Source organism: Granulicella arctica (assembly GCF_025685605.1).
GTDB lineage: Bacteria > Acidobacteriota > Terriglobia > Terriglobales > Acidobacteriaceae > Edaphobacter > Edaphobacter arcticus.
This window is the reverse complement of the sequence record NZ_JAGTUT010000002.1, coordinates 461,372-519,042: the sequence shown is the minus strand read 5'-3', so window position 1 is coordinate 519,042 and position 57,671 is coordinate 461,372. Positions and strand designations below refer to the sequence as shown.

Genomic DNA, 57,671 nt, shown 5'->3' with positions numbered 1-57,671 from the left:
AGGCGGTCAGACTCTCGGGAGCTTCAGTCTGCCGAACGCTACAGCAACCAACAGCGACACAGGCGGCACCACCTTTGACGCCTTTGAACTAACATTTCAAGATGTTACGGTCTCACCGGCAACAAGCAACTCCTCCGTAGTTACAGGGTTTAGTTGGATCGATGGAAACAAAGATGACACAGTTGCAGGGCTTGCAATCGATCTAGCAGGAAACAGCTATCTCTTCGGAAATACAGCCTCGACGAACCTTGCTACGACTGCTGGTGCTATCCAGGGCACTGGTGTCGATACGGTCGCCAACGGCTTTATTGCGCAGTTGCCTCCTGCGCAATTGGCAAGCACCCCTCCCTTGATCCCTGTGAATGGAGTGCCACCGACAGTTTTGACATACCTCGGCGGCAGTGGATCGACCGACACAATCTCTGCCGGAACGTATGCGAATGGGACCTTGTTCATCACCGGGCAGACGGATGCCCCGGCTATCACCGCTGCACCGGCAACTGCGTTTGCAGGTGTAGTTACGACAACGGGCACAAGCAGTACACCCTTCGTCCCGCAAGCTATGGTCTTCGGGATGGATGCGACCACAGTAGCTCCAGCAGGCTCTAAACGGGGCTATCTTGCCCTGCTGAACAGCACGCTGACAGCCGTAAACTATGTTGCCAACATAGGTGGCGCAGGTATCTCTGATTCTGTAGCTGGTGTCGCATTAGATAATGAATCCAACGCCTACATCGTTGCCAATATTGGCTACGACTCTGTTACCGCTTCGACCCCGCCATTTACGCCTTACACCGCCTACCAGACAATCTCGCCCGCAACGTCGTCAAACTCTTCCGCCTACTTGGCGGAGGTTGCGTCCGCGGGACTGAGCGCCAACCTCACCTTTGCTGCACTCACCCCCGGAAGTCCAATGCCGGCGACGATCGGTTTTCCCGATGCAAACAACGCCTCGACCGTCGTCTATACCTGGACCCTCACCCAGGCGCCAAGCACCACATCAGCCATCGCACCGGCGAACGTTGTCATCCAGATCCCCGCACCAAGTGACCCGGCGCTCGTCTATACCAGCGTCACCATTACAGACGTCACGAACTCCGCCGTCCCCGCCATCACCTGTCCGCTGGAACCACAAGGCGCATATTGCGTCATCCCGAGCTATCCCCAGATGACACCCGGCACAAACGACCAACTCAACCTTGTCGTCAACGCGAAGGTCGTCGCCGACCCCGCAGGTTCCACGATCACGGTAATCGCAAACCTCTTTACGGCTGCCTCCGAGTACTACAGCGCGCCTCAGGTAAGCCAGACCCTCTCGGCATTGTTGTCGATCACGCCAGGCGCCACCTTCGGCGCTAGCACGGCAAGCGCAATCAGCAATCCGACAGGCACGCAAAGTACGCAGGTCACCTACGCCTTTACAGTCGCAAACGCCGCAGGCGCAGGCGAGTCAAAGAACACGTCGTTTACCCTCGACCCCTCCGCACTCACCGCCTTACCCACTGGCCTCAATCTCTCCGTACCAACAACAACTTTGTCCGGAGTCACCAACACTCCAACCTGCACCTCAACCGGCTGCACGGGCATCGATCTTCCTGGTGGCGCCAGTCTTACCTACACAGTGGTTGGAACCTATCCAGACTCAGCCGTAAGCTCCACGTCTGCTTCGAGTCTTATCTCCTCTGCGTTTGTTGTGAGTTCCAGCGGCTATCAATCAACAGTTCCGAATCAGAGCATCACTGCAAACACAACCGTGCAGCGCAGCGTTCACCTCGCGCTGACCACCAGCTTCAGCGCTCTTCCAATTGGACAGCTTGGATATAACCTCAAGGTTCCACTGACCTACATGGTCCTGATCACCAATAGCGGACCAAGCACCTCCAGCGGCCATGATCAACTGACGCTCACCCTTCCCGCTGGATTCACCGCAACAGGCGGCGCGGAGATCACGTGCCTTACTTCCTTCACCACCTGCACCATCCCAATCATCCCTGCAGGATCAAGCGTCACATATACGCTCACGGGGTCGTTCCCCGATACCTCTGCGAACATGAGCGTCAACGGCATAGGCAGTGCAGGTCTGCAGGCAGAGAATTTCAGTGCAGCAGCAACGCTCAACCTAGGATTTGCGGTTGAAACAGGTGGACCGCCGACCGACTACATCTCGTCGAACTCCATCATGGTGCAGCGGACTGCGAACCTGACGATCAGCACGCACTCCCTCACCCCTCTTCTCACCACAGCATCGTGCAGCAGTGGCGCTCCCGGTTCATGCGTATACATGCACAATTCCGGCGACACTGCCGACCAACTCGGCTACGCCGTCACGATTGACAACGCTGGCCCGGACACTGCCACCGGAGTCATACTCACGATTGATCTCCCGATAGCGCCACCAACACCAACTCAGACACCGGCACAGCATCCCTTGCCCGTCCTCAATCCGACAAAGGCGTTCGGAACACCGGACTTTGGGACGATGCTGTCCTGCACCATTCCTGCAAGCACCAACCAGTACGTTTGTACCGGCAACATTCCAGTCGGTACATCGGTTGCCACGATTAGCGGCAGCGGAACCTTTGACTCAGCTACCGTCCCGCTGAGTACGGCAACGATCACCACTGGCAGCGCGGGGGGCACGCTCGGCAGCATCGTCATCACTGAGAATGCAAACGGCGCTCCCGCACCTCTAACTCTGCCTTCCATCGAGATCGATCGCGCCGCGCACCTTGTCATCACGAAGACTGTCACTCTTTCGGGTACGAAACCACTCTCACCCATCAACCTCGATGAGAACTCCTCCTCCACTACCTGTGGAGTCAACGACTGCTTCACCGCGGCCCTTCAGATCGCCAACACGCCGCTCAATGATGTCCCTGGCGTCACGCTAACGGACGTGCTGCCGAACTACTTCCGGTTCGTTCAGCTTCCTTCGGCAGCCGCCAACTGCACCATCGGGGGAGTTGCCCCCACCCTGGCCTATCGCACTCAGGCGTTACCCGTGGCAATGATGTGTGCCATTGGAACAGTCTCCGCAGGAAGCAGCGCCGTGCCCCCGCCAGTTCCTCCGCCCCCGTTCACGCTTACCTACACGGGCAAGTTCGTCGACAACGGCATCAACGCGGATATCACCGGAACGATGCCCTCGAAGCAGTCGCTCGTTAACCCGGTCACCTCACTGCAATCAGCCGTCGCGACCACCACGCTCGCCATAGATCCCAGTCCGTCGGCACTTCCCAACAATCACAGCGCAGCCTCCCCCATCGCCATCGAACGCCTTACCCATCTCGTTCTCCGCAAGACGCGCAACGACTCAGTAGCGACAGCCCCCTCTACCTTTGTTTTGGCCTATCCAAATCTTGATGAGAAGACGAGCGCCACACCCTTCGGTACTAACGACGAGATCGAGTATGACGTCGCTGTCGGTAACGCCGGTCCCAACATCGCTGTCGGCGTGCAGTTCACCGAGCAACTCCCGCCCTACTTCACCCTCATCAACTACTATCTGGCTTCAGGAGTCTCGCTCAATCCTGATACCGGCGCAAATATGGCTCCCGCCTCGCAGCTTCCGCACAACAATCTCCTCTGTTTCTCCGACGCGCCCGGAGGAACACCCCTCACCATGCCGTACCAGACCGGAGCCGCTGGCAAGAGCATCGTCTGCAGTTACGGCACTCCCGCTTCCGGCGCGCCAACCTCCCCGAATTACCAGTCCCTTCCGGTAGGTTCCTCCAAATCCGGTGCACCTGATAATGCGACCTCCATCGAATTTATTTACCAGGGCAAATATCAGGACAATGCTCCCGGCATAGACAATCTCGGCCTCAACGTAAGTTCAACCCAGATCACGTCCCAGCCAGGCGAATCCACGACCTCCTCGACACTTGAGGTGGATACCGATCTCGACAATAAGAGCATTCCTGTTCCTGCGTACTCCATCCAGCGAGCAGCCCACCTCACACTCGTCGGCACTCCTCGTCAGCTAACGATCGCCGAGCAGGAACTCCCAAGCCTGCCAAACATGCCTTCCATGATTGCGCAGGCGGCGCCAAGCTCCTTGCCGAACACATCTCCCGTATATAACTGCATTCGCTACAAGGTGCTCATCCAGAACAGCGGGCCCAACATCGCCCGTCAACCGCAATTGACCATCGTCAAGCCTACCGGCATCACCCTCGCCGCTGCCCCTACTGTAAGTACGACGACTCCTGACTCCTCCGTCCTGCCAGATGCTTGTGCCTACACACCTGGTGCAGCCATCGGCTCCGTCATCCCGAGCAGCGCGGGCATAGCGCCCACCTCACAGGTCGCCGGAAACACGCTTGTAGTAGATATCGATGGCTACTTCGGCTTGAACACGCTCGTAGGCAGGAATGCCCAGACAGGCTTCAATATCTCGTACTCCGGTTTGGCCGATCAGGGTGTCAGCGACACCGTCAAAACATCAACGTTCTCAGCCCTCACCGGTGGAAGTGTCACCGTCGTCAACACTCCTTACGGCAGCAACTTCCAGGTAGCGCCGTTCTCTCCAGCTCTCACGCAGCCCGCCAATCTTTCCTTTGGAACCATCACCGCTCCGGGTGCAACGACTCTGGCCCTCAGCTCCGCTGGTCCAGCCCTCCCATCTGGAGCCTCTCCCGATCCGCGCGACAACAAGAAGGTCATCCCGCTCTATCGAGCCGGCGCAGCCCCCACCTTCTACACTCTCGCAACCACGGCAATACCGCAGGCCGGTTCGAACCCCACCGGCATCTGTCTGACGAACGGCAGCTCTGCCCTCGCCGATAGCTTCGCTAAGCCGGAGCGAGCTCTTCTCTGGGCACTCTCCGGTCTCCCAACGGGCACGACAGTCAACCCGGTTCCGAACGCAGCAGCCCCGTACCTCGGCGATATCACGACCAGCCTCACTCCCTTCGCCAAGCCTTCCTACGTCACCCCAGGCGGTCTCCTCCTGCCGTATACCTCCTACGTCGCCATTCCTGCCCCGCAGAGCCAGCCGAAACAGATCTGCGGTCAGGTCAACGGCTTTGCGCCCAACGTGGCTCCTGTAACCGTTGCGGTTCTGGAGCCAGTCAACTTCGCGCCCTATATCAGCTCCAGCACACAGGTAGCCTCACAGACCCCCGGGAAGGGAGTCTCAGAGGTCTCCTTCCTCTTTCCATCCGCCATTCATGACTACAATGACCACGATCCCTGCTATGTATCCGATAGCTCCACCGGAACGCCTCGTGGTATCTGTGACGACAACCTTATCCTCACAACCTGGATCTTCGGTGGTGAGAGCCTCATCCCCAGCCTCAGCCATGTCATTGGGCCGCTTCTGCCCGCGGCCGCCACCGCCTTCGAGACAGCAGCGACGCCTTATGAGGTTCAGGCAAACGCGACCCTCTACGTGCAGGTAGCCGATCAACTCGCCGTACCGATCTACAATAACCCTCCCTATCAGGATTGCGACCCCGGTGATCCGTCCAGTTCTTACACTCCCGTCACCTCGGTCAAACCCTGTCCGATCGACGCATCCCGGCTCGCCGGAACTCCTCCTCAGGAGATAGCCTTCGGCAGCGCCGATGTAACGCTCCTCACGCCCAGCATCAACGGCGGTAGCGGCGGCCTCATCATCCTCCCTCCCGCCTCAGATGCAACCCTGGCGACAACGCCTGTTCAGGCTGGCTACATTACTGCAGCCGCAACCGTTACCTCAGGGCAGACAGTCGGCTTTCAATGGAAGCTGGGTGACGTGATCCCAGCCTCTGGTGGCACCTACAATCTCGCCTGTTTCATGGTCGACGCCGCAACCCAGAACTCTCCGATCGCCTTGGCCATCGGCCTGTCCTGCCAGATTCCGGCGACGATCGTCTATCCTCCTAACCCCACGACCACCACCTCGCCCGCGAACCCCGCAATATATGTCGTCACGACGGGTACAATCAACGCGAGGAACACAAGCCCGTCCTGGGGAACGGCTGCAGTCAGCATCTTGGCCGCAACGCTGCTCCCCCTGCTGCTCTTCCGTCGTCGCGATGTCGATGCGAAACGCTTCAGTCTGTTCGTTATGCTTCTCTTGCTCGGAGGCGCAGTTAGCCTCTCGGGTTGTGGTTCGGGTGTTGGCGTAACTAACATCCCCACCGCAGCAGCAGCGAGCACCTACTTCTTCCGTGCCTCAGCAACACCGATCAAGGGAGGCACCATACTCATCACGGCGCCCTTCGACGTAACTGTCGTTGCAGGAAACTAATGGACACGAAAAGGAGCATGCATCACTGTCCTTCGCTACTGTAAGAAAGGACGTTACGTCACCTTTCGCACAGGATAAAATGCGGCATCGCACTTAACGCAGCTTCGCGAATTTTGAGCAGGGTTCATGGACACACCACTTTCAGTAACCCATATCGGCAAGTATGAAATTATTTCGGAGCTGGGCCGTGGCGGCATGGGCGTTGTTTACCGGGCCGAAGACAAGAACATTGGTCGCGAGGTCGCGATCAAAACACTCACCGAGGCAACGCCGGAACTCCGGCAGCGCTTCCTCGTCGAGGCACGTTCCGGTGTTCTCAATCATCAGAACATCGTCACCGTATACGACTTCGGCGAACAGGACGGTAATCCCTACATCGTCATGGAGTATCTCCACGGCGATTCGCTCGAGAAGGTCCTCCGTCGCGACAAGCCACTTTCCATCGTCGAGAAGCTCGAGATCGTCCGCCAGGTCTGTGAAGGTCTTGGGTATGCCCATCAGAAGGGCGTCGTTCACCGCGACATCAAGCCCGCAAACGTCATGGTTCTTCCCGGTGGCCAGGTCAAGATCGTAGACTTCGGCATCGCCCGGCTCGAAAGCACCTCGGGCCATACGCAGACCGGCGCAGTCATCGGCACCTTCCACTACATCTCGCCAGAGCGCCTTAAGGGCGATCCGTCCGACGGTCGTGCCGACATCTGGGCTATTGGCATCATGCTCTACCAGATGCTCACGGGCGTTCTGCCCTTCGCCGGCGAAGACGTCTCTGCCCTCCACAAGGTCGTCAACGAAGCCTTTCCGCCGCTTAGCAACTACCTCTCGGACTATCCCAAGGGGATCGATCAGGTCCTCGACCGCGCCCTCGCCAAGAGTCCTGATGACCGCTACGCGGCTGCCGAAGAGATGGCCTCCGATATCGAGGCCATCAACGAGGTTCTCAAGCGTGCGCGCGTCGGCGAGATGCTCGGTCACGTCAAGGGCCTGCTCGAGCAGGATCAACTGGCCGCGGCCCGGCCCGTTCTCCTCGATCTGCAGCGCCTCGATCCGCAGAACACCGAGATCAAGCGACTCCTGCGCGATGTGCAGGAACGCATGTCGCGTCAGCAGAAGTCCGAGCAGATCCGGCAGGCGCTGAGTCAGGCCGAAGAAGCCGTCCTCGCGCAGCGTTACGTCGAAGCCCTCGACATCTACAAGCAGGCAGTGAAGATCGATCCGACTGCCCACGGCCTTACTGAAAAGATCGAACATGTTCGCAGCCTGAAGGATAAGTCGGACAAGATCGCCGTCCTCCAACAACAGGCCCGCGAAGCACGTCATCGCAACGACTATACTGCCGCCTACCAACTCATCGATCAGGCTCTGCAGCTGGACGAGCGCAACACTGATCTACGCAACGAAAAAGCCCGAATCGTGCAGGAAAGCGAACGCGCTGCTAAAGAAGGGCAGCGCCGCAAGCTCAAGGAAGCTGGAAGAGAGAAGCTCTCCAGCCGCGCGTTCACCGAGGCTATCCAAAATCTTCGCGAAGCTTTGCAGATCGACCCGACTGATACAGAAGCCCAGCAGATGTTCCAGGAGGCGACTGCCAAGCAGGAAGACGATCGCCGTCGCAAGGTCATCGACCAGATCGTCGCCGAAATTCAGGACAGCGTCTACCGCGGAGAACTCGATCGCAGCCTGGAACTTATCAACCGCGCTCTCGAACGGCTTCCCGCCGAAACTGTTCTCTTGCGCCTGAAGACAGAGACAGAGAAGAAGCTCAAGCAGGAGTCAACGCGGCGTGTCGTCGAAGAGACCTCGATGCAGGTGCAGAACCTCTTCTTCTCGGACCCACAGGAAGCCTTGTCCTGCGTCCAGAAAGCTCTCGATCAGATTCCCGGGGAAGAGGGTCTGCTCCTCCTGCAGGAGCGTGTCGTCGAGCAACTCAAAAAGGCGAACCTCGACGGGCTTCGTTCTCAATATCTAAAACATGCGCAGGCTTCCATTGACGCGGGTCAGTTTGACCAGGCGCTGGCAACCCTCGAGACCGCCACGCTCGATTGTGGTCAGACCCCAGAGATCGTCTATCTCATGGAGTACGCTCGCTCCGAAAAGCAGACCCGCGAACGCGACAAGGCCGCAGCAGAAGTCCTCGCGCAGGCCCAGCAGAAAATCGCCGCTGAAGATCTCGAAGGCGCAGTGGCTATCCTTCGCCCCGCAGCGCAGCAGACGAAGAATGCCGCAGTAGATCAACTTCTTCGCCAGACTCAGGAGCGTCTCGACGAGATCACGCGTCGTCTTGAAGCCGTGCTCACCCGCGTTCAGAGTCTCAGTGAGACAGATCCTTCTCAGGCGCTCCAACTCCTGCTCAGCCAGCCACCGGCAGTTCAGCAGCACTCAAAGCTTAAAGCGATTCGCGCCAAACTGGATATCCGCGCCGAACAGCAGCGCGTCACCCGCGAAGCCATCGACCGCGCTGCGGAACTTCAGAACAAGCGAGACCTTCGTGGCGGCATGGAAGCTCTGGAATCCGTCCGGCAGGCCTATGGCGATTCGCCTGAACTGGCCGTAGCAATCCAGGAATTCACAGACCGTCGCGGTCCAATCGCAGGACAGATGGTCTCTGAATCGATCACAAGCGCGCGTCAGGCGATCCTCGCCAAAAATGGCAAGCTCGCTCTCGAAGAACTACAAAAATCTGGATCAGTCCTCGACTTTGCAGAGTCGAATCTGCAAGCTGACTGGAAGCGACTCGCTCAGGAGGCTTCGAAGGTAGCGGGTGCAAAACTCGATACGACGGGTACCTTCCCGATCGTTGTTCAGTCCGAAGGTCCCAGCACGACAGTTATCGCAGGCATCGCTGCGGCTGTGTTGATCATCGTCGGAGCCGTCGTCTTCTTTGCTCTTCGCTCAAACTCCCACCCTGCCCCTGGCGCGCCAGCGGTCAGCTTCCTGCAACTCAACGCGTCTCCCTTCGCTGAGGTCGTCAGCATTACGAGCAGCGATGGCAAGGTAGTCCCTCTGCCTTCCGGTGATCACACGACACCACTTCGCGTCGACGGCGTTCCGGAGGGCTCCTACACTGTTATCTTCAAGACCGCTGATGGCGCCACGAAGCAAAGCGTCTGCGATATGACCGTGGACCATCTCTGCAAGAGCGACTCAGCCGGTATAAGCGACTCCCAGATTGATGAAATTCTTGCAGGCAAAAAGTGAGGACGGCACCCACCTTCGTCATGGCGGCGATGTTCCTCGCTGCGCCCTGGATCGCCTTGTCCGCACTCGCGCAGAGCGCCAAAGATGTTCACGAAATCGCTCTGCATCACACTCCCGATCAAGGCAAAGCCGTTCAGCTTCTATGCCAGGCTGCCAAAATGGAGCCGAAGAATAAAGAATTTCAAAACGACTGCGACACCGCCCGGATCGAGATGATTCGCGCCGATAAAGACTCACTTCGAACTGCACAGGATGCAGCCGACGCGAACAATGCGGCCAAGGCGAAGCGCTATGCAGCCTACGTCAGCATCACCGATCCTGAACTGCATCGTCAAGCTGCAGAGTTGATGGCTAAGCTGAACGCCCCCGCGGAGAAGCCCGCATCTCCTGCTGCTCCAGCCAGCCAGGCACCCGCGTTGGCACTGGCGCAGAATCTATACGACCTTGGAAACTTAGCCTCTGCAAAGAACACCGCTCAAAGCATTACGGATCCCTCACTGAAGACCTCCGCAGACCGTATCGTGCATGATGTCGATCGGTACTCTGCCTTCGTCAGCGAAGGCGATCGTCACGCTCAAGCGAAGGAGTATGACGCAGCTTCCGGCGCCTACCAGTCTGCCATGGCGCTCAACCCTCATGTGAGTGCCGACGATCTCGCAACCAAGTCCCGCAGCATGCACGATCTCGCCGCAAACGCCAACAGGGAACAAGCAAAAGCTCCCACGCCTAACCGAAACCCTCCACCCCCCACAGTCGACCCGAGGCTTGCAAAGCAGGTACCCGCACCTGTCGAGAATCCGGCAGACAAGGCGAGAAGGTTACTGGCTGAAGGCATGTTCGCCCTCAACCACAACGATCTCGATGTGGCTGGCAGAAAGCTCAAGCAGGTACTCGACATCGATGCCGGTAACGCGGAAGCGAAGCAGGGCCTCACCCAGATATCCTCAATCATCAGTAAAGATCCAGTGAGGCTTGAGAAGACCCTCCGCGATGCAATCACCGCCTTCTATAGCTCGCAGTTCGAGGATGTCGAGTCGAAGCTCAATCGGTATCTCGGTGCGGACGCCGCAAAGAAGAAGGGCGCAGCTTACTTCTATCTCGGAGCAACGGAAGCCGCGCTCTCACTTCTGGAAGATGCACCCAGGCGCACCGTGCGCGTTCGGGAAGCCCAGGATGACTTCAAGCAGGCTCGCTCAGCAGGCTACCAGCCAATCGAAAAGTACGTCTCCAGCCGCGTTCTCTACGTGTGGAAGGGCTCCGGTATCTAGTCAATCGATGAGCAGTCAGGCACTCTGCCTGCTCCCAGGGCCTCACCAGTACAACCAGTTTCCGACACGAGTTACGCACAGCATCCGTAAGTTTCATTGGGCCCCGTATGGTGCTACTGATTGGGTTTTCCTCCGTCAATCACAGACAGCACAGGTTGAGTGCGCAGCGATTGCCGCACGTCGACAGTTCCGACCAGCATGACGGTGGTTCCGTCAGCTGGTGTAGTTGGTCAAAGGATGGTCATGAAGATTTGCTTGAACGTTGCTGTAATTTTTGTAGTGCTCTCTGCCTCAGTAGCCGCCCTTGGACAATCCGTCGTCAACGGACGAGTTGTATTCGGCAACCCGTTCAAACCAGTTCCCCAGATGACCGTCCACCTGGTCAACAAAAGCCAAAAGCCTCCTATGGATCAGACTGCCATCACCTCTGACGATGGCCGCTACACCTTCGACGATGTCCCGCCAGGTCAGGGCTACGCCGTTGCCGTCTACGACACCACCGGCAAACTGGTAGGCACCGATGCGTCGTTCGAAGTCATCCCGGACGCACGGCATACGGCGCTTCCGAATATCGACATCTCGAAGGGCGTGCTTGCCGATCGAGCCGTACGTTCAGGCGGCCTGATCCAAAACGACCGCGACGTATCGCTCGGTGCAAACATCACCAACCAGCAGTTGCGCGTGCTCCCGCTCTACAACAGGACCTTCCTTGCACTCGGTGCCATACAGCCGGGAGTTCATGATGTACCGCAGGGCTCCCCACTACAAGGCGCAGCCTTCAGCATCGCTGGTTCCCCGACAACCGCCACGAATTTCCTCCTCGAAGGAGTGGACAACGTCGCTTCCAGCAACAATCAGGCCATCCCATTCCAGGTCAACGAGGCCGTCCAGGAGTTCCGCCTCATCTACGCTGTACCCGACATGCGCTACGGTCAGGGCTCAGGCGGTGTCATCAATATCATCACCAGTCGGGGAAACGCGGCATCTGGCGGCAAAGCATGGCACGGCAGCGTCTTTGGTTATTTCAACAACGACGCCCTCAACGGGGAGTCTCCTCTTTCCGTCTACTCCAACTCGACCTTCGCCAAGGCCGCCGCAACCGCCTCAGATGGCCAGGGTGACGCAAGCGTCATCGGCATCAACGAGATCTCCGACTCCGCCTTTCAGGGCTATGCGCCGCAGCGTTACAACCAGCTCTTCAATCTCGTCGCCCCCGCGTCGCCTATCGCCGATCTGCGGGTCCAGTCCTGTGCCACCCAACTTTGCCAGGCCGGCTCCTTCAACCCCTCGGCAATCCTCAGTTCGCAGGACAGCCGAACGTTTCCCATCAGCTCCCAGCAGTTTGGTGCGAGCATCGGCGGTCCGCTCTTCGGCACAAAGCTCTTCTTCTTCGCCAGCTACGAGGGATCGCAGATCAATAACCCGACACCGATCTTTGAGCGAGTCCCCACGCTCCTCGACTTACCCGGCGCTGCCAACGGCAATACCCTCCAGTCCGACGGTTCCATCACCAGCTCCGCAACTGCGGATAATGCAATCTCGAAGGGTGTCCTCGGTCTCCTGCCTGCTCCCAATGTAGGCCAGACCGGAGCCGCCGTCGCCGCAGGCACGAACGCCGGTATCTTCGGCTTCTACCGCGGCACCGCCCCGAACTACACCCACGTGAACAATTTTCACCTCCGCCCTGAGCTCTCCCTCGGGTCTCTTGGCACCATAAGCTTTCGCTACACCGGGCAGTTGATCGATCAGCTTCACGACGACACCCTGCCGGCTGGCGGAGCCTATCCCGGCAATGGGGCCAACCGCAGGGCGCAGAATCAAAGCGCCGCCATCACCCACAGCGTTCCCTTCGGTCAAAGCCTTAATACCCTCAACATCGGCTTCACGCAGTTCCGTGTTGACGAAGTCGCGCAGGATCACGGCTTCAATCAGCAAACCCTCGGCCTCTCACCCGGTGGCCTCAGCACCTTCGTCATCAGTGGCATCGACACACGCACCACCGGCGCAAGGTCCGGAGTCGCAGGTGCAATCGCCGGCAGTCCCGGTGCGATAGGCACCCCAGGTCTCATGGGCGGCTGGTTCGATTCCTTCTGGAACTCCTGCCCCAATTCAAGCTGCCCCACCAGCAGCGCCAGAACCTCACCCTCCCCAATCACTCCCTCGACCGATGGGGCGTTCCCCCTCGCGCGCATCGGAGCTCCTCTCTCCGCACCCTCAATTCACCGCGATACAGAAGCCTTCCTCTCCGATCTGCTTGAGCTTCACCTCGGCAACGCAAACTTCCTCACCATCGGTGGAGATTACCGCTATCAGCAGAACTTCAGCTACGCTGGCGGCCTCGCCCGCGGCCTGGTCGTCGCCAACAACATCGGTGAGTTCACCAGCGATAGCGAAACCTGTATCTCCTGCGGCGAAGCCTTCCAGCACCCCTCCTTCGACTACGAGCTTCGTCAGCCCATTGGCTACACCGGCGACCTGCGCAGCTCCTCCTTCGGCGTCTTCGCTGAGCATAAGATCCAGCCGCTTCAGCGACTCACCATCAGCATGGGCGCACGCTACGAATACTTCGGCGAGCCACTCGACGCGCAGAATCGCCTCTGGAACTACAACTCCGCAGCAGAGGGACTCGTTAAGCAGGGAAGCAGCGGCACCTACGACGCCTTCGACTATCAATGTGGCGCAGGAACAGCCACCTCTCTCGACTCCCTCTACGGCAGTCGCCGCGTCTCCTTCTCCGGAGGTTGGAACTGCGCGGCAGGTGCAAACTTTGCCCTCCCGCAAAATAAAGCGGACGTCATGGGCCACTTCGGCCTCTCCTACTCGCCCGACGACAAGTACCACAACGTCTTCCGCGCATCAGGCGGCCTCTACTACGATCACCTCCCCGCAACCTACAACCAGACTCTCCTGCAGAACCGCCCCAGCCCGTATAACGTGACAGACCCAAGCGCGATCTACGGCCAAAACTTCTATTCTGCAGGCTTCGGCGCTTCTCAGACGCAGTGCGGCTTCGGCTTGCACACTCTGAACTTCAATAGCCTTAATGCAAAGAACGTCGCTAGCCAATCTGACCTTGCCAACTTTCAGAACTACCAGGCAGCCAGCGGCGCCAACATTCTCTACGAGCGGGATGTGAAGGCCCTCAAGACTCCCTACAGCCTCCAGTTCGCCGCCAGCTTCCAGCATCAGTTCGGCAGCTCACTCTCGGGCGAAATCGCCTACGTCGGCTCCGTCAATCGCAAGCTCCCGCTCATCTACGATGGCAACTTCACTAACGAGTTCTACTGCACCCAGGGTGGCGGCACCACCACCAGCCCCGGCGGTCTCTGCAACAACAACACCTTCTTTCCGGTCTTTACCGAATCGAATATCGGCTCCTCGAACTACCACTCCGTCGTCCTCCGCTTCCGCAGCGAGCAGTGGCACGGTCTCACTCTCCACTCTGCCTTCACCTTCGCCAAGTCCCTCGACGACGTAGCCGGCAGCGACTTCCCCCAATCCACCGACGCTCTCTGGTCTCAGGTCTTCGGTCGCCAGCTCTTTGGCGTTGGCAACCCCGTCGCTTTCGCCCTCGGAGCGAACTCTCTCACTCCACCCGCAGCCATCCAGCGTGCCCGCGCGCTCACCGCCAGCCTTGCCACTCCCGGCACCGGTCTCGCACACGATCTCTACGGAGTCGCAAACATCCCATCGTTCGACGCCACCTCCTCCGCGCTTACCACCACCGGCAGTCGCTCCGTCAACGTCAGCCACTACAGCCTCCCGCAAAATCCCCTTGGCTTTTCCACCGCCTTCAATGGAGGGGATCGTGGCCGATCCGACTTCGACGTCCAGAGCCGCGGCGTGGCGGACTTCGTCTACGCGCCGCCATTCCACAAGCGCATCCTGCAAGGCTTTGTGCTCTCCGGCATCTTCACCGCACAGAGCGGCCAGCCCTTCAGCATCTTCTCCGGCCCTGCCTATGGTCAGATCACCCAGCGCATCAACATCTCGCAGACCACAAAGATTCATACCACCGGTAAAGCCACCGGCTACTTTACCGGTGTTGATCGCACCAACCTGGTCGCCTTCGGATCGACCGGGCCAAACTGCCCTAGCCTCTACGCCGGGCCCACCCTCTATGCCGCACAATCAACACCCGCCGCATGTGTGGGCACTAGTGGCCGCAACGCCTTCACTGGCCCGATCTATATCAGTCAGGATCTCGCCGTTCAGAAATCCTTCTCGCCTGCATTCCTCCGCCATCAGACCGTCATCGTCCGGGCAGAGGGCTACAACATCTTCGATCGCGCCAACTTCTATAACCCGATCAGCGAACTCTCGAACGATGGGGTCCACATCAATCCTGAGTTCGGCCTCATCCGCTCCGCACACGACCCAAGACAGATTCAATTCGCAGCGAGGTACGAGTTCTAACTTCGCCGTTAGAATAATCTAGCGAGTGGAGACCATGAAGCCCAGGATCAATCGGAATGTCGTCCCCGCGCTCCTCATCGCGGCCATTCTCATCGTCTCCATCAACGCATGGTTCGCCTTCCGTTCTGTGGCCGTTCTGCTTGACGGAGAGAACTGGGTCCAGCACACCTGGCAGGTCATCAACCAGGTCGAAATGATCATGAGCTCCGCCAAGGATGCCGAGACCGGCAATCGCGGATTCTTCATCACTGGTGACGACTCATACCTCTATCCCTACACCGAAGCTCTCAAAGAGCTACCAGCAGAAGTCGACCACATCCAGCACTTGACGGCAGACAATCAAGGTCAGCAACTCCGCATCGTCGAGCTGCGTGCTGTCCTCGAGCAACGCCTCTCCCTCCTTCAGCAGGGCATCAACCTCCGTCGCAGCGGTCGCATCGACAGCCTGCACGCCATGGTTCTCAGCGGGACCGGCAAAGTACAGATGGACCACCTACGCGCCATCGCCGACGATATGGAGGCGGAGGAACGCAGGCTCCTTCTCATCCGCATCGAGCGAACCAAGTCCAGTAGTCGCCGCACCCGAGCCACCCTCGGCATCGCCAGCTTCATCGACTTCCTGCTTATCATCCTCATTTTCCGCTACTTCGCCCGGGAGCGCGCCCTCCGCGTAGCCTCCGAAGAGACAGCGCAGCGCCTGGCCGAGTCGCGCGCCGAACTTGAAACCAAGGCAAGCGAAATTCTTGCTCTCAATAAGACCCTCGAAGAGCGGGTCCAGCTCCGCACCGCGGAACTTGAAACGACCAACCGTGAGCTCGAAGCCTTCAGCTATTCCGTCTCCCACGATCTCCGCGCCCCGCTTCGCACCATAGACGGCTTCTCGCTTGCCCTCGAAGAGGATTACGCCGACGCCGTAGACGCCGTAGGCAAGGACTACATCAAGCGTGTTCGCAGCGGTGTCCAGCGCATGGGAGAGCTTATCGACGCTCTCCTCCAACTCTCGCGCATCACCCGCGCCACCATCACGCGCGAGCGCTTCAGCCTCACCGATCTCGCCCGCGAAGTAGCCGCAGATCTCAAAGAGCAGAATCGCGACCGCCAGATCACCTTCACCATCGAGGATGGCCTCGAAGCGGAAGCCGATCCCAAGCTCCTCCGCGTAGCCCTGGAGAACCTTCTCGGCAACGCCGTAAAATTTTCTGCGAGAGTCCCCCTAGCTATCATCAACTTCGCCTGGGATCCCGCCCAGAACGCCTGGTTTGTCCGAGACAATGGTGCTGGCTTCGACATGCACTACGCCGAAAAACTCTTCAACGCCTTCAACCGCCTTCATGGCGACAAAGACTTCAAAGGCTCCGGAATCGGCCTCGCCACCGTGGCCCGTGTCATCCGTCGCCACCACGGGAACATCTGGGCCGACAGCATCGTAGACCATGGCGCTACCTTCTGGTTTACGTTAGGATAACTCGCATGGCAGATGGCTTGAGACTCATTCTCCTGGTCGAGGACGACCCCGATCACGAACTACTAACCATTCGCGCACTGAAGAAATCCAATATCGCCAACGAGGTCCGTGTAGCCCACGACGGTGCCGAAGCACTTGACCTCCTCTTTGGTGATAATCCCATCCAGCCGCAGGTCATTCTTCTCGATCTAAAGCTCCCCAAGGTCGAAGGTCTGGAGGTCTTGCGCCGCATCCGCGAGAATGAACGCACACGCATGCTGCCTGTTGTTGTTCTCACCTCCTCGGACGAAGAGCGGGACCTGATCCGCAGCTACCAGATCGGCGTCAATAGCTATATTCGCAAGCCTGTAAACTTCAACGACTTTGCCGAGGCCACACGACAGCTCGGCATGTACTGGCTGGTCCTGAACGAATGCCCCCCAAAGAGTTAGAGCAGAGGGCGCTTCGGGTGCTCCTTGTTGAGGACAATCCCGACGACGCCTTCCTGCTGGAGCGACATCTTCGCCGCAACGGCTTCGCTCCCGAGATCACCCGCGTTGAGACAACAGCTGAGATGGTCGACGCCCTCAGCGGGCCCGTCGCCCCGGACGTCGTTCTCGCCGACTACAACCTCCCGAAGTTCAGCGGCCCCGCCGCGCTCCAGCTCCTCAAGACCAGCGGTATCGACATCCCCTTCATCATGATGTCCGGCGCGGTCTCCGAGGAGACTGCCGTCGAATCCATGCGCGCAGGCGCACAGGACTACGTCAGCAAGCAGAACCTGACCCGCCTCATCCCCGCCCTTGAGCGCGAACTCAAAGAGGCATCCGCCCGCCGCCGCCGTCTCGTCGCCGAGCAGGCGCTCCGTGCCAGCGAAGCTCGCTTCCACCGTCTGGTCGAAGCCATGCCGCTCAGCCTCCTCATCAGCGCCGCCTCCGGCCTTATCCTCTATGCCAACGGCGCTGCCGAACGACTTTTCGGCTACGACCCCGGCGACATCTCCTCGGGCTCGCTCACTCTCGAGTCCATCAGCCCCGCCCTCAACCAGGCCTATCGCACTCTCACCGACCAGGCGGTAGCCATCGAGCCCTTTGAGACCGTCTGCACCACCACCTCCGGTCAGGCCATTGACGTCCTTATCGGCGTAGCCCTCCTCAACCCCGAGAGCGACCCTGCCGACCAGCAGATCGCCGCCTTCATCGCCGACCTCTCTCACCAGAAGAAGAGCGAAGAGATGCTGCGCCGCACCGAGAAGCTGGCGGTAGCTGGCCGCCTGGCCGCCTCGATCGCCCACGAGATCAACAATCCCCTCGAAGCCATCACGAACTGCCTCTATCTCCTTTCCACCGCCGATCTGCCGCCTGACTGCCGAACCTATCTCACCCTCGCGCAGAAGGAGCTTGACCGCGTCACCCAGATCACCGTCCAGACTCTCCGCTTCTATCGCCGCTCCACTAAGCCCTCGCAGACCGACATCCATGAGCTCATCGAGACCGTTACCGCCCTCTTCGAGTCCCGGCTCGTCGCCCTGCAGATCAGCGTCATCCGCGAGTTCTCCGCCAGTCCCATCATCCTCGCGCACGACGGGGAAATCCGTCAGGTCATCGTCAACCTCATCGGCAACGCCATCGACGCGCTCACGCAGGGAGGCACGATCATCGTTCGCACCGCCTCAACCCACGAGTGGCGCACGGGTCGCGAAGGCATCCGCATCACTGTAGCCGACAACGGCATCGGCATGAGCGCCGAAACACACGCTCGCCTCTTCGAACCCTTCTACTCCACCAAGGGCATCACCGGTGCTGGCCTCGGCCTCTGGGTCTCCAGCGAGATAGTGGAGAAGCATCAAGGGTCCCTGCGTGCTCGCAGCCGTTCCGTGACACCGGACCGTCGAGGCGGAACTGTCTTCACCCTATTTGTTCCCGCTGAGATCGACCACACCCTTACCATCGACGAACAGCTCCAATAGACTGGAACTCTAGCCCGAACCGCCATACAGCAACATCCAGATCAGAAGAGGTCGAATGAACAAGCATCTCTGCCGTGCCATCACCCTCGCCTTCGTCTCCGGGGGAACTATCGTAGCCCAGTTCACCAACATCCTCATGCCGCAGCCCGAGCACCTCGCCGCAGGCACTGGCCAGCTCACGCTCTCGTCCTCCTTCTCGATAGGCACAACGAAGACGGCAGATCCCCGCCTCGATGCAGCCATCCGCGAGGCGATCCTCCAACTCCGACGCAAGACCGCTCTCGAGATCGTCCTCAAGACGAACAGCGCACCGACGCTCACGATCGCCGTCGATTCTCCGGGTCAGGTTATCCAGTCCGTAGACGAAAACGAGTCCTACTCGCTTACGAGCACTGCTACGCACATCGACCTCAAAGCTCCCACGGCCGTCGGAGCCATGCGCGGTCTGCAGACGCTTCTCCAGCTCGTTCAATCCTCAGGCAGTGACTACGTCATTCCTGCCGTGACCATTCAGGACTCACCGCGCTTTCCCTGGCGCGGTCTCATGATCGACTGCGGTCGTCACTTCGAGCCGATTCCTGTACTCAAGCGCAACATCGATGCCATGGCTGCGGTCAAGCTCAACGTCTTCCACTGGCACCTCACCGAAGATCAGGGCTTCCGCATCGAGAGCAAGGTCTTCCCGAAGCTCACGGCTCTCGGCTCCGATGGTCTCTTCTACACCCAGGCGGAGGCTCGCGACCTCGTCGCCTATGCTCGCGCTCGTGGCATTCGCGTCGTCCCTGAGTTCGAGATGCCTGGCCACTCGACTGCCTGGCTCGTCGCCTATCCGGAGCTTTCCAGTGCTCGTGCTCCATCGGGTATTCGCCGCGAGTTCGGCGTCTCCGACTTCGCGCTCGACCCGACCCGCGAGGAGACCTACACGTTCATCGACCGCTTCCTCACCGAGATGGTCACGCTCTTTCCCGATCCGTATCTGCACATCGGTGGCGACGAGACTGTCTCACCTGAGTGGAAGTCCGATCCGCGCATCCTTGCCTTCATGCAGGCTCACCAACTCAAGGATCCCGACGCGCTTCAGGCCTACTTCAACCAGCGCGTCCTGAAGATCCTCACGCGCCTGCATCGTCACATGATCGGCTGGGACGAGATCCTCAATCCCGCACTGCCGAAGGACATCATCATCCAGTCGTGGCGCGGTCAGGCGTCGCTCGACAAGGGGGCGCAGCAGGGTTATCAGGGGCTGCTTTCGGCTGGCTATTATCTCGATGGCATGCAGCCAGCAGGGAAGCATTACCTCGTCGATCCTTCGCCTTCAGCCGCTGCGCTCACTCCTGATCAGCGGAAGCTCATCCTCGGCGGTGAGGTTGCGATGTGGGCTGAGCAGGTCAACGAGCAGACGATCGACTCTCGCGTCTGGCCGCGCACTGCGGCGATTGCAGAGCGTTTCTGGTCGCCCGAAACTGTGACCGACGTTGACGATATGTATCGTCGGCTCGACAAGGTCTCCGTCGAGCTTGAGGCTAATGGTCTCAATCACCTCAACCATGAAGGCGCAAGTCTGCGAGAGCTTGCAGGGACCGAGAACATTGACGCGCTGCAAACCTTTGCCTCGGTGATCGAACCGGTCAGCTTTGGTGAGCGCTATCAGCAGCAGAAGACCTCGCAGCTTACGGTTCTCGACCGGTTTGTGGATGCAGTTCGTCCGGATCCGCCTTCGAAGCATGCCGTTGATCTGTTGATGCGGGGATTTCTGGCAAAGCCATCTGATGCTGCGGATCGACAGGCGCTGGCAACAATCTTCCAGAGCATGATCGACTGCACTCCTGAAGTCCGGCGACAGATGGCTATTTCGCCTCGTCTTGCCGATGCTCAGACTCGAGCGCAGCAGTTGCCGACTCTTGCTAAAGCAGGACTTCAGGCTTTGACCTTTATTGGTTCTAACCAAAAGGCTTCTGCGGGATGGAAGAGCAGTGCGCTTGCTGCGATCGCGGATGCGAAGAAGCCTTCGGCGATTGTGCGATTTACGTTCCTGGACTCTTTGACGGAGTTGGTCAACCGGGTTTCGGAATAGTTTTTGGGTTGCGTGGGGGTACCCCACCCCCCCCCGTACCTAAAGCACCAAAGTCTTCTAAACAGGGGTGTTAGGTCCGTACTTCCCGGTACAAGGTACCCTCCGCTTTTTGGGCCTGATACCGCGAACCCCGGTCGCGGAGGGTCGCATTTGTCAACTTTGTGAGCACGGAAATGTGGGGCTGTACGGTCCCACCCTTCCGCGATAGGGCTACGGAAGGATGGGGCACCCGGTCGGTTGTGGCTGCTCGCTAGGAGGGTTCCGGGCCAGTTCGATGATGTGCGAACTGGACGAAACGGACCTAGTGGCTGAATCCGTGTTGCGAAGAATAGCTTGGGGCACTGCTGAAGCCGTGCCCTTAACGAGACAGGATCTCAGCGCATAACGAGGCGGGACTTCATACCTCTTAACGACACGAGATCTCGCCAGAGGTTTTCTAGGCCAGCTCCAAGGCGATTTCTTTTGTTTCCGGGTTCAGGGTGATGATCTTGAAGCTTCGGATCTGTCCGGCTTTGACGGCTTCTGATTTCGGGGCGCTTGAGGTCGACGCACCCTTCCACTTGGCGTTCAGCAAGGAGGTAAGCGACGAAAGATCGAGCGCACCACCTGAGGTCGCCTCGGCTGCGGGAGCCGCTTCCACGATGCGGCACGACGCGAAGACGCCCTCACCAAGCTCCACACGCCCGCGCTCGCCGTTCACTTCAACGATGCGTCCGGTCACCAAGTCGCCGACCTGATGCTCGGCCAGAAATTCATCCAGTCCGGTTGGCACCATCTGCTTAATGCTTAGCTTGAGCTGCCGTTTTTCCTTGTCGAACTCCAGCACCTTCGCCTTGACGATCTCGCCCGTGCGCAGCACGTCCTGCGGATGGTTCAGTCGCTTCTCCGCCGTAATCTCGCTGATGTGGACCATGCCCTCGACGCCCTCGGCCACCTGCACGAACGCGCCGAATTTCGTAAAGCTGACCACCGGACCCTCGACCACCGAGCCAACGCCGTACTTCTCCGCACCCTCGACCCATGGGTCGCCTAGCGTCTGCTTCAGGCCAAGCGACATCCGCCGCTCCGGCACACTGATCCCGAGGATGACCACCTCGACCGACTCGCCGACCTTCACCATGTCGTCGGCCTTGCGAACCTTCTTCGCCCACGACATCTCGGAGAGGTGAATCATCCCCTCGATGCCCGGCTCAAGCTCCACAAACGCGCCGAAATCCGCCGTTCGCGTGACGACGCCGCGCACCCGCTCGCCCTGCGTGTACTTTTCCGCGACTGCGTCCCACGGATGAGGCAGAAGCTGCTTCATCGACAGCGAAATCCGCTTGCTCGCCGGATCGATCTTGAGCACCTTGACCGCGACTTCCTGCCCGACTGTCAGCACATCCTCGGGCTTTTCCACGCGAGCCCAGGAGATTTCGCCGATATGAAGTAGACCGTCGACGCCGCCGAGATCGACAAACGCGCCATAGCTCGCCAGGCTGCGGATCGTTCCCGAGACCGTCTCGCCTTCCTTCACTTCGCCGAAGCGCTGCTCTTTGGTCGACCGCTCGTCCTCTTCAACGACTGAGCGCCGGTCGACGACGACATCCTCGTCCTCAACGTCGAGCTTGGTGATGCGGCAGCGAATCTCCTGCCCGACCAGTTTCTCCATCTCCGCGGCCTCGCGAACACCGCTGCGCGACGCAGGCATGAACGCCCGCACGCCAACGTCGACCGAGAAGCCACCCTTGACCATCGCCGTGACGGTGCCGGAGACGACGGCCTTTGCGGCGAACGCCTCTTCGAGCGACTCCCAATCCTTGGGCTGCTCGACCTTCAGCTTGGTCAGTTCGTAGTAGCCCTCTTCGTTCCGGCCTTTGACCGAGACGAGCAGGGAGTCGCCCGGCTTGATTGGCTCTTTTTCGCTGGCGAACGCGCCAAGCGGCAGAACGCCCTCAGTCTTGTAGCCGATGTCGACAAAGACGGAATCTGCCGTCACGGACACGACCGTTCCCTTGAGCTGCTTGCTGCCCTCGCCGGTCCGGTGCGAGTGGTCGCGCTCATACTGCGACAGCAACTCGCCGAAGCTCTGGTCCTGTTCCGTTTCGTCTACTTCCGCGCCCGTGCCTGTTTCCAAAGGAGTTTCGTTTGCCATGAAGATGCAGCCTCACCGTGAGTCGAATCCGGTTAGCATATCACCGCAGCCGTGGCCCCAAGTTGTGTTACTTAGACTGCACAGATCCGGTATGCCTCGCGCAGCGAGGTCATAGGGTCGCCGGTCGGCAGGAATTCGTGCGCGACAAAGCCCGTATACCCGGTTGCCTGGATGCCTCGCATCACGCCTGCCCAGTTCACCTCCTGCGTGTCGTTGAGCTCGTGCCGGCCCGGGACGCCGCCCGTATGGAAGTGGCCCATCCACTTCGCATTCTTCTGGATGGTCGCGATCAGGTCGCCTTCCATAATCTGCATGTGGTAGATGTCATTCAGCAGCTTGATCTTTGGCGAATCAACCTGTTCGCACACCTTGACGCCCCACGCCACGTGATCGGCCATATAGTCAGGATGGTTGACCTTGCTGTTCAGCAACTCCAGGACCAGCGTCACGCCATGGTCTTCCATAATGGACTTGACCCGGTTGAGCCCGATCACCGTATTCCGCGCACCCTCTTCATCGGACATTCCCTTTCGCTGTCCGGAGAAGGTGATGACGTTGGGCGTGCCAGTCTTCGCAGCCAGAGGAACAAACTTCCTCAGGCCGGCCTCGATCTCGGCGTGGTTTTCCAGCCGGTTCAGGCCCTTGTTGATCGTCCCGGCGCTTGCGTAGCCCATACTGCTGATGAGTCCGTACCTTGCTGGAACTTCAAACTCCTCCGGCTGTAGCAGGTCGATGGCAACCAGCCCGATCTCGGCTGAGTTCTTGCACAGTTCGTCGAGCGACATCTTCTGATAGCACCACCGCGACACGGACTGCCGAATCTTTGAGGTAGAGACGGGAGCAGCGGCAGGAAGTGCTGGCTTCTGCTGCTCACCCTGTGCCACGACGGAGGCAGCCGCACCTGCGAGCGCACCTCCAACAAACCTACGACGGTCGATCAAAGCCATTCTTCAACTCCTCCGAGATACACCTGTAGTCCGCGAGAGAAGACTACTCCGTCACGTCGAGATTCGGTACCGCCGCATCGCTCTTTGTTCCTGAAAGCCTTGCGGCCTCTGCAAACTCCTGCGCGGCTTCATCCTTCTTGCCAGCTTTGCGGTACATGCGCCCGAGAAAGAAGTGAAGCGCCTCAACCTTCGGAGCCAACGCGATTGCCGCCTTCAGCTCACCTACAGCTTCGTCATACTTCCCCAGTTGCTCATAGGCGAGCCCAAGCTCCTGGTGCGCCAGTGGATTGTGCGAGCCTCCACCAGCCGCAATCAAGAGGACGGGCAGCGCTTCAGCGAGCTTTCCTTGCTGCCGCAGGAGGATGCCTTCGTCAAGATACGGCTGCAGGTCCTTGACCGGCGCAGTCTCCTGCCACGCGATCGCGGCCTTATATGCTGCAAGCGCCAACTCCGGTTTCTGTTGCGCCTCGTAGACGAGCCCGAGGTTGTACTCCGCCCGCAGATGATGCGGATCAAGCCGCAAGCACGTCGTGAAGGAGTGCTCGGCATCGGCCCAGTGATTCAGGTTGTACTGCGTCCGGCCCAGCAGGTACCAAGTGATGGGCCGTTCGGGGGAGCGCTTCGCCGCCACCACCAGCCACTTCTCCGCATCCGCGTAGTCCTTCAGCAGAATATAGTCGGAGGCCACACCGATCAGCTCTTCCGCAGCGGGGTCGCGAAACTTCGCTCCCTGTGTATATTCCGCGAGCGATTCTGTAGGCTGCGCCTCGTGCAGCAGGGCGAAGCCGAGCATGAAGTGAGCGTCGGGGGAGTCGGGAGCCGTTAGCAGGATCGTCCGCAGTGCGCGGTCTGCTCCGGCGTAGTCTGCCGCGCCGAGCATCCGCCGCGCCTCAGCCAACGGTGCCGAAACATCGACTACGGGAGCGGTAACCTTCGCAGGAGCCGGTGTCTCGACCGGAGTTTGCTGGCCCAGCAAGCCGCGCCCGACACAAAGGAGGGCTAACAGGCAGCCGAGCGGCAGAGCTCTCTGTCTCTGCAATACGTTGATTCCTGGAAGCGAAGTGACCATTACAAGATGCCAGTGTACTGCATCGTGGTCGCCTGTTGAACGTCACGACAAAGGAGGTCCAAGCGAGCAACTCCCTTGTTTCTAAGGGCGTAGAATCCATGCATGGAATGGCTGGACCGTATCGTTCACAGCTTCATCATGACCTTCGGCATCACGCAGCCCAGCCCCGAAAAGAAGCGCCTCGCCAACCTGTTCATTGGCGCTCTACTTATCGCGGTCGTCCTGGGGTTTCTCGGCGCAGTGGTCTTCGGCGTTCGGCATCTAGCCCGGTAAGATAGCGAGGTTAAAAAACGCTTACTTGGCTGGCTGACATTTCTTCATGATGGCATTGTGCATACGATCCCGGAGCTCAGGGGAGAACTCGTACACTTCACTGTCTTTATAGAAGGCGATTGTTTGCTTCGTCGTATCCAGCACCACCTCGCAGTGGTGGCATTCGGCGATGTGCGTCTTCACTTCCACCATCAGTGCGGCGTCGATCTGCCCGTCGAAATAATCCGTCAGCTTAGAGAGAAAATCGGTGCACGTCATGGATCACGCTTCCTTCTTCTGACGGAAGTATCGGCTCAATCGTTCGCGGAGTTGAAGTCGTGCCCGCAAGAGTCTCGATTTGACAGCCGGAACGCTCAGCCCGAGCGCCTCGGCGGTCTCTTCCGTAGATAAGTTTTCGATGTCACGGAGAGTGAAAACGGTTCGGAATCCTGGAGGAAGTCCCTGAATAGTTTTCTTCAGGATGTCCGCCAGCTCCGCCTGCCCGTACTGCTGCTCCGGATTCGGCCGCCATTCCGAGAAGTCGCGCGGGATCGACCCCTCTTCCGTCTGCACGTCCTCATCCATCGAAACTGTTCGGCTCGTCTTCCGCTTGCGTAGCCGCATCAGGCTCTCGTTCACCGCAATGCGCACCAGCCAGGTCGAAAACTTCGAGTTCCCCTGGAACTGGTTCAGCTTCTCGTAAGCCTTCAGAAAGGCGTCCTGCGTAATGTCTTCAGCGTCTTCCCGATTCTGCGTAATATGCTGTGCGACGCGGAAGATCTGGCGGTCATACTGCCGCACCAGCTGCTCGAACGCAGCCGTATCTCCCTCTTTCGCGCGAGCAACCAGCGCTACATCGGGGTGAATCTCTTCCGTAACTGGAGCTTGAATAGCAGGCATAGAGGTCAAAACAGCGCTTGCACAGACCTGAACACAAACACCTTACAGGGGAGCCTGCGTTGCAAACACTGCATGCTCAGTGTAACGCCTATGACCTCACAGGCAAAGAGGGCCGGCGTCCACATTCCTCTCGCGACCCCCGACAAAGGTGTACCTGCCAAGGTTCCCGAAGGTCAGCATGCATCCAATCAGTCAGGAATGCAGCTTACAGTCGTACTGTGGGTGGAATCAGGAGCTGGACATACAGTGCGCATCTTGAACAACGTAACAACAACGGTTCTGCTGGGACTGGCCACGTTTTTTGTAGCCTCCGGCGCACCGCTGCACGCAGCCCCGGCCCAATCAGCCACAAAAAAGCATGCCTCAACGGCAAAGAAGACCACTACCAAGCCCACGGCAAAGACCGCGCATAAGGCCACCGCATCGACTCGCGGAAGCAAGAAAGTCGCTGGCAAGGGTGTCAAGCCCGTACCCGGCCGCCACGCCTCAAGGGTAGCCTTACCGCCCCCAACGGCCCAGAGCCGCAAGCTCACCAGCGCCTTCATCGCTTCCACGCAGCTTCGCCCCATGGCTCAGCAGCTTGCCTCGACACGCTCTGCCGCAGCGTACGAGGGCGTCCTCAGCTACGGACGCTCGCATCCGGGCGACGGAGCCGCGACCGCCTACCTCGCGCTGGGCCACGCGTACATGCTCGACCATCGCTACGCCGATGCCGTCAACGCCTATCGCCAGGCCAATACCGCCGGCAACGCGCTCGACGACTACGCCGACTATCTCGGCGCGCAGGCTGCTCTACAGGCCTCCCACGGAGCCGACGCCTACGCACTTCTGGACCACTTCGCCGACCGCCATCCGGACAGCATCTTCGTCGCCAACGCACCCGTCCTGCTCGCCAACGCCTACATCCAGCAGGGAAATCCGCAGGGCGCGCTTACCGTCCTCCAGCCGCTCGCCAGCTCCCCGCAGGCGGCACACGGCGACTTTCGTTACACCCTTGGCCGCGCCTACCAGCTCTCCGGCGACACCGGCCACGCTGCGACAATCTATCGCAGCATCTACCTGACGCTGCCCCTCAGCTATGAGGCTGGCCAGTCGAAGACGCAGCTCCAGGCGATGGGCGTCCAGCTTACGGCTGCCGAACGCAAGTCCCACGCCGACCAACTCTTCGATGCAAAGCACTACGCCGAGGCCTCCGACGACTACCACTCCATCGGCAAGAATGACCCCAGCCTCAGCACTGCCGACCGCAACGGACTCGAGATTTACGTCGCCGTCTGTGATCTCAAGCTAAAGCATCTCAATCGCCGCGAGGTCGAAGCTCTTCCTGAGACCAGCGACGACAGCGCCGCCCTGAAGTTCTACCTCTTCTCCGAACTCGACCGGAACGAGGGGAACCTCAGCGGTCACGATGCCCTCATCGCCCAGATGGTCCAGCGCTATCCACAGAGCCGCTGGCTCGAAGAGGCTCTCTATTCCGGCGGTAACATGTACCTCCTCAAGCACGACGCTGCCAACGCTATCAACGATTACTCGCAGCTTGTTCACCTTTTTCCGAACAGCACCTATGCCCCGTCAGCCCACTGGCGAGCCGCATGGATGAGCTACCGACTGCGTAAGTATGCCGACGCAGCCCGCCTGATGGATGAGCAGATCCAGGCCTTCAAAGGCGGCACTGAGATCCCCAGCGCCCTCTACTGGCGCGGGCGCATCCTGGAGGATGAGGAGCACAACTTCGGACAGGCTGTTAACTACTACAAGGCTGTTTCGGATGCCTACCCGAACTTTTACTACGCTATCCTCGCTCGGCAGCGCCTCGCCGTTCTTAGCTCGCAGACTCCCGCCGAGCCCGCCGTCTTCCTCGCCAGCGTCAAGCCGCCCGAGATACCCGACCTTACCGGCGACCTTCCCGAAAACGACGTACACCTCATCCGCGCCCGGCTCCTCGCTAACGCCGCGTTGAATGAGTACATCGGGCCTGAGATCCTCGCCAGCCCAACATCCAGCCAGTGGGGAGCCCTTGCCCAGGCCGAGATCTACGCCTCCTTCGGCGAGTACACCCGCTCGCTGCAATCCATGAAGCACAGCGGCCTCTCCTTCTTTGGCCTGCCCTTCGATGAGGTCCCCGTCATCTACTGGCGGCTCCTCTTCCCGCAGCCCTACTGGTCCGACCTCGTCGCCAACTCGGAGAAGAACGGCCTCGACCCCTATCTCGTCGCCTCGCTTATCCGGCAGGAGTCCGAGTTCAACGCAGGCGTCGTGAGCCATGCCAACGCTTACGGTCTCATGCAGCTTCTACCCTCTGTCGGTAAGGCCATGGCCAAGAAGCAGGGGATGAAGAACTTCAACCAGAACCAGCTTCTCAACCCGGTCACGAACCTCCAACTAGGCACGATGAACCTGAAGCTCGTCCTCGACCGCTTCGGCGGCCAGAAGGAGTACGCCCTCGCCGCCTACAACGCCGGCGATACGCCCATCCGCGCGTGGCTGGCCACCGGCGACTACAAAGACATTCCCGAGTTCGTGGAGTCCATCCCCTACACAGAGACCCGCGAGTACGTCCAGGCCATCCTGCGCAACCGCGAGATGTACCGGCAACTCTACCCCTCAAAATAGAAGCCCTGGTGTCCCATCTCCCGACCTTGGGAGTTTGGGAATGTAAAAAGGTCCGGCGCATTCCCTCACGAACCATCCAAGATTCCGATATTCACAAATCGAGACAATCCACAGCCACAATCTGCGATATGCTCTGCACCATAACCTGTGCATCGCGTGCGACCCGGGAGAGCGCCACCATCACCCACCAAACACAAGAACAAGAGTCCAACCGTGAGACGAAACCGAACGTAAGGGGACAGGCATGGTAGCGGAGCTGGAGTTTCTGGAAGAGTGGATCCCGGAGCAGATGGAGCCGGGCACGATGTTTCTGCTGGAGAACCCGGGCGACATGGGTGAAGCAAAAAATCCTTACTGGGCCGTCCTGGCCTGCCCAGGCTGCGGCTGCCTCGGGCTCATCACCAAACAACAATACACTGGCCTCGAAGCTATGATCTGCGGCTCCGACACCTGCTCCGCCGAATACTTCCTTGGCAAAGAAAGCATTCGCTACCGCAAGCCGCACTAGCCCTGAATGGGCCATCGAACTCCGGGTGCCCACCCTTCCGCGGTCGTTTCGCGGAAGGGTGGGATCGTACAACGACGCAGGTTCACCATGGCGATTTCACCTTCTGAAATCGTCTCTCCATGCACCGGAAATAGCTCTTCTCCTCCTGGTTCTGAGCACGATTTCTCTACTATCTGTCGATATTGCCTCAGCCAAGGGCGTCGAAAGAGCTAAGTAGCTCAAAGTGAACGGGTTACGCTCAGCATCTTGTATCGTTTTTCACTGTTCATGCCGCAATGCGACAACCGGGTCCATCCGCGAAGCTCGCAAAGCTGGAATGAGACCAGAGACGATTCCCACCACCGCAAGGATTCCGAAGGACACCACCATGACCGATAGCGAGGGGTGCAGGATGATGTCGCCCTCGTGGTTGGCCGTCTTGTAGATGTCTGAGTAGAGCGGCATCGGCGGGATCACCCAGGCCACCGCGACGGCGACGATCATCCCGGCAAGTCCGGCCAGAAACGTCAGCGTCAGGCTCTCCAGCAGAAACTGGGTCAGGATGTCCTTTCGGTGCGCACCCAGCGCCTTCAGCAGGCCAATCTCCCGTGTCCGCTCCGTTACCGAGACGAGCATGATGTTCATCACGCCCACGCCGCCAACGCCCAGCGTCATGGCCCCGATGATCCCCAGCAGCACCTCGAGCGCGGTCGAGAACTGCATCATCTCCTTCGAATCTTCGATCGTGTCCCACGCGCTCACGGCCTTCTCGTCCTTGGGATCGAAGTGGTGGCGATCGGCCAGTACCGCCCGGACTGCCTCGATCGCCTTCAGGTGCATCTCCGGTGACGAAGGCTGGAAGACGATCATGTTCGGGTCGCGCTGGTTCGCCAGGTCACGCATCATGTCGAAGGGGATGAAGGCGTTCTCGTTGTCCGGTCCGTTGTTCGAGGAGTCCTGAATCTTCGTTTGCAGCACGCCGATCACGAGGAAGCTGTGCCCATCGATCTGCACCGTCTCACCCACTGGCGGGAAGCCGTTGAAGAGCTTCTGCGCGGCATGCGGTCCAAAGATTACGACGGCGCGATGTTCTGAAAAGTCAGCCGGCTCGAAGTAGCGCCCCTGGGCGATGTTTAGACGGCGCATTCCGCCATAGCCGAAGTCGATGGCCTTGCTCTGGATGTTGACGACCTTCGGCCCATATTTGAAGCTGAAGCCGTCATCCGTCTCCGCGCTCACGGCCTTGAGAAATGGCACTGCATCGCGCACCGCCTCGACATCGCCGTCGAGGAATTTGACGCGCTTACCGGCCCGTTCGCCACCGGCCTGCATGCTCGTCTGGCCACCCCACAGCATGATGACGTTGTTGCCGATCCCGAGAAAGCCATTGAGGATACCAGCGCCGAGGCTCTGCCCGTAGCTCAGCAGCAGCACCACCGTCACCAGTCCCCAGACAATGCCGAGCATGGTCAAACCTGAGCGCGTTCTGTTGCGGAGCAGCGAGTCGATACTCTGCCGAATGATTTCGAGGAAGTTCATCGCTACTCCGTCCGCAGACATTCCATGGGGCTGAGCTTCGCAGCGCGCAGTGCGGGATAAGTTCCGGCAAGCAGCGTGATCAGCGTCAAGGTTGAGAGAGAGGCGATGATGGCGACCGGCGAGATCACCGGATGCGGTACGAAGTCAGGCAGCGTTATAAAGCGCATCGCGATACAGACGCTGACGCCAAGCAGCAGTCCGGCAACGCCACTGACCAGCGTAATGATCGCCGACTCGACAAGGAACTGCCGCTTGATGTCGCCGGACCGCGCACCAAGCGCCTTGCGGACGCCGATCTCGCGCGTCCGCTCTGTAACGGCGACGAGCATGATGTTCATCACGCCGATGCCGCCCAGAGCCAGCGTCAGCACGGCCACTGCGCCGAAGAAGAGCGTCATGACACCGAAGATGCGCTCGGTAAACTTCGAGCCGTCGAGTGTGTCCCAGATCCAGAGAGCTTCTTTGTCGTCGGGATCGTAGTGATGCCGCTCGGCGAGAATGTGCTGCACTTGCAGCACCGCTAGCTCGTGTTGCTCGGGCGAGACCGGCTCGATGACGATGTCATTCAACGTGCCTCGGAGTACACCCGGCACCCCATCCGGATGCTTCTCGTCCGGCGGCGCGTCGGCGGCGGCAGGGAAGTCCCGCGCCATCGAAGAGTAGGGCACGAAGAGCTGCGTGTTATCCGGTCCACTGCCGTAGCTGCCGTTCTGTTTCTTCTTTTCGAGCACGCCGATGACCGTATAACGATAGCCCGCGACCATAAGCGGCTCGCCGATCACCTTCTGGCCAGGGAAGAGCTGTCGATTTGAGTCCGCCCCAAGCACGATGACGCGCGCACCGGTTGCCTCGTCCTCTGTATTCATCATGCGTCCCTGGTCCGCAGTAAGCGACCGAAACTTCTGATACTGCGGCCAGACCCCGCGGACGGCGCGGTTCGAGGCGTTCCACTGGCTTACCTCGGCGACGGTGCGGATCAGCTCCGGGCTGACGGTCTTGATGAGCGTGGCCTGGTCCCGGATGGCGACCGCATCATCAATCGTCATGCGGATCTTGCGGCCTGCGGCATAGCCTCCGGCCTGCGCGCCAGTCTGGCCGCCGAAGATGATCGCGATGTCCGTGCCGATTGTCTTCAGGTGCTCCTTCTGATCGACACTGAAGCCGATCCCGAGTCCTACCAGCAGGATCACGGAGGTGATGCCCCAGACGATGCCAAACATCGTCAGAAAGCTGCGAAGCTTCGTCTGCCAAAGGGCCGATAACGTCTGCATGAGGAGTTCGCGTAGAGGCATAAGGTGTTGTGGGGGATCGGTACGCTGATCCTGATACCTCTACGTATGTCGTGTGCGCTTGGTTCCCGACCCTGACATTCGCTCCGAAACATGCACTAAGATAGGAAAGCGCCCGAGTGGTGAAATCGGCAGACACAGCGGACTTAAAATCGTATGAGTCAATATCTAAATTGCATATAAATACAAGATAAATAAAGACTTATAGCAATGATGTAGTTCCATAGCGACAGGCACAACCCTTACACATTTTTTGTGATATTCAAGATGTGTGCGGAGGTTATCGCTCATGTCCGAACGGTTCACGATCCTCGGTGGCAAGGTCCACATCTACAGGCGTCCCAATAGCTCAAGCTGGCAGTGCGCGAGCTTTCTGGCTGGGAAGAATCGACGCACAACCACCAAAGAAGACAGCCTCTCGAAGGCAAAGGAAGTCGCAGAAGATTGGTATTTGCAACTGCGCGGCAAGCTCCGCGACGGCGAGCTGAAAAGCGGAAAACTATTCCGCGAAGCCGCGAAGTTGTACCTGCGCGAATTCGACATCATGACGCAGGGACAGCGGAGCGCGACCTATGCGCGCGGACAGCACGCACGGACAAACGGACACTTGGTTCCATTCTTCGGCAGCATGGTTCTTCCAGAGATTACCGCTGGCAAGATCAATGAATACCGCATCCATCGCCTCGAAGAGTGTAAGGTGCAGCGTGGCAAGCCGCCCGCGCATAACACCATGCACCAGGAGATCGTGACGTTGCGCCAGATTTTCAAGACGGCTCTGCGCCACGGCTGGATTGATCATCTGCCGGATTTGTCGGCACCCTATCGCGCTTCGGCCAAAATTTCTCATCGAGCGTGGTTCTCGCCGGAAGAGTACAAGCAGCTTTATGAAGCGACGCGAAAACGCGCGCATGATCCCAAGCAGCCCCGTTTTCGTTGGGAAGCGGAGCAACTTCACGACTATGTTCTGTTCTCCGCCAATACTGGCCTCCGTCCCGACGAGGCAATGCGTCTTGAGTTTCGCGATGTCACGGTGGTCGAAGACGAGGGCAGCGGCCAAACCATCCTAGAGATCGAAGTACGTGGAAAGCGAGGCGTTGGCTATTGCAAGAGCACGGCGGGTGCCGTGCATCCGTTCGAGCGGTTGAAGACCCGGACACGACCCAATGGGGGACCGGGGAGGTCAGGTAGTCGTACTGCATCCATAGCCAAGGGCGAGTGGCACGAGCCCGGCCCTACCGATCTTCTGTTTCCGAAATGGCCACGCGATTTATTTAATGCGATTCTTGATGAAGAAAAGCTTCGCACCGATCGCGACGGTAGGCCGCGAACGGCCTATAGTCTGCGCCACACGTACATTTGCCTGCGCCTCCTCGAAGGCGCCGACATCTATCAAATCGCCAAGAACTGTCGGACAAGCGTGGAGATGATTGAGAAATACTACGCAGCCCATCTAAAGACACGACTCGATGCTTCCGCTATCAACATCATGAGGCCGCGTCCAAAGAACAAGGCGACTTCGAAGAAAGGCCCTGGCCGTGTGAAAGCCGTTCGCTTGGCTGAAGAAGCGTAGACCGTCATTGCTTGCTTTATGATGGGTTGTGGCCAATTGCCCGCGGGCGTGGTGAAATCGGCAGACACAGCGGACTTAAGGAATTGAGTGCCCGCCAGGGAAACCGGCGGAGTAGAACTGCTCAAAGTCGGGGAAACCTTAACTGGCAATCCCGAGCCAAGCCCGGATATTTTCGGGAAGGTGTAGAGACTAGATGGGCAGCACCTAAACCTCTCGCGAGGAATGGTGAAGGGATAGTCCAGACCACGAACTCGCATAGCGGGGCGGCGAAAGCCGAAGTGGTATGAAAATCCGCAGACCCTAACAGGTCGTGGGGGTTCAAGTCCCCCCGCCCGCACCACACCCTCTTCCTACGTGGGCCAGGATGGAACCATCCTGGCATGTTTTGGGGCCGGAACCGGCCCGCTTCGGCCCGGCACCGGGCCAGGAACCGTAGGTCGCTTGCATACGAACGTTCCGCTTATGTGAAGTCATCAATGACGGATTGCGGCTGCGACTTCCCAGTCTATTCAGCTCTCATGCGTCGCGCTTCGGCGAGATCGACTCGGAACTGGTAGCCGTGCTTTTGCAAGAGCCCGAGGAGTTGAGCGCCATCCAAGAGTGTGATCGGTTCATTGTTCGCAAAGCTATATGCATCGGCTCCGTAGGTGCTGGTTGTGACGAGAATCCCACGGGACGCACCCTCCTTGCGGACGACAGCGCAAAGGTCGCGTACTGCGCTCACATCCACCGTGTTGGTATAGCGCTTTGCTTGGATGATGTACTTGCCGCCGTGGATTGGGTCAGGATTGAAGACAATAGCATCGACTCCTCGGTCTCTACTCGTTTGGGTAATCTTCACTTCAGTCCCTCGCCCGGAAAATTCCTTCTCGAATAACTCGCGAATCAGGTGTTCGAAGTCTTGCCAGTCCATTGCAGCAAGGTTGGTGTTGGTTCCGAGGGAATCCAACACGTCTCTGGCGTCCACAAAGCGAGAATCCGTCCGTTTCATATTGAGGGCAGGTTCGACGGGAATAATCTCGATCAACTTTCCTGCTGATTTGCCCTTCAGCGCCTGAAAGGCTGCCAGAGGGTCAATTCTGTTGAGGTTCAGGGAAGCGATCTGCTCGCGCTCGACAAGGAGAGCTGCCGTGTATGCTCTCGTGTCGAGGCCGGTATGTGGATGGTGGAAACTGACCCAACCATTCAAAGCCAAGAGCTGAACGACGCTGCTTTCGGCATTCCGGAATATCTCCAAGGCTGCTCTGAGCATGATGGCTGGATGAAACTGTGGGATGAATTCACCACGTTCCTTCTGATTTAGTGGCTTTGCAACAAGGCCACTCCTCTGTTCGACGAATTTGATTGGTGGTCTATGAACTATATTCGGCAGCTCTATTTCGACGATGAGAATGTGCTGCTCTTCGTCATAATCGACTTGCCAGACGTGCGGCATTGATACCGGCCATTCGATCGAACCAAGGATGTAACCTAGTCGCTGTAATACTTGCTGCTTCTGCCCTGCACGAAAACCGTCGAGTATCTCGCGCAGGCGGGTGTTCTCTGCGCTGCACTCAAGCTTGTAGGCCCGCGCCGCGTCCTGGAACCTTGCCAGCTCTTCGTTCTCGGAAGCGGTACATGAATCACGATATTGTTTCCACTGTTGTCGTTCGCTCTCGTTCCACACGGCCACAGAGTTGGCAAGCTCTTGGTATTTAGAGAGCAACAGTCGGCGCTTCTCGTTGTATTGCTCCACCTCTCTGCGCTCGTTGCCAAAAAAGCGATCCAAATCCGTCTCACGGATATTTGGCGAGCTTGGCTCAAAGACAGCGGAATCCATCGATATTTCAGGAAGAGCGAACGCTTCAGGCTCGGCACGTTGAGAGGATGAGGGAGGCTGCGACGGATACAAACAGTTGCGTTCCAACATCCTACTTTCTTTCTCGTGCCACGGCTCAGTATTCGGGCGCAGGATCGCGTGAAGCTCCCCAACGTTCATCTCGGTCGATTGCGGATTCTGCTTTGGTGCAGCAAAAGCTTTAAACGTCACCTTTTGCCACGTTGGACGATGCGCCACCCATTTCGAGTCGCTTCGTCGGTCCGCGAACACGGCCTCGAGCTTGGCGATTGTCCGGGCAGTGCGTTCCAACTCTGCGGGGATGTTTATCCGAACGAAGGCTTGAAGACGTGCTTTCTTCTTCTGGAAGCGGGCCGCTCGTGCTCTAGCGAGAGATCCGGCGATCCCTTTGTGAGCAGCCCGAGTTGTGTCCAATGCGGCCTTTACGACCGCGTAGATGATCCATCCCGCGACGCCAAGCACAACTAGTATTAGGGCCAGTTCCTCGGGCATGACGTGATCTTACCTTTCAAACTACCAGGCGAGGGCCGGCTGTCGAAATCGGTGCGCCACCCGAGGAGCGCACCGGAGGTAGTGCAGGAGTATCGGGGCCTGTATCAGGCCGCAAAAAGTTGCCGGAAACAGGAAGGACACGCGCTCGCGCTGCCGTCAAAGGAACGATTCGATTAATCGGCGAATGCTGCTGCGAGCGTTCCGAGAGTCTCTCCGGTACCAATGAGCCCAGCAGCCGCATCGGCGTTGGTAGCGTCTAGGAACCGTCCGTCGGATTTTAGACTGAGGCGCAGCACACGTCCGCATGCTGACCTGCCGAGCCAGTCAGATACCATTGAAAAGTGCCCGCTGAGGGCATTGGGAAATGGCTCGTCCTTGTCCGGAACGGACTCGTAGAACTTACTCCACCACCTTTGCGTTTCTCGCTCCAGCCTCAGCCTGAACTCTTGACCGGAGGCCGATTCATTCGGCTCCGGAATCAACAAAATGGACAACATTGTCTGCCTCACTGTTCTGCCGTCCCACCCCCGCGACTGGTTGCCCAGTTCGCTTGACAACGGTGGGACTGTCGAAATATTACTGCCGCATAGAAGTCAATGCAAGTCATTGATACAATGGAACTTCGGTGTCACGCGGGAAAAATAGAAGATTATGTGCTTAGCGTCGGCAGGAACTAGCGCGGGGGCTGCAAAAATTCTGCGGCGGGCTACTTATAGCCGCGGGCAAGCGGGTGAATGCCGACGGTTGGAATATGTGAGCGGGGGAAGCCGACAGGAAACGCAGTCAGAAGTTTGTTGCATTTTTCTGACATAGAGCTATACTGAAGCAGTCAGAAGTTTGTTGCATTTATCTGACATGAGGCCATCCATGTCTACTCCTGCATCCAGCATTCCAGCCGCCATCCGGGACCGCATCTCCGCCCCGGCGCAGCCGCGCGTCTGGACACCGGAGGACTTCGCAGACCTGGGACCGCGCACTGCGGTCGATCAGGCCCTCCACCGGCTTGTTGCTTCCGGCGACCTGCGGCGTATCGCTCGCGGCTTCTACGACACACCCCAGGACAACCGGCTTACCGGAAAGCTCACCTACCCCAACCCGCGCGATGTGATCGACGCGCTGGCCCGTAAGGGTAAGGTTCGAGTGGTGGTCGATGGCCTCACCGCCGCCAACGATCTTGGACTCACCGACGCCGTTCCGGCGCGTATCGGCGTGCTCACCGATGGCCGCTTGCGACCCATCACGCTCGGCAACCTGACTCTCGACTTTCAGGCCGCCGCGCCCAGCCGCCTCTACTGGGCGGGCCGTCCCGCCATGCGCTTTGTGCAGGCGCTTCATTGGCTGCGCGATATGCTTCCGTCCGACGACGGAAGCCTCCGCAAGCGCCTTGTCTCCATTCTGAGAGACCCCGATCATGGACGGGCCATTCAGGACGACTTGCGCAGCGGCCTGTCGGCACTCCCGGAGTGGATGCGGGTGATCGTGCGCGACCTGCTCCAGCAAGCGAACGCTGGAGCGTCGCCGCTGGCAGAGAAAGGGAAGCCCTCCAGACGCGCCCCGGCACCGGCCTCTATCATCAAAAAGGCGAGGGGTTCGAGCAGCCGATGACCGAGGGTTTTCAAACCGTACTGGCCGCGAGCGACGAGGAGCGCCGCGACCTCTTTGTTGGCGCTGCCGACCGCCTGCGCACCAATGAGCAGAACATCGAAAAAGACTTCTGGGTTTGTTGGACGCTCGATGCGCTCTTCAATGAATTGGAGGCCGGTGGGCCGCGCCTGCTCTTCAAAGGCGGAACCTCGCTCTCCAAAGGCTACGGCTTGATCGAACGGTTCTCCGAAGACATCGACATCACCGTCTTCCGGGAAGATATTGGACAGCCCGCAACTTTTGAGGAGTTGGAAGCTCTGAGCGGCAAGAAACGTAACGCCCGCTTGGAGGCCATCAAAGCCGCCTGCCAGGAGTACATTCAAGGGCCGATGCTGGAGCGGTTGAGCGTGCTGCTGCGGCAGACGCTCCAGACCGCAAATCTAAAGGCGGATCGGGCGCGCGTGGAAGCCGATCCAGACGACCCCGACGGCCAGAGCTTGCTTCTCTGGTATCCCAGCGCGACCGCTGAGGGCAATGCGTACATCCGTCGCGCCATCAAGATCGAATCGGGCGCAAAGTCCGCCCTTGACCCTCATGCTCCCGTCATCGTAAAGCCGTACATTGCATACGATCTTCCAAACCTGAACCTGGCGGTTGGAAACGTGACGACTGTTGACCCCGCCCGTACATTTTGGGACAAGGTTGTTATCCTGCATGGTTTGCGCCGCTGGTGGGACCATCGTGGCGAACTGAAGGGAGGCGGGCAGCGCGTCTCGCGCCACTACTACGATGTCTGCCGGCTCTTGGCTTCGGAGACAGGCCGAAACGCCACGGAAGCTAAAGAGATGGCCGAGGACTGCGTGCGACATGCGCGGATGTTCTTCAACCGGCCCGATTTTGACTTGGCCTCCGCCGTTCCCGGGAGCTTCGCGCTGACTCCACATGACGGGATGCTCGCCGATCTGCGGCGTGACTATGAAGCCATGTCTGGCATGGTCTTCGGTCCGATACCCGCCGTAGATGCGGTGGTTGCGGAGATCGCAGAGCTGGAACAGCGTCTTAATCGGCGACATTGAATTCTGGCAGGATGGCGAGGTTAAGAGATGCCTCTAAATCTTCTGTTCGGAGCCTCATGGTCAAGTTCCGCTCAAAATAATTCTGAATAGAGCACGCGAAAGCATAATGGTAGTTGGATTCCAAACGGGTGGAAATAACATGGTGGTGCATGACAGCCCCTTGGTGAGAATTGGCAGCTGTAGCTAAAAAGATATCTATGAGACATAAGACTATTGAAACCTGTTACGCCTGCGACCAACCCGCAACGACCAGAGAGCACGTTCCACCGTTTGCATTCTTCCCCGTGGGGTATCGAGAGAACCTTATCACTGTGCCCTCATGTACTCTCCACAATGAGGCTAACGCGATGGACGTGGAGTACACGCGCAATGTCGTTGGTACATGGTTCGGAGTGAATGAGATCGGTGAGCGGCATTTTTTTGACAAGGCTATGAGGTCTTTCGACCGTACCCCAGCTCTGCTGCATACGACTTTTTCGGACATTCGGCCCGTAGAAGTTCAAGGAATGGTGGTGGGTGCCTTTACGGCTGATGTCAAACGGATAAAAAGGGTGATGACCGCATGTCTGACCGCATTGCACTTCCGTGAGACAAACGAGAAGATTCCACATTGGGAAGTGGTGCTCCCCAATATGGGTTTCGGAAATGATACGACGCACGAGGAGGCTGGAGCTTGGCGCCAATTCTTATCGCTGTTCTCTCAGATGCCCTTTCAAGTTCGAGCGACCAGTTCTCCAGAGGTTTTCGAATATGCGGTAGCGGACATCGTTGGGGGCCGGGTGTATTCAATGAGGTTCTACAAGAGCTTTCTCGTCTTCGGTTTTAGAGGAGCCGAAGTCGATGGAGTGAGTTTTCAGTCCGAGTAACCCGAAGCAAGATCGACCTTTGATGTTCGAGGAATGTCTATGAATGTATTCAAAATGTTAAAGGTAAGACTTCTAAGGCGTCAGGCAGAGCAAGGTGATGTTGAGGCCATGACATGTCTGGGTGTCGAATACTTGGACCAGAAAAACTATGAGGAGGCAATACGATGGTGGCGCAAGGCGGCTGAACAAAACTTTCCGGGTGCGCAGGTGATGCTCGGAGCGGCATTCGATTACGGCAACGGCGTGAAGCAAGATAAAGGTGAGGCGGTTCGCTGGTATCGCATGGCGGCCGACCAAGGAGATATCACTGCGCAAAGCGCTCTTGGGTCAAACTATCTTCTCGGGGAAGGCGTAGCCAAAGACATTTCCGAGGGTATCCGTTGGCATCAAAAAGCCGCTGAACAGGGTGATCGATCTGCACAAATGCTTCTCGGGGGCCTGTATGCTAACAGCGATTTCGTCCCTAACGACAAAGTTGAGGCGGTTCGCTGGTATTCCTCAGCATTTAAGGCATCCTCACTCACACGATCGTTAGCAAAAGAAAATGCCGTGGAACTAAAGTGGTTTCTGTGGGCTGCCGAAGAGGGCGACGGAGATGTTCTATTGAATGTCGGGAACATTTACAGCAGTAGCGGAGGCGGTGTGCCTCAAAATGATGCGGAAGCCTTGCGCTGGTATCGTATGGCGGCTGACAAAGGGAACGAAGAGGCCCTTTGCCTAATCGGACATATGTATGAGAACGGTAAAGGCGTGCCGCAGGACTATGCAGAAGCGATGCGATGGTATCGAACGGCGGCAGAAAAGGGAAATGCTGGCGCTATGTTCAATATCGGAATGATGTACAACCGCAGCGAGGGCGTTCCGATAGATCCACACGAACTCTATTTTTGGTTCTATCTTTGCTCGACGTATCCGCTGCCACAATCTCAAGCGAGCCACGTCACTAAATCACTTGAAGTCCTGACCACTAAGATTGCCGCTGGATCAATAGTAGAGATCCGAGCGCGTGCTAAGCAGTGGATAGAAACTCATCCCAAAATCCATTTCCGCAATGATTGAATAGGGCGATCGTGATGTTCAAGCATTGTTAGAGCTATGTGCCTAAATTGATGGCGGCTTCAACCTCTGCGACATGCACTTCACTTCGCTTGACAAGATACTCATCTTTCTCTGCCTCAAATAACTCTGTCAGAGTCTTCCTATATTCATGCTGACTCTTCTCATATGATTTAACTCCTAGGATTGCGCTGAGCAGCACTTGAGCGTATGAATCGAAATTCCCTGAAGCTCGAAGATCAAAATAAATATCGAATACCATGCCCGCCAGGGAGCGCTTTGTTCGATGCCCGATATGTTTAGATTGCAAGACATAGTACAGGCATCTCGTCATCGCTATAATGCTGCTCTTCGGAATATTGCTATTCTCATCGTAGGATACAGACGTGGATTTTAACTTCACGTTCGCCTGATCAGACGGGATATGCTCTACCGCCAAGATCCAGTCACGCATACTGGAGAAGGCACGATAGAGGATGTACCCATACCTCGTAGGAAACTCGTACTCTGGCTCTACCAGAGGATCAGTGAGCCTGTAATTGCGCACAATGCGTTCAATGACTAACGGCATATAGTACAGCCACATGTGCCATTCCATTTTCTGAAAGAGCGCTTCCTTGACCATTATGTCGAAGAACTGCACGCCCACGAACAACGGCGAATGCCACGATTCAACATCTTCAAAGTCTCTATCAACTGTTCTGTTGTAGGCGTCGCCCAGCGGATGCCTCGTCAAATCATCCAAATACGAAAGCATAGAATCACCAACGGGCTTGTAAATGTTAAGCTTCTTGGCGATGCTGACATCCTTTAGAAAAAAGTAGAGAAATCGGTTTGATTCAGGCAACTGGTAACGCTCATGCCACGTATTTTGATTGTTCTGAATCTCCCTATAAAACACGCTATGGTGATCGCGTAATAATTCTTTTACGAACAAATCGACGAACTCAGCTCGTTCAAATGATTGAGTAGAAAGCTCGATAATCTCCAATCCAAGGTATGGCCTTGTTTGCGCTAGTGCTGTTAGGAATTTGGGAGCAAGAAAGACTCCACGGATGAGTTCTCTCGAAGAGTCTTGGGACGTGTCATCCACGGGCAGAAGCCTCAGAACGCGCCATGCTGTGTGCGATATGCTCGAACGAATACGTCGGTAATACCTTCGGCCTGTGGAGTTGTTTGCCTGCGTTAAGGGAGGCGCACCTTTGGCTTTCGCCAGCTCGTCAATTAAGAATGCAGTTGACCTGATACTGCTAATAGGGCTCAATCTCTCGCGTAGTCGTGGTAGGAAGTAATCGGAACTATATATTCTGAATAGGCTTTTTAGGTGCGTGTGGAGTAGGGCAAATAGTTCGCCATAGTTCCCATTCCAGTAAAGCTCTTCAATCAATTCGCGGAACGTTGACATCTTGCTCCTCGTCAACTTAGCGAAACGTAGGCGAATCCAGAGAGTCGCAGCGACAACGAGAATGACCAAGTATGTCGCATTCTTTGGTGTGAGGCCTTGTGGCCAGCATTCCTTCGGGGGCAGCCAAGAGAGATGTCGTTGTAAGAACTCGTAAAATTCGAGACTGAGCACCGCGAAGATTCCAAAAAATACTACGGAACGATCGAATGTTCGGATACGGACCCTGATATCCAATTGCCGCTCACGAGGCGTAATCGCAAGGACGGCGGCGAGTAGCGTCAATACCGTAATGAGTAGGTCCATTTGCTGAGATTATATTCGCCCTTCATCTGAAACGAGGCCGCTTGTTTCAGACGTGAAAAGGTGCAACGATCCCCCAAGTTGCCAATCCAGAATAGCGACTCCGTGCAGGCGGGAGGAAGAATCCTCCCTGTCTCCGGCCAGCTCCGCCGTCCTCCGCCACCCACCTCTGCGGGCCTGTGTCCTGCCCGCAACGCCGGCCCTAACAATTCCTGCGCTCCGCGCCCAGCAGGGTAGACAAGCCTGCTAAGGGGAGGTATCCCCTCGCGCCCGCAAGCCACTCCCCAATCTTCCGCGCTTCGCTTGTGCAGACCTCCGCTGCGCTCCGCCCTTTCCACTTCCGCTGCGCTTCCGTTGCAAGGGTGGGGAGACCCCTCGGCTTGCAGTTGCTACCCCCCACCTTCGCCAGGAGGCGTTCGGCATGTACATGCCGCGTTTCAACGCGGAAATGCAAAGGCCAACGCCAAGGAGGAAGCACCCATGAACACCCAAGCCACCACCGCCACCGTCACCCCGTTTACCCAGAACCTCAAACAGCAGCAGCAAAAGCAGCAGACCGCGAAAGACGTAATCGCGGCCAACGTCCAAGCCCTCATCGAGCAGTTGGAGCAGGGACACAGCGAAGGACTCACCGCCTACCTCTTGGCGATGGGGAAATTTCACAACTACAGCTTTGGAAACATCATGGAGATTGCGCGGCAGAAGCCGGACGCAACCCGCGTTGCCGGAATGTATGCGTGGAACCAGCTTGGCCGCCGGGTCAAGAAGGGCGAGAAGGGCATCCGCATTCTCGCGCCCATGATTGGGATTCGCCGGAAGAAGGATTCGGAAGCCGAGAAGGATATCCGCACCCAGAACCAACCCGTTCTCGTGGGGTTCCGTTCGGCCTACGTCTTCGATGTCAGCCAGACCGATGGTGCAGAGCTTCCCGAACTTTCCGAGCGCGTGAAGGGCAATGTCGGAGAGTACCGCGAACGCCTGATTGATTTCGTCATTGCTCAGGGCATCGAGCTTGATTGGAAGGAGAGCATTTCCCCCGCGTTGGGTGTGAGCTACGGCGGGAAGATCGTTCTCTTTCCCGGTCAGGAAACCGCCGAGGAGTTTTCGACCCTCGTTCATGAACTCGCGCACGAGATGTTGCACAAGGCAGAACGCCGCACCGCAACCACTAAGACCGTTCGCGAGACGGAAGCCGAAGCAATCGCCTTTGTTGTCGGCAAGACCATCGGCCTCGACACCGGACGGGCATCCGCCGACTACATCCACCTGTACCACGGCAATGCCGCACTTCTGGCCGAGAGCTTGGAAGTGATTCAGAAGACCGCCGCCGTCATTCTTTCCGCACTGGAAACGCCAGCAGCGGAAGGCACCGCCGAAGCCGAAACAGAGCCCGAACTGGCGCAAGCCAGCTAAACGCCTTTCTTGATGGCGGGCGGCTTCGCGCCGTCCGCATAACGCCCCCGTACGCCCAAACACAGAAGGAGAGCACCATGAACACCCAGACCGCTACCGAGTACCGCAACCTTCCTCTTTCCGTCCTCACCGAATCGAAGACCAACCCCCGCCGCATCTTTGAAGATGATGCGTTGCGCGAACTGGCCGAGAGCATCCGCACCAGCGGAGTCGTGCAGCCCTTGCTTGTTCGTCCCATCACTGAGCAGGACTTCGAAATCGTTGTCGGAGCGAGGCGCTTTCGCGCTTCCAAGCTTGCCGAGAAGTTCGACGCACCATGCCGCATCGCCAACCTAACCGATGCGGAAGTTCTCGAAATCCAGCTTGTCGAGAACCTTCAACGCCGCAACGTTCACCCGTTAGAAGAGGCGCAGGGTTTCCGTGCGCTTCTGAATCTGGAGGAGCCGAAGTACAGCGTCGAGCAGATCGCAGCCCGGACGGGTAAATCTCCCGTCTACGTCGCCCAACGCCTCAAGCTGACTGACCTCTCCGCGCCCGTGGTTGAGGCGTTCTATGCCGAGGAGATCGGCGTCGGACACGCTCTGCTTCTGGCGAAGCTGCAGCCCGACCAGCAGGAGAAGGCATTGAACGAATGCTTCCGTGAGGAATGGGCGGGGACGGGCAAGAAGCCCAAGCGCATCCTGCTACCCGTTCGCCACTTGCAGCACTGGATTGAGCATCAACTCATGCTCATCTTGAAGCTCGCTCCATTCAGCCGGAAGGATGCCACCCTCATTCCCGCCGCTGGAAGCTGTCTCGATTGCCCCAAGCGGACAGGGCACAACAGGCTTTTGTTTGCCGACGTGCAGCAGGACGCTTGCACCGACCCGACCTGTTACGCTGCGAAGGTCGAGGCCCACGTTCAAGCCACACTCGCCAGCAAGCCAAAACTTGTTCAAATCAGCACGAGCTACGGCACGATGCCCGAGGGAGTCGTGGCCATCGCACGCAACAAGTACGTCGAGCTTCGAGCCGACAAGCCGAAGACACCGGAGATGGCAAAGTTGCCGGAGTTCAAAACGTGCTGCTTCATGAGCGAAGCCATCGTTACGGTTGGGATTGAGAAGGGCGAGGTTCGCAAAGTCTGCGTCAATCCCGAATGCCCCATCCACCATCCCAAGAAGCAGCCGAACAAAGCCAGCGTCAACGCGAAAGCGGAGCAGGAGAAAGAACGCCGCGAGGAGGTGTTAGCCAATGCAACGGGGTTGCGCGTCCTCAGTTCCATCGTCGCCGCCGTCCCGGTTCGTCTGATGAAGCGCGACTTGCTTTTCATCATTGAGACCCTGTTGCCTCTCTTGGACGAGCGCAGATTGCAGACCCTCTCCCGGAGCCGGGGTATCAGGCCGCAGGACGGAGACGCCATCGGAAAACTGATGGTCGCATTCGCCCGGAAAGCCGACGAGTCCGCACTCGGACGCTTGATTATCGAGGGAATCATTTTGCTCTCGTCAAGAAACCAGCCCGATGCCGGAAAGGTCTTGAGGAATGCCGCACTGGCATACAAGGTGGACACCGACGCCATCGCCCTCAAGGTGAAGCAGGAGTTCGCCGCAAAGGGCAAGGCAAAGAAGGCAGTCAAGCCGTCGGCTGCGAAACCACAAGCCAAGAAAGCAGCCTAGCGTCATCTCCCAGCGGGGCGGCGAACCTGCCGCCTCGTTTCTTTCACGCCTAGAAATCGCGCAGGGAGAAACCGCTTTGGTTTCTCCCTGCACCCTCATCCAGCTACCGGCCCCCGCTCGCCGGCAGCGCGGCAGGAAGGCGTTCCCCCTTCCTGCATCTTCCCCCTTTCGTGTGCCCGTCTTCCCACCCTGGGCGTTGCTCCTGCATGGCAGGAGCGACTATTCCCACCCACCCGACGGGCAAAAACCGACTCGAATATCTGGGGCGGGAGGAACGGCTCACAAAGTCGGACAGTCGGGCCTGAGGGTGTCTACTACATCTGCTAATGTCCATTATTAGATGTAGTAAGGGGGCACGGATGGACATCGAAACTGGCGGCGAGACTTCGCATTATCTCCACTCGACACTGCGCGAGCGGATTGTCGAGCATGTGTTTGTGGGCGACGCCCTGCGCTGGCTGTGGGTGCATCGTGTGACAAATGTTGAGGTGCTTCGCTCCGAGTTCGACGCCGGAGGATACGACCTGGTAATGAGTCACGGCAGGATCGTCAGGCACATTCAATTCAAAACCTCAATGGTGGGTGGAAAGGCGGCCAGTATTACAGCCAGCTTAAAGCTCATGGACAAGCCGAGCGGCTGCATCATCTGGATCATAGTCACTCCAAAATTGGAACTTGATTCCTACCGCTGGTTGGGGGGTGCTCCGGGTCAACCGCTGCCCGACATCCGAAATATGAGAGTCGCCAAACATACCAAGGCAAATACCAAAGGCACAAAAGCGGAACGGCCAGACCAGCGGATCATCGCTCGTAGCCGGTTCGATTCACTTGCCTCGCTCGACGAAGTGTTGGAGCGACTATTCGGACCGCTGACATGAGTCAATTTGCATGGATCGGCACCAGCCCCCTTTTCCGGTCGACGGTCGCCACGCTGGCATAGTGCGTTCTGTTGTGCCGTCTGAAAGAAGACGCGGTGATGTCCCACGGCATAAACCCGCGCTGCTTCGCAGCGGGTGAATAGCTGACACGTCATCCCCAATGGGGTATGCGTTAGTACACATTTGTTTACGATGGTTAACATGTGTGCTTTCAGCAGCTTGCGAGTTCTTGTTTCCGCGCGTGAACATGCGGGTAGCGAACGCTACCCATGAAGTTATCGGGTGCGAACTTGATGATCCAAAAGCCCTTACGAAAACCACGCTCAACAACCCGGCATCAAAGATGGTGGCGATCTAAGTTCTACCGGGGGTCATATTCGCAGTGTCCGCCACCGACTCGAAGCCGTCTTCCCTGATTCCGCCAGCGGTTCCCGCTGCCCGGACCTCCGAAAAGTACCGCACCAATTCCATCGGCACCCGGTTGTCCGAAGCAGAGCTTTCCGAAGTCGAAGCCGCAGCCGCAAGCGCCGGGAAGAAAGTTGGCGAGTGGCTGCGCGACGCTGCGCTCGCCCAGGCGCGTTCCGTCCCGGCCCAAAATACCGACCCGATCCTGCTCGCGGAACTGATGGCGATTCGCACCCTTATCCTTAATCTGTTCGCGGCAGCTTCCAAAGGCCCCTTGACGGACGAATCGCTCCGCAAGATGCTGGCATACGCCGACTCCGTTAAACAGCAAAAGGCCGACGAGTTTCTGGTCAAACTGAGGGGCAAGAACGGCAGCAAACCGTCCGAGGAAGTGCCATGAAACCGATGCGATTTCCGCGCCGGTTTCCGTGGCTGATTGTGTTTCTCATCGCGGTCGGCCCCGTTTTGTTTAGCGTCCCGCTGACCATCTGGTATTCGTTCACAATGCCGCCCTTGGAGCGGTATTACTACGACGCATACTTTAACAGTACGGCCCTCAAAAATTCTCCGAGCGCAACGACTGACGTTCAGTGGATATTCAAGACCGCTCCCGGCCGGACCGAAGAACTCGCCGGCCCGGCCGATATTGTGTCCGGTTCCTCGGCAGATCAAGAGCGTCTTGCCGTTCCGATGAAGCTCTCTTCTGCTGCCCGGGATGCGGCTTGGAAGAGCCTCGTTCAGGGACCGAAAGAGCGGGTCAACGCCGCCGAGTTGCAACGATATCTTCAGGCCGAATTTTATGGCGGAGAGGGCTTCTGGCGGCTTCTACTTCAACCTGCTTTGTGGGGAGTGGCTTTCATCCTCGCTCTGCTCGCCTTACGGATATGGTTTCAGGGCCAATCGAAACAGGAAGAGCGTCACGGACGCCGCACGAAAGGGCCGGAGCTGCTGTCCGCTCTGCGCTGGAATCGCCAGACGAAGGCCGATGGTATTCAACTGCGCTTGCGTTGGAACAATCCATGGCTTGATCGGTTCAGCAAGTTCCTTCCCGGATGGGCGAGTCCATCGTTCCGCGTCCCTCGAAATCTCGAAGCCAGCCACCTCCTCTTGATGGGCGACACCGGCAGCGGTAAGTCTTCGGCGATCCGGCAGATTCTTCGCCAGATTGCGGAGCGAGGAGAGACTGCCATCGTGTACGATCCGGCGCTGGAGTTTACCCCTGAGTTCTACTCGCCAGCGCGGGGCGACTTGATCCTCAATCCTCTCGATACACGCTGTCCCTATTGGGGCCTTGGCGACGAGATTACCAGCGATGAAACTGCGATGACCATTGCCGCGGCGTTCCTGCCAGAGAAGGATTACGAAAAAGAGTTCTTCACCGATGGCCCACGCCGGATACTGGCCCATCTACTCAAGCGAAAGCCGCAACCCAGAGACATTCTCAGGCTGATGTCGAATCCTTCGCAGATAGAAGCATCGGTAAAGGGAACACCTCTTGCCGCTTTGCTTGATCCTGCTGCACCTGCCCAGCGTTCCGGTGTCCTGGCAAGTCTAAATATGGTTGCCGACAGTTTGGAGTTGTTACCGGAGTGGGAGCATACGAGACCGACGTTTGCCACTGCCGAGTGGTATGACGAGCGGAAGCGATGGGTCTTTCTGACTTCACAGTCCTCTTATCGTGAGAAGATTCTACCGCTGCATTCCGTGTGGCTTGATCTGTTTATCCTGCGCATGATGGGCTATTGCGATGCTCCTAACGTCAAGCCCGTCTGGTTCGTTCTCGACGAACTCGCCAGCCTCAACAAATTGCCTCAGCTTCACTCCGCCGTCACTGAGAATCGCAAGTACGGCAATCCCGTCGTGATGGGCTTTCAGGGCCGCAGTCAATTGGAGAAGCGATATGGCCAGGACGCCGAGGCCATGCTCTCCCAGCCCGCGACCAAGATATTCTTCAAGACATCTGAGCCGCGCGCGGCAAAATGGATCTCGGAGGCTATCGGAGAAATCGAAGTTGAGCGGCTAAAAGAGTCGCGTTCGATGGGATTGTTGCGAAGCAAGAAGTCGTTCGCGATGGAGATTACGACCAAACCGCTTGTTATGCCTTCCGAGATCGCGGGCCTTGAGCCTTTGCATGGCTACATCAAGCAGGGAAATCTCGTCGTCCCTGCTCATCTTCCATACCTCAAACCGAAAGCGAAGCAACCGCGATTTATTGAGCGAACTGTATCGGTATCGCCGCGTTCTGTTGCCGTGCAGCACGCAGTGGTCAACGCTCAACAGGCAGCGAGTACAGTCCCGAACGAGTCTCCAAAGAAGCCGGTCCAAAAGCAGTCGGTATTCCCTGGGGCTATACGACAGAAGGCTGGGAATGAAAAGTTGCGTGACTGGGATGAATCGGAGTGGATTGAGTAAGGCTTCAATAGATGACTCAAGAACAGTTCATGGCTTCCGACAAGTCGACTTTCTAGGCACCAATCCGCTCATCGCTAGGTGAATTGCCCATTCGCATTGTCTAGGAACACCGAACCATCTTCCCAAATCACACTGATTCCAAGTGTTCCGAGCCATTGTACGAGCGACATGTCGGGTTTGTTCGGCACAAGGATCGCCTTATGGCACTCGCCGATTTCGTCTTGTGCCTGAAATGCATAGTCGAGCAACTGGCCAACGGCCATCCGAATGTACTCTCTACTCGCGGAACATTTCGCCTCAATTAGGTTCTGCCGGGCGTCTTCGAAGGCATCGCACTGGAGTCGATGGACACGAAATATGCGTAGCTTGCGGTCCTGATGCTCTATCCAGAGCCGGTATCTTGTGACGAGAGCGGCTTCCCGCTTTCTTGCCTGCTTCACCAGTTCCGGAGTCCTCACCTGATATTCGAGTTGCCCATCACTGGGAAGGGGGCCGAACTTAACCTCGTGCGTTTGACGCTGTGATGGCTTACCACGCTCCGTTTTTGCAGCGGTGGCTAGCTTTGCGTCCAGCCAGCGGCAGAGGACTTTATGTTGTGGGTTCCATTCAGGGTGGAGTTGGTGCAGCGCCGCCGTCTGATTTACAGCCTGCAGAATGGGCAGAGAGGCTGGTGGCCTGCTCATGGGAACAAAGGGATCAAGCTGACGTAACGATCCGAATGGCTCGTGCGGTTTGAATCCGCTCAGGCGAGTCTTGAACCCTCCGACCACAGTTCCAAAACCTACCGTCTCGGGTTCTCCTCCGAAGCGACGGGCAATGAGAATTGTGTCGCCGGGCTGAATTGCACGGGCGAACTTCGGGCCGAGCCGGTGCCGATCGTCATCGGGTTGCCACCCCATGAATGCGGCCTTCCATTTCACGCTCGCCTGTCTCCAGTCGTTCACGGTTCTGGGATTGAAGCGAACGTTCGGGGATACTACCCAGTATTTCCCTGAAGTCTCCATTGGCCTTCCTTTGACTGTTGTCCGTAGCATACCCTTTGCTATCCCCAAAGTGGCAGCAGGATAAATGTTAGCGGACTTCCGCCGCTTTTCAGGTTGAATATAGAATCTCATCAGGCAGAAGCGAGATGCTGCCGCGCACGTTGTGGAGTACACGCGCATGTTGACCATCTCTAAATCGTTATCTGCGGGCCAGGCGCGGACGTATCATTCCCGCGAGTTCACCTCTGAAAAGCAGAACTATTGGAGCCGCGACCAGCAGGCGCATAGCGAGTGGCAGGGCAGGCTTGCGCAGAAGTGGGGTCTGCGTGGCGACGTAGGCTCCGACCACTTCGCCCGTCTGAGTGAAGGCCAGCACCCTGAGAGCGGCGTGCAACTCGTGAAGCATCAGCCCGCCAGAACCTACGAAAACGAATACGGCAAGGAAATCACCAGCGTGGAGCATCGCGCCGGATGGGACGCCACATTCTCCGCACCGAAGTCCGTCTCCCTCACCGCCCTTGTGGGCGGCGATGATCGTGTGCGGGAGGAGCACCGTGAAAGTGTCCGCGTCGCTCTTGGGGAACTGGAGCGATACACGCAGGCGCGTATCGGCAACGTCCATGCACCGGAGACTACGGGCAAGTTCATCGCGGCCACCTTCGAGCATGATACCGCCCGTCCTGTGGACGGCTACGCCGCGCCGCAGCTCCACACCCACGCTGTCATCTTCAATGTGACCGAACGCGAGAACGGCCAGACCCGCGCGCTCCAGGAGCGCAGCTTGTTTCAGTCCCAGCAGTATGCGACCGGCGTGTACCGCTCGGAGCTCGCCATGCGGTTGCGTGGCTTGGGCTACGAGATCGAGCGCGGCAAGCATGGTCAGCCGGAGATCAAGGGCTACACACAGGAGTATCTCGATGCATCGAGTCCGCGCCGGGAACAGATCAAAGAGCATCTACAAGAGATCGGCAGAGACGGTGCGGGTGCGGCACAGGTTGCCGCCCACCGCACGCGGGACAGTAAGGAACTCCATTCGCCGGAAGAGGTGTTGCAGCGGCACCGCGAACTGGCCGCACAGTTCGGCCATCAGGCAGATCGTGTTGTCGCGCAGGCGCGCGAACACGATCAACAGCATATTCAACAACCCGAGAAGACAGTACAGCAGTCCGTGACCTACTCACGTAACCATGTCTTCGAGCGTTCTGCGGTGCAGGACGAGCGAGCCATCCTACAGGCGGCGATGGATCGCAGCATGGGGCAAGCTACCTATAGCCAGGTGAGGCATGAGTTTGAGCAGCGAGTGATGCGAGGCGAGTTCCGCGCAGTTGAACAGACGGATGGCCGCGCCGCGCCACAGTACACAACCGCCGAGATGGTTCGCATGGAGAAGGAGATCGTCGGCCAGATGCAGCGAGGCAATGAGCGCGGCTATGGCGATCCCATGCTCGTATCGCCTTACCTGCGGATTGCGACGGAAGACCGGCACCCGGAGTTGAGTCCAGCGCAACGAAGCGCGGTCGATGAGATATTTGTGAGCCGCGAGAAGATTGTTGGATTGGATGGAGTCGCCGGCGGCGGTAAGACAACGACGCTGGCTGTGGTTCGTGAAGGTGCGGAGGCGCAGGGGTATACGGTCGAGGGATTTGCGCCGACATCCCGCGCGGCTTATAAGCTCGGCGAAGCCGGTATGGAGACTTCAACACTTCAGCGTCACCTTGCCCGAGGCCAGCAGCCGGACACCGGCGAGAAGCGATTGTATGTACTCGATGAGTCGTCACTGGCCTCTACCCGCCAGATGCGCGAGTTTGTAGAACGGCTCCATCCCAATGACCGCGTTCTGCTGGTAGGCGACACGCGCCAGCATGAGGCCGTCGAAGCGGGCCGCCCCTTCGCGCAACTTCAGGAAGCGGGAATGCGCACGGTGAAGCTGGAGGAGATCGTGCGGCAGCGCGACCCGGAGCTGAAACAGGCCGTCGAGCAGTTGGCTCACGGTCAGGTGGGAGCCGCTGTCGAAAGCCTCGACCGGCAGGGCCGCGTGCATGAGGTAAAGGGCCACGAGGAACGCATCTCGGCCATTGCACACGAGTATGCCAAGTCACCTGAAAGCACGCTGGTAGTTTCGCCCGACAACCGTTCACGCACAGAGATCAATCAACGGATACATGGCGAACTGCAATCGCATGGCGTTGTAAGCCGCGAAGAACACTCCGTGCAGACGCTCGTTCCGCGCCAGGAGATGACCGGCGCAGACCGTGGTTGGGCACAGCAGTACCAAGTGAATGACATCGTGCGCTATTCACGTAGCTCTCAGGAGACTGGCATTGAGAAGGGTGAATACACTCGCGTTGTTTCAGTAAATGCCCAGGAAAATACGCTGACGGTTCTGCGGACGAATGGGGAACAGACGACCTACGATCCGCGCCGCCAGATGGGTGTCTCTGTCTACCGAGAACAGGAGAAGGCATTTTCTGTAGGCGACCGCATCCAGTTCACCGCGCCCAACAATGAGATGAAGATTGCGAATCGTGAATTGGGAACCGTGGAAGGAATCGCGCAGGATGGCACGATGCGATTGAAGCTGGATAGCGAACGCAGTATGAGCCTCGATCCGCAGAGGCACCCTCATCTGGATCACGGCTATGCCGTGACCAGCTACTCCAGTCAGGGGCAGACCGCAGACCGTGTGCTCATTAATATAGATACGGAGCTTGGCGCAAAAGACCTGCTCAACAATCGCATGGCCTATGTCTCCGTTTCACGCGGCGCTCACGATGCACAGATTTTCACGAACGACCGAGAAAAGCTCCCGCAAGCGTTGGGCCATGATGTTTCGCACCAGAGCGCCCATACACCCGACCGGAAGCCGCCGCAGCGCGAGCTTGCCGAGACTCCCAAGCAGGAAAAGAGCCAGGGCATGGACATTGGATTGAGTCTCTGAAGCGTTCAGCGTATCGCTGCGATATCATTATGGCCGAGTGGTGAAGTGGTGGTAAAGCGCCGCAGAGGTTCTGAACCGCATATGCCAGTACCGACGGATTGGTCTCAACAACAGAAAACTGTGCTGGAAGAGTACAGACAGGACCTTGATCCGTATGGGCGTTCCTACGACGAGCTTTTTATCAAGCTCGTTTGCACTGAGACAGCGAAATCGTGGCAGGATTTTCTCGATTGGATAGGGGAACTCCAGGGGTCATGGTGCTTCCGTGGCCAACGCGAATCCGCGTGGACGCTCCAAACCTCACTTGATCGAGAGGTAAGAGTTAGCACGCCCAGTGGTCACAGTCACCTCGACCGCCGGAGCGTAGAGAACAAGTTGCTCTTTCGTTTTAGGCAACAAGCTCACCAGTTCGTTCCTCATACTCCGCCTGTCGATGACATAGCCAGTTGGTTCGCGTTGATGCAGCACTACGGTACGCCTACTCGCCTTCTCGATTGGACCTCGTCGCCATATGTCGCTCTCTACTTTGCAGTAGAAGAGAAAGGAGAGAGGGATAACGGGTACTCAGCCATTTGGGCGATCGACCTAGATTGGCTGGAGACGAAAAGGCAGAAGCACCTCGAATCAATAGACCCGAAGGAACGAAATGCATATTTGAGTGGCTTGCTTGAACAACGTGGCGCACCTCTAGTCGTCAAAATCGAGCCGCCGCAAGCCAATGATCGCATGTCTGCTCAACAAGGGTTCTTTCTCTGGAAGCTGTATGAGGGTACGCCGTTCTTTGATCAGATTTTGATTTCGATGATGATAGATCCGATACAGGAACGACCAGTTATTAGAAAGCTTAAGGTGGGTGAGAACTTGCGAATCGAGTTTCTTGAGAGATTGCAAAGCGTGAACATCCACAGAGGGTCCTTATTCCCTGGTCTCGACGGATTTTGCAAATTCCTTAAGACAGATTTGGAGATCGAAGTTGCAAGAGAGGCTGAGCGACAAAGATCGGGAGATGGGGGATGAATGCGGTATCTTCCTTGGTAAAGCGGTCCCAAAGCTCGCGGCGTTGCCCTGATACGTTCACCTGCCGTTTACCAATTGATGGTTAACGGCAACGGGACTTCGGCTTTGATGAGATTGCGAAGGCTAGCAACTCTGCTCGTTTCGCGTCTTTCGGTGCATCGGCGCTATCGGCCTGCGTAACGTTCGAAGACGCCATGTGTGCGCCAGCCGCCGATCCTCATGATGATCTCTTCAGTGATTCCCGGACGACGAAGATTGCGAGTTGAAGCGCGGCGCAGATTGTGGAAGAGAAGTCATGGCGCTTCGGCAGACTTCCAGGATTTGTCCAAGGTCTCGCGGAAGTCTTTACAGGTTTCCCTTCGGAGCGCGTAATGCGAGGCGGTAATATGGTTGCTTGAGCTTTGGGATGAGGGAGGAGCAATGCCGTCAGTTGCCAGTTTTCTATCGCGCTGGTCGCCGAATCTGGCAAGCAGCGCACTTTCGACCGGGCTTGAAGCGTATTCGCTCGGTGACCACGCAAAGGCGTTCACGGAATTCCGAGCGCTCGCCAAGCAAGGTAACGCGAGTGCGCAAGCCATGCTTGGGCGTATGTACCATAACGGCGAAGGCGTTTCCGTTGACCTTGACGAAGCTGTGCGCTGGATCCGGTCGGCGGCGGAAGAAGGCGTTCCAGATGCCCAATTCAATCTTGGCGTGATGTATGAAGACGGCAAGGGAATCTCATGCGATATCCCAGAAGCTCTGCGTTGGTACCGATTAGCCGCGCAGCGCGGATTCGTGAACGCCCAAATCAATCTCTCAAATTGTTTTCATAACGGCGTGGGAGTCGATAAGGATGAGTCTTTGGCTGCTTGGTGGGTTAGCCTCGCAGCAGATCAAGGCGATGTCGATGCCCAACTCAACTTGGGCACCAGGTACATGAATGGGATCGGGGTTGAGAATGATGCTTTCGAGGCTCTCTTCTGGTTTAATCTCGCAGCCAAAGCGGGAAGTATTGATGCCATCCATTATCAAGAGACGGTGACCAAAAGATTAACAACAGATCAAGTAGAACGGATTGGTCAGGGCACCGATTGGAAGCCAAAAACCGCAACGGAGTCGGCGTTGCAAATTTTCAAGACCGCAGCGGGCCAGAGCATCGGCTCACTCAAACAGACTCTCGGAGAGGAAGTTTTTGGAAAGCTGAAGATTATTGACAGAGAAATCCCCACCGCCGGCGAGGTAATTCTGACAGAAACGCATGGTATCCGGCAGGTGACGATAGTCTCGAACATTAGGATAGCTCTCGCTGGGTATGATCGAAACCTCGATCTAAATTTCAAGACAGTTGAAAATGGTGAGGGTTTGCGCCATGTCCCAGCTTTGAGCGCAAGCATAGCAATTGCATTCATTCGACGAATTGATGACTTGGCAGACGCAGGTACGGTCTTGGGAGAGGATGCTGCGGACTTCACCCATAATCTCTTGGAATATCATCTGTCGCTCATCGGCGGGCTGGAAGAGATGATTGATTCGGGTACGCTGGCTTTGCTGCTCAAGCGGTTTTCATTGAGACAGGCGTTGCGCGCTCCAGGACTTGTAAGATACTCGCGATTGGACAAGATTATGCTGCCGCTTTTGCCGTGGTGATGGTCGAAGCACACGGCTCGATAAGTTTGATAGCAGGTTGAGATACTGTGGAAGTCGATTTCAGAAAACAGTTGGAGCGGCAACTCGGGTTTCTGCGGCGATCCTGTGAGAGCTACGACGCGGGCTACACCGACGAGGCCATTAGGATTGCCACAGCCATCCGCGTGTTGATCCATGACACCAAGAATTCCACTTCTCTCTTGAAGCACCTCGACGCACTGAATATCAAGCTATCAAGCACCGTTTCAGCGGATCAACACCCTGACGCCGTAATGTTAATCGGCATGGGGCGACTCAGGATGATTGGAGGAGGCCCAACAACGTGGAAAGCCGCGATCAGCCCGGATGCGATCAAAGCACAGTTTTCCGTGTCGGATTGGTGGAACCAGATTGTCTACATTCTGGGGAAAACGCGATCAAGCCGGAAAGACTTGCTCCTCGCGGCTGCCGATAAAGATGGCGGCGCGCATGTAGATGCAAAGCTCACTAAAGACTACGAGACCTTGATGACTACCGGCCAGCGCGGATTCTTCCATTATTCGCCAACAAACGAGACGCACAACTTTCAGCCCATTATGGATGCGCACTTGGTCTACATCCGGCAGATGGGCTTTGAGATTTTGAGTAGCCCGGATTTGCTGGCCCTCACAGCTTAGTTGGTCTAAGCTCGGCATGCTCGTGCGTCTCCTTGCCTTTTCTGCCATTAGCTCTAAAACGTCCACCAGTGAAGGTCTGCATACTTCCCTTTGTAGTCCCAAACGTCCGACATTTCGTCGTCCGCCCAGTATTTCAGGCCGACTCGCTCCAACATGCCACGCTGTTTGTCAAAATAGGCCATCAAGCTTTCGTGACGCTTCGGCTGTGTTTGGAGACTGCGGAGGAATTCGTAAGGGAGCTTGATTAGGGCAACCGCAGGCCCTTCAGGGTCAATCCAACCGCGCCTGTTCTCAGATTTGATTAGAACCAGTTCGTAGGCGTCTCCCTTACCGCGCAATTCGATGCAGTCAGGCAAATGGCGGAGCGGGTTTCCGATTTCGTCGGCGCGCCTTCCAAAGGGTTTCAAGCTGATCGTAAGCTCTGCGAACTCCGAAAAGACGCTGGCGGTATTCATGAAAAACAGATCTTGTTCCAGCCAGGTGAAGGTGATGTAGCCACTGGAGTACGGTCCTAGGGAATCCCATAGCGCGCCGTTGTTCTGCTTGATCTCATCCTCGGTATAGATGCCTGCGTCAACTAGCGCTTGTCCCAGGTGAGTCAGGCCAATTCTGAATTGAACCCGTTGGAATTTGCCCTTCTGTTTAGCGCGTTGCAGCAATTCTGAGCCTGCATCCCAAATGCCGTATACCAGATAGCCAACCAAGACTTGCCACCATGTGAAGCCAGCACCATACCTGGCGACGACCAGCGCCGATATGCAAAGGCCGTTCCCGTAGAGCCGGAACCATTTCTCGTCGCAGAGAGCGTCTAGCCCGTGCTGAAACGCTTTCATCGCTCTTTCGATCATCTTTCGCACCGCCTTAACGTTCCGCATAGATTCCGCACTTTTCGTGCCCCTTGGTCAGTTGCCGCCAGAAAGCATTTGCGTCAAGCAAGGCAGAAGGAACCCAAAGACGGTGATGTGGTTGGACGCGATAGCCACGAATGATTGATAGGCCGCTAAGAAACCGCCTGTCCCGTGGGTACTTTCAAGAACATCTATCCGGGTCAGAATTTCGGTCCGCGCCGCTTCGTCATCTATCGACTGCGCTTGTTCGCGCAGTTCGACAAAAACGCGATCCTTCGACATGGATACGGTGTTAGTGGAACTGTCGATGCTGTCCACATTCAGCCGCGCGTTGGGGCCGTGGAAATGGATATTCTCCGCCAGCTTCCCAGTTCTCGACGTTGGGATGCTGATAGGTGACGGAATCAGTTCGAGAATGCTACCCGGCTCCCTGCGTTCTCCAAATTTCGTTCGCACTGTGTGCATGTATTGAGACATGAAGGTTCTTTCTTCATCAACTTGGTTAACAATACCGTCGATGCCGGGCAACCTCACTCGGACAGGCGTTCCTACAGCGAAACGCTTGGGTGGCTTCATCGCTTTCGGCTTGGGCGCTTTCATGCCTCTACTATAACTGCCGCCGTTTCACAAAGTATCCTTTTCGCCCAACGATACGGCCACTTTGCCGCGTCGGGAAGACTGTGACATGCTGATGGAATGGACAGTCTACCCACGCTCGATGATGTTTACCGGAAGTTCGGAGAGGCTTCGGAAGCAGCGCAGCTTTTGGAGACGGAATTAGGCACGTTGCTCTTTGGAGAACAGGCTATCGCGGAAGACC

Annotated in this window: 38 protein-coding genes (2 of these 38 running past the window's edge); 26 read left to right on the top strand and 12 right to left on the bottom strand. The window is 57.7% G+C overall.

Annotated features, from left to right (window positions below):
* From OHL20_RS22070 to OHL20_RS22035, 8 genes are all read left to right on the top strand, one after another.
* Nucleotides 1-6,235, top strand: partial view of a DUF7948 domain-containing protein gene (locus tag OHL20_RS22070; RefSeq protein ID WP_449555759.1) — the 3' portion only. It extends 1,562 nt beyond the left edge of the window; only the last 6,235 of its 7,797 coding nucleotides appear in the window; the start codon falls outside the window, past its left edge; it ends in the stop codon at nucleotides 6,233-6,235.
* Between the two features lie 126 nt (nucleotides 6,236-6,361).
* On the top strand, nucleotides 6,362-9,427 hold the full coding sequence (locus tag OHL20_RS22065) for a serine/threonine protein kinase (protein ID WP_263385462.1): 3,066 nt from the start codon (nucleotides 6,362-6,364) through the stop codon (nucleotides 9,425-9,427).
* Nucleotides 9,424-10,695, top strand: a complete 1,272-nt coding sequence (locus OHL20_RS22060) for a hypothetical protein (protein WP_263385461.1) — start codon at nucleotides 9,424-9,426, stop codon at nucleotides 10,693-10,695. Before OHL20_RS22065 ends, OHL20_RS22060 begins: the two co-directional genes overlap by 4 nt.
* A gap of 243 nt (nucleotides 10,696-10,938) precedes the next feature.
* Nucleotides 10,939-15,111 (top strand): TonB-dependent receptor, encoded by a 4,173-nt coding sequence (locus OHL20_RS22055; RefSeq protein ID WP_263385460.1) that lies wholly within the window; start codon nucleotides 10,939-10,941, stop codon nucleotides 15,109-15,111.
* A gap of 34 nt (nucleotides 15,112-15,145) precedes the next feature.
* A complete protein-coding gene (locus tag OHL20_RS22050; protein WP_263385459.1) occupies nucleotides 15,146-16,576 on the top strand; it encodes a sensor histidine kinase in 1,431 nt (476 codons plus the stop codon).
* A gap of 5 nt (nucleotides 16,577-16,581) precedes the next feature.
* The gene (locus OHL20_RS22045) at nucleotides 16,582-17,007 is read left to right on the top strand and encodes a response regulator (RefSeq protein ID WP_263385458.1); all 426 of its coding nucleotides are present in this window, start codon (nucleotides 16,582-16,584) and stop codon (nucleotides 17,005-17,007) included.
* Nucleotides 16,989-18,524, top strand: a complete 1,536-nt coding sequence (locus OHL20_RS22040; RefSeq protein WP_263385457.1) for a hybrid sensor histidine kinase/response regulator — start codon at nucleotides 16,989-16,991, stop codon at nucleotides 18,522-18,524. Before OHL20_RS22045 ends, OHL20_RS22040 begins: the two co-directional genes overlap by 19 nt.
* Before the next feature lie 55 nt (nucleotides 18,525-18,579).
* Nucleotides 18,580-20,598 (top strand): beta-N-acetylhexosaminidase, encoded by a 2,019-nt coding sequence (locus OHL20_RS22035; RefSeq protein WP_263385456.1) that lies wholly within the window; start codon nucleotides 18,580-18,582, stop codon nucleotides 20,596-20,598.
* Between the two features lie 436 nt (nucleotides 20,599-21,034).
* Here the strand turns inward: OHL20_RS22035 and OHL20_RS22030 are convergent, their stop codons facing one another.
* The 3 genes from OHL20_RS22030 to OHL20_RS22020 form a co-directional block, all read right to left on the bottom strand.
* The gene (locus OHL20_RS22030) at nucleotides 21,035-22,732 is read right to left on the bottom strand and encodes a 30S ribosomal protein S1 (protein WP_263385455.1); all 1,698 of its coding nucleotides are present in this window, start codon (nucleotides 22,730-22,732) and stop codon (nucleotides 21,035-21,037) included.
* 71 nt (nucleotides 22,733-22,803) lie between these two features.
* Nucleotides 22,804-23,679 carry a hydroxypyruvate isomerase family protein gene (locus OHL20_RS22025; RefSeq protein WP_263385454.1) on the bottom strand — a complete coding sequence of 292 codons (876 nt, stop codon included), beginning with the start codon at nucleotides 23,677-23,679 and terminating at the stop codon, nucleotides 22,804-22,806.
* A gap of 43 nt (nucleotides 23,680-23,722) precedes the next feature.
* The gene (locus tag OHL20_RS22020) at nucleotides 23,723-24,718 is read right to left on the bottom strand and encodes a tetratricopeptide repeat protein (protein WP_263385453.1); all 996 of its coding nucleotides are present in this window, start codon (nucleotides 24,716-24,718) and stop codon (nucleotides 23,723-23,725) included.
* Between the two features lie 132 nt (nucleotides 24,719-24,850).
* On the opposite strand from OHL20_RS22020, the gene OHL20_RS22015 reads away from it, so the two are divergent.
* Complete coding sequence (locus OHL20_RS22015) at nucleotides 24,851-25,021, top strand: hypothetical protein (RefSeq protein WP_263385452.1); 171 nt, start codon at nucleotides 24,851-24,853, stop codon at nucleotides 25,019-25,021.
* A 21-nt stretch (nucleotides 25,022-25,042) separates the two neighbouring features.
* Here OHL20_RS22015 and OHL20_RS22010 read toward each other — a convergent pair whose 3' ends face one another.
* Both OHL20_RS22010 and OHL20_RS22005 read right to left on the bottom strand, forming a co-directional pair.
* Nucleotides 25,043-25,279 carry an anti-sigma factor family protein gene (locus OHL20_RS22010; RefSeq protein ID WP_263385451.1) on the bottom strand — a complete coding sequence of 79 codons (237 nt, stop codon included), beginning with the start codon at nucleotides 25,277-25,279 and terminating at the stop codon, nucleotides 25,043-25,045.
* Nucleotides 25,280-25,282: 3 nt separating this feature from the next.
* On the bottom strand, nucleotides 25,283-25,900 hold the full coding sequence (locus OHL20_RS22005; protein WP_263385450.1) for a sigma-70 family RNA polymerase sigma factor: 618 nt from the start codon (nucleotides 25,898-25,900) through the stop codon (nucleotides 25,283-25,285).
* Between the two features lie 90 nt (nucleotides 25,901-25,990).
* Here OHL20_RS22005 and OHL20_RS22000 point away from each other — a divergent pair, with 90 nt between their 5' ends.
* On the top strand, nucleotides 25,991-28,513 hold the full coding sequence (locus OHL20_RS22000) for a transglycosylase SLT domain-containing protein (RefSeq protein WP_263385449.1): 2,523 nt from the start codon (nucleotides 25,991-25,993) through the stop codon (nucleotides 28,511-28,513).
* 244 nt (nucleotides 28,514-28,757) lie between these two features.
* Nucleotides 28,758-29,021 (top strand): hypothetical protein, encoded by a 264-nt coding sequence (locus OHL20_RS21995; protein WP_263385448.1) that lies wholly within the window; start codon nucleotides 28,758-28,760, stop codon nucleotides 29,019-29,021.
* Between the two features lie 258 nt (nucleotides 29,022-29,279).
* Here the strand turns inward: OHL20_RS21995 and OHL20_RS21990 are convergent, their stop codons facing one another.
* Nucleotides 29,280-30,539: an ABC transporter permease gene (locus tag OHL20_RS21990; protein ID WP_263385447.1), complete on the bottom strand. Its 1,260-nt coding sequence runs from the start codon at nucleotides 30,537-30,539 to the stop codon at nucleotides 29,280-29,282.
* Between the two features lie 2 nt (nucleotides 30,540-30,541).
* A complete protein-coding gene (locus tag OHL20_RS21985; RefSeq protein ID WP_263385446.1) occupies nucleotides 30,542-31,810 on the bottom strand; it encodes an ABC transporter permease in 1,269 nt (422 codons plus the stop codon).
* A gap of 307 nt (nucleotides 31,811-32,117) precedes the next feature.
* Between OHL20_RS21985 and OHL20_RS21980 the strand changes: the two genes are divergently transcribed.
* The gene (locus OHL20_RS21980; RefSeq protein ID WP_263385445.1) at nucleotides 32,118-33,398 is read left to right on the top strand and encodes a site-specific integrase; all 1,281 of its coding nucleotides are present in this window, start codon (nucleotides 32,118-32,120) and stop codon (nucleotides 33,396-33,398) included.
* Between the two features lie 505 nt (nucleotides 33,399-33,903).
* On the opposite strand, the gene OHL20_RS21975 is transcribed toward OHL20_RS21980, so the two are convergent.
* Complete coding sequence (locus tag OHL20_RS21975) at nucleotides 33,904-35,727, bottom strand: restriction endonuclease (RefSeq protein ID WP_263385444.1); 1,824 nt, start codon at nucleotides 35,725-35,727, stop codon at nucleotides 33,904-33,906.
* A gap of 867 nt (nucleotides 35,728-36,594) precedes the next feature.
* On the opposite strand from OHL20_RS21975, the gene OHL20_RS21970 reads away from it, so the two are divergent.
* The 4 genes from OHL20_RS21970 to OHL20_RS21955 all read left to right on the top strand — a co-directional run bounded on the left by OHL20_RS21970 (nucleotide 36,595) and on the right by OHL20_RS21955 (nucleotide 40,312).
* A complete protein-coding gene (locus tag OHL20_RS21970; protein WP_263385443.1) occupies nucleotides 36,595-37,332 on the top strand; it encodes a type IV toxin-antitoxin system AbiEi family antitoxin domain-containing protein in 738 nt (245 codons plus the stop codon).
* The gene (locus OHL20_RS21965; protein ID WP_263385442.1) at nucleotides 37,329-38,387 is read left to right on the top strand and encodes a nucleotidyl transferase AbiEii/AbiGii toxin family protein; all 1,059 of its coding nucleotides are present in this window, start codon (nucleotides 37,329-37,331) and stop codon (nucleotides 38,385-38,387) included. Before OHL20_RS21970 ends, OHL20_RS21965 begins: the two co-directional genes overlap by 4 nt.
* Nucleotides 38,388-38,734: 347 nt before the next feature.
* Nucleotides 38,735-39,253, top strand: coding sequence for a hypothetical protein (locus OHL20_RS21960; protein ID WP_263385441.1), 519 nt, complete (start codon nucleotides 38,735-38,737; stop codon nucleotides 39,251-39,253).
* A 39-nt stretch (nucleotides 39,254-39,292) separates the two neighbouring features.
* The gene (locus OHL20_RS21955) at nucleotides 39,293-40,312 is read left to right on the top strand and encodes a tetratricopeptide repeat protein (protein ID WP_263385440.1); all 1,020 of its coding nucleotides are present in this window, start codon (nucleotides 39,293-39,295) and stop codon (nucleotides 40,310-40,312) included.
* 34 nt (nucleotides 40,313-40,346) lie between these two features.
* On the opposite strand, the gene OHL20_RS21950 is transcribed toward OHL20_RS21955, so the two are convergent.
* Nucleotides 40,347-41,714, bottom strand: coding sequence for a hypothetical protein (locus OHL20_RS21950; protein WP_263385439.1), 1,368 nt, complete (start codon nucleotides 41,712-41,714; stop codon nucleotides 40,347-40,349).
* Between the two features lie 780 nt (nucleotides 41,715-42,494).
* Here OHL20_RS21950 and OHL20_RS21945 point away from each other — a divergent pair.
* From OHL20_RS21945 to OHL20_RS21925, 5 genes are all read left to right on the top strand, one after another.
* Complete coding sequence (locus OHL20_RS21945) at nucleotides 42,495-43,427, top strand: ArdC-like ssDNA-binding domain-containing protein (protein ID WP_263385438.1); 933 nt, start codon at nucleotides 42,495-42,497, stop codon at nucleotides 43,425-43,427.
* 77 nt (nucleotides 43,428-43,504) lie between these two features.
* Nucleotides 43,505-45,085: a ParB/RepB/Spo0J family partition protein gene (locus OHL20_RS21940; RefSeq protein WP_263385437.1), complete on the top strand. Its 1,581-nt coding sequence runs from the start codon at nucleotides 43,505-43,507 to the stop codon at nucleotides 45,083-45,085.
* A 359-nt stretch (nucleotides 45,086-45,444) separates the two neighbouring features.
* Nucleotides 45,445-45,963: a hypothetical protein gene (locus OHL20_RS21935; RefSeq protein WP_263385436.1), complete on the top strand. Its 519-nt coding sequence runs from the start codon at nucleotides 45,445-45,447 to the stop codon at nucleotides 45,961-45,963.
* Nucleotides 45,964-46,345: 382 nt separating this feature from the next.
* Nucleotides 46,346-46,768, top strand: coding sequence for a plasmid mobilization protein (locus tag OHL20_RS21930; protein ID WP_263385435.1), 423 nt, complete (start codon nucleotides 46,346-46,348; stop codon nucleotides 46,766-46,768).
* Complete coding sequence (locus OHL20_RS21925) at nucleotides 46,765-48,780, top strand: type IV secretion system DNA-binding domain-containing protein (RefSeq protein ID WP_263385434.1); 2,016 nt, start codon at nucleotides 46,765-46,767, stop codon at nucleotides 48,778-48,780. Before OHL20_RS21930 ends, OHL20_RS21925 begins: the two co-directional genes overlap by 4 nt.
* A 74-nt stretch (nucleotides 48,781-48,854) precedes the next feature.
* Here the strand turns inward: OHL20_RS21925 and OHL20_RS21920 are convergent, their stop codons facing one another.
* A complete protein-coding gene (locus OHL20_RS21920) occupies nucleotides 48,855-49,952 on the bottom strand; it encodes a hypothetical protein (RefSeq protein WP_263385433.1) in 1,098 nt (365 codons plus the stop codon).
* Here OHL20_RS21920 and mobF point away from each other — a divergent pair.
* The 4 genes from mobF to OHL20_RS21900 all read left to right on the top strand — a co-directional run bounded on the left by mobF (nucleotide 49,942) and on the right by OHL20_RS21900 (nucleotide 56,003).
* Nucleotides 49,942-52,701, top strand: coding sequence for a MobF family relaxase (gene mobF / locus OHL20_RS21915; RefSeq protein ID WP_263385432.1), 2,760 nt, complete (start codon nucleotides 49,942-49,944; stop codon nucleotides 52,699-52,701). The genes OHL20_RS21920 and mobF overlap by 11 nt on opposite strands.
* An 81-nt stretch (nucleotides 52,702-52,782) precedes the next feature.
* Entirely contained in the window at nucleotides 52,783-53,718 is a 936-nt protein-coding gene (locus OHL20_RS21910) for an FRG domain-containing protein (protein WP_263385431.1), read from the top strand.
* Between the two features lie 420 nt (nucleotides 53,719-54,138).
* Nucleotides 54,139-55,347 (top strand): tetratricopeptide repeat protein, encoded by a 1,209-nt coding sequence (locus tag OHL20_RS21905; RefSeq protein WP_263385430.1) that lies wholly within the window; start codon nucleotides 54,139-54,141, stop codon nucleotides 55,345-55,347.
* 47 nt (nucleotides 55,348-55,394) lie between these two features.
* Nucleotides 55,395-56,003, top strand: coding sequence for a hypothetical protein (locus tag OHL20_RS21900; protein ID WP_263385429.1), 609 nt, complete (start codon nucleotides 55,395-55,397; stop codon nucleotides 56,001-56,003).
* 53 nt (nucleotides 56,004-56,056) lie between these two features.
* On the opposite strand, the gene OHL20_RS21895 is transcribed toward OHL20_RS21900, so the two are convergent.
* Nucleotides 56,057-56,851, bottom strand: coding sequence for a hypothetical protein (locus OHL20_RS21895; RefSeq protein WP_263385428.1), 795 nt, complete (start codon nucleotides 56,849-56,851; stop codon nucleotides 56,057-56,059).
* A gap of 54 nt (nucleotides 56,852-56,905) precedes the next feature.
* Nucleotides 56,906-57,451: a hypothetical protein gene (locus tag OHL20_RS21890; RefSeq protein ID WP_263385427.1), complete on the bottom strand. Its 546-nt coding sequence runs from the start codon at nucleotides 57,449-57,451 to the stop codon at nucleotides 56,906-56,908.
* Between the two features lie 96 nt (nucleotides 57,452-57,547).
* Here OHL20_RS21890 and OHL20_RS21885 point away from each other — a divergent pair, with 96 nt between their 5' ends.
* Nucleotides 57,548-57,671, top strand: the 5' portion of a protein-coding gene (locus OHL20_RS21885; RefSeq protein WP_263385426.1) for a hypothetical protein. 353 nt of this gene lie beyond the right edge of the window; only the first 124 of its 477 coding nucleotides appear in the window; it begins with the start codon at nucleotides 57,548-57,550; the stop codon falls past the right edge of the window.

Bases quoted from the DNA above. Each gene is read 5' to 3' on its own strand.
- OHL20_RS21995 (WP_263385448.1), top strand. From the start codon at position 28,758: ATGGTAGCGGAGCTGGAGTTTCTGGAAGAGTGGATCCCGGAGCAGATG.
- OHL20_RS21950 (WP_263385439.1), bottom strand. From the start codon at position 41,714: ATGTCAACGTTCCGCGAATTGATTGAAGAGCTTTACTGGAATGGGAAC.
- OHL20_RS21990 (WP_263385447.1), bottom strand. From the start codon at position 30,539: ATGAACTTCCTCGAAATCATTCGGCAGAGTATCGACTCGCTGCTCCGC.
- OHL20_RS21925 (WP_263385434.1), top strand. From the start codon at position 46,765: ATGAAACCGATGCGATTTCCGCGCCGGTTTCCGTGGCTGATTGTGTTT.
- OHL20_RS22010 (WP_263385451.1), bottom strand. From the start codon at position 25,279: ATGACGTGCACCGATTTTCTCTCTAAGCTGACGGATTATTTCGACGGG.
- OHL20_RS21980 (WP_263385445.1), top strand. From the start codon at position 32,118: ATGTCCGAACGGTTCACGATCCTCGGTGGCAAGGTCCACATCTACAGG.
- OHL20_RS21920 (WP_263385433.1), bottom strand. From the start codon at position 49,952: ATGGTCAACATGCGCGTGTACTCCACAACGTGCGCGGCAGCATCTCGC.
- OHL20_RS21905 (WP_263385430.1), top strand. From the start codon at position 54,139: ATGCCGTCAGTTGCCAGTTTTCTATCGCGCTGGTCGCCGAATCTGGCA.
- OHL20_RS21955 (WP_263385440.1), top strand. From the start codon at position 39,293: ATGAATGTATTCAAAATGTTAAAGGTAAGACTTCTAAGGCGTCAGGCA.
- OHL20_RS22030 (WP_263385455.1), bottom strand. From the start codon at position 22,732: ATGGCAAACGAAACTCCTTTGGAAACAGGCACGGGCGCGGAAGTAGAC.
- OHL20_RS21935 (WP_263385436.1), top strand. From the start codon at position 45,445: ATGGACATCGAAACTGGCGGCGAGACTTCGCATTATCTCCACTCGACA.
- OHL20_RS21940 (WP_263385437.1), top strand. From the start codon at position 43,505: ATGAACACCCAGACCGCTACCGAGTACCGCAACCTTCCTCTTTCCGTC.
- OHL20_RS22045 (WP_263385458.1), top strand. From the start codon at position 16,582: ATGGCAGATGGCTTGAGACTCATTCTCCTGGTCGAGGACGACCCCGAT.
- OHL20_RS21945 (WP_263385438.1), top strand. From the start codon at position 42,495: ATGAACACCCAAGCCACCACCGCCACCGTCACCCCGTTTACCCAGAAC.
- OHL20_RS22000 (WP_263385449.1), top strand. From the start codon at position 25,991: ATGACCTCACAGGCAAAGAGGGCCGGCGTCCACATTCCTCTCGCGACC.
- OHL20_RS21965 (WP_263385442.1), top strand. From the start codon at position 37,329: ATGACCGAGGGTTTTCAAACCGTACTGGCCGCGAGCGACGAGGAGCGC.
- OHL20_RS22055 (WP_263385460.1), top strand. From the start codon at position 10,939: ATGAAGATTTGCTTGAACGTTGCTGTAATTTTTGTAGTGCTCTCTGCC.
- OHL20_RS21890 (WP_263385427.1), bottom strand. From the start codon at position 57,451: ATGAAAGCGCCCAAGCCGAAAGCGATGAAGCCACCCAAGCGTTTCGCT.
- OHL20_RS22035 (WP_263385456.1), top strand. From the start codon at position 18,580: ATGAACAAGCATCTCTGCCGTGCCATCACCCTCGCCTTCGTCTCCGGG.
- OHL20_RS21975 (WP_263385444.1), bottom strand. From the start codon at position 35,727: ATGCCCGAGGAACTGGCCCTAATACTAGTTGTGCTTGGCGTCGCGGGA.
- OHL20_RS21970 (WP_263385443.1), top strand. From the start codon at position 36,595: ATGTCTACTCCTGCATCCAGCATTCCAGCCGCCATCCGGGACCGCATC.
- OHL20_RS21910 (WP_263385431.1), top strand. From the start codon at position 52,783: ATGCCAGTACCGACGGATTGGTCTCAACAACAGAAAACTGTGCTGGAA.
- OHL20_RS22040 (WP_263385457.1), top strand. From the start codon at position 16,989: ATGCCCCCCAAAGAGTTAGAGCAGAGGGCGCTTCGGGTGCTCCTTGTT.
- OHL20_RS22065 (WP_263385462.1), top strand. From the start codon at position 6,362: ATGGACACACCACTTTCAGTAACCCATATCGGCAAGTATGAAATTATT.
- mobF (WP_263385432.1), top strand. From the start codon at position 49,942: ATGTTGACCATCTCTAAATCGTTATCTGCGGGCCAGGCGCGGACGTAT.
- OHL20_RS21985 (WP_263385446.1), bottom strand. From the start codon at position 31,810: ATGCAGACGTTATCGGCCCTTTGGCAGACGAAGCTTCGCAGCTTTCTG.
- OHL20_RS21895 (WP_263385428.1), bottom strand. From the start codon at position 56,851: ATGATCGAAAGAGCGATGAAAGCGTTTCAGCACGGGCTAGACGCTCTC.
- OHL20_RS22025 (WP_263385454.1), bottom strand. From the start codon at position 23,679: ATGGCTTTGATCGACCGTCGTAGGTTTGTTGGAGGTGCGCTCGCAGGT.
- OHL20_RS22050 (WP_263385459.1), top strand. From the start codon at position 15,146: ATGAAGCCCAGGATCAATCGGAATGTCGTCCCCGCGCTCCTCATCGCG.
- OHL20_RS21960 (WP_263385441.1), top strand. From the start codon at position 38,735: ATGGACGTGGAGTACACGCGCAATGTCGTTGGTACATGGTTCGGAGTG.
- OHL20_RS22015 (WP_263385452.1), top strand. From the start codon at position 24,851: ATGGAATGGCTGGACCGTATCGTTCACAGCTTCATCATGACCTTCGGC.
- OHL20_RS22005 (WP_263385450.1), bottom strand. From the start codon at position 25,900: ATGCCTGCTATTCAAGCTCCAGTTACGGAAGAGATTCACCCCGATGTA.